At 56.9% G+C, this 56,906-nt stretch carries 60 protein-coding genes, 1 pseudogene, 1 riboswitch and 1 other annotated feature (2 of these 63 only partly in view); of the genes and pseudogenes, 27 read left to right on the top strand and 34 right to left on the bottom strand.

Annotated elements, in window-relative coordinates:
* The 4 genes in view from QP027_RS04010 to QP027_RS03995 are tightly spaced (at most 35 nt apart) and all read right to left on the bottom strand, a layout consistent with a single transcriptional unit that may run on beyond the window.
* On the bottom strand, window positions 1-190 hold the 5' portion of the coding sequence (locus QP027_RS04010) for a cell division protein DivIVA (RefSeq protein WP_284826179.1). It extends 107 nt beyond the left edge of the window; only the first 190 of its 297 coding nucleotides appear in the window; it begins with the start codon at window positions 188-190; its stop codon lies off the left edge, out of view.
* Between the two features lie 5 nt (window positions 191-195).
* Complete coding sequence (locus QP027_RS04005) at window positions 196-942, bottom strand: glucosyl-3-phosphoglycerate synthase (RefSeq protein WP_284826915.1); 747 nt, start codon at window positions 940-942, stop codon at window positions 196-198.
* A gap of 8 nt (window positions 943-950) precedes the next feature.
* A complete protein-coding gene (gene folP / locus QP027_RS04000; protein WP_284826913.1) occupies window positions 951-1,763 on the bottom strand; it encodes a dihydropteroate synthase in 813 nt (270 codons plus the stop codon).
* 35 nt (window positions 1,764-1,798) lie between these two features.
* Window positions 1,799-2,614, bottom strand: a complete 816-nt coding sequence (locus tag QP027_RS03995) for an LOG family protein (protein ID WP_284826177.1) — start codon at window positions 2,612-2,614, stop codon at window positions 1,799-1,801.
* Between the two features lie 221 nt (window positions 2,615-2,835).
* Here QP027_RS03995 and QP027_RS03990 point away from each other — a divergent pair, with 221 nt between their 5' ends.
* From QP027_RS03990 to dapD, 4 genes are all read left to right on the top strand, one after another.
* On the top strand, window positions 2,836-3,774 hold the full coding sequence (locus tag QP027_RS03990) for a 2,3,4,5-tetrahydropyridine-2,6-dicarboxylate N-succinyltransferase (RefSeq protein WP_284826176.1): 939 nt from the start codon (window positions 2,836-2,838) through the stop codon (window positions 3,772-3,774).
* A 135-nt stretch (window positions 3,775-3,909) separates the two neighbouring features.
* Window positions 3,910-5,292 carry an amino acid permease gene (locus QP027_RS03985; RefSeq protein WP_284826175.1) on the top strand — a complete coding sequence of 461 codons (1,383 nt, stop codon included), beginning with the start codon at window positions 3,910-3,912 and terminating at the stop codon, window positions 5,290-5,292.
* Between the two features lie 43 nt (window positions 5,293-5,335).
* Window positions 5,336-6,709 carry an amino acid permease gene (locus tag QP027_RS03980; RefSeq protein ID WP_284826173.1) on the top strand — a complete coding sequence of 458 codons (1,374 nt, stop codon included), beginning with the start codon at window positions 5,336-5,338 and terminating at the stop codon, window positions 6,707-6,709.
* A gap of 5 nt (window positions 6,710-6,714) precedes the next feature.
* On the top strand, window positions 6,715-7,656 hold the full coding sequence (gene dapD, locus QP027_RS03975) for a 2,3,4,5-tetrahydropyridine-2,6-dicarboxylate N-succinyltransferase (RefSeq protein ID WP_284826171.1): 942 nt from the start codon (window positions 6,715-6,717) through the stop codon (window positions 7,654-7,656).
* A gap of 125 nt (window positions 7,657-7,781) precedes the next feature.
* Here the strand turns inward: dapD and QP027_RS03970 are convergent, their stop codons facing one another.
* From QP027_RS03970 to typA, 9 genes are all read right to left on the bottom strand, one after another.
* Window positions 7,782-8,312, bottom strand: a complete 531-nt coding sequence (locus QP027_RS03970) for a GtrA family protein (RefSeq protein WP_284826911.1) — start codon at window positions 8,310-8,312, stop codon at window positions 7,782-7,784.
* A gap of 104 nt (window positions 8,313-8,416) precedes the next feature.
* Window positions 8,417-9,253: a pseudouridine synthase gene (locus tag QP027_RS03965; protein WP_284826169.1), complete on the bottom strand. Its 837-nt coding sequence runs from the start codon at window positions 9,251-9,253 to the stop codon at window positions 8,417-8,419.
* Complete coding sequence (dapC, locus tag QP027_RS03960; RefSeq protein WP_284826168.1) at window positions 9,250-10,341, bottom strand: succinyldiaminopimelate transaminase; 1,092 nt, start codon at window positions 10,339-10,341, stop codon at window positions 9,250-9,252. Before dapC ends, QP027_RS03965 begins: the two co-directional genes overlap by 4 nt.
* 12 nt (window positions 10,342-10,353) lie before the next feature.
* Window positions 10,354-10,677, bottom strand: a complete 324-nt coding sequence (gene fdxA, locus QP027_RS03955; protein ID WP_284826166.1) for a ferredoxin — start codon at window positions 10,675-10,677, stop codon at window positions 10,354-10,356.
* A 70-nt stretch (window positions 10,678-10,747) separates the two neighbouring features.
* Window positions 10,748-11,140: a hypothetical protein gene (locus QP027_RS03950; protein WP_432418609.1), complete on the bottom strand. Its 393-nt coding sequence runs from the start codon at window positions 11,138-11,140 to the stop codon at window positions 10,748-10,750.
* Between the two features lie 4 nt (window positions 11,141-11,144).
* Window positions 11,145-12,032 carry an N-acetyl-1-D-myo-inositol-2-amino-2-deoxy-alpha-D-glucopyranoside deacetylase gene (gene mshB, locus QP027_RS03945; RefSeq protein WP_284826164.1) on the bottom strand — a complete coding sequence of 296 codons (888 nt, stop codon included), beginning with the start codon at window positions 12,030-12,032 and terminating at the stop codon, window positions 11,145-11,147.
* Window positions 12,029-13,693 (bottom strand): ABC transporter family substrate-binding protein, encoded by a 1,665-nt coding sequence (locus QP027_RS03940; RefSeq protein ID WP_284826162.1) that lies wholly within the window; start codon window positions 13,691-13,693, stop codon window positions 12,029-12,031. Before QP027_RS03940 ends, mshB begins: the two co-directional genes overlap by 4 nt.
* Window positions 13,693-14,883, bottom strand: a complete 1,191-nt coding sequence (locus tag QP027_RS03935; protein ID WP_284826161.1) for an MFS transporter — start codon at window positions 14,881-14,883, stop codon at window positions 13,693-13,695. The genes QP027_RS03940 and QP027_RS03935 overlap by 1 nt, the downstream gene beginning before the upstream one ends.
* A gap of 3 nt (window positions 14,884-14,886) precedes the next feature.
* Window positions 14,887-16,800, bottom strand: a complete 1,914-nt coding sequence (typA, locus tag QP027_RS03930) for a translational GTPase TypA (protein WP_284826159.1) — start codon at window positions 16,798-16,800, stop codon at window positions 14,887-14,889.
* Between the two features lie 338 nt (window positions 16,801-17,138).
* Between typA and QP027_RS03925 the strand changes: the two genes are divergently transcribed.
* From QP027_RS03925 to arsC, 3 genes are read left to right on the top strand one after another with little or no spacing between them, the layout of a single operon-like run.
* On the top strand, window positions 17,139-17,846 hold the full coding sequence (locus QP027_RS03925) for an Rv1157c family protein (protein WP_284826158.1): 708 nt from the start codon (window positions 17,139-17,141) through the stop codon (window positions 17,844-17,846).
* Between the two features lie 2 nt (window positions 17,847-17,848).
* Complete coding sequence (locus tag QP027_RS03920; protein WP_284826156.1) at window positions 17,849-18,385, top strand: ribonuclease FAU-1 family protein; 537 nt, start codon at window positions 17,849-17,851, stop codon at window positions 18,383-18,385.
* Between the two features lie 10 nt (window positions 18,386-18,395).
* Window positions 18,396-18,737, top strand: coding sequence for an arsenate reductase (glutaredoxin) (arsC, locus tag QP027_RS03915; protein ID WP_284826154.1), 342 nt, complete (start codon window positions 18,396-18,398; stop codon window positions 18,735-18,737).
* Here arsC and QP027_RS03910 read toward each other — a convergent pair whose 3' ends face one another.
* The 6 genes from QP027_RS03910 to QP027_RS03885 form a co-directional block, all read right to left on the bottom strand.
* Window positions 18,738-19,223, bottom strand: a complete 486-nt coding sequence (locus QP027_RS03910; protein ID WP_284826151.1) for an AAA family ATPase — start codon at window positions 19,221-19,223, stop codon at window positions 18,738-18,740.
* Between the two features lie 2 nt (window positions 19,224-19,225).
* Window positions 19,226-19,984, bottom strand: a complete 759-nt coding sequence (locus QP027_RS03905; protein ID WP_284826149.1) for an energy-coupling factor transporter transmembrane component T family protein — start codon at window positions 19,982-19,984, stop codon at window positions 19,226-19,228.
* Window positions 19,981-21,297, bottom strand: coding sequence for an ABC transporter ATP-binding protein (locus tag QP027_RS03900; protein WP_284826148.1), 1,317 nt, complete (start codon window positions 21,295-21,297; stop codon window positions 19,981-19,983). The genes QP027_RS03905 and QP027_RS03900 overlap by 4 nt, the downstream gene beginning before the upstream one ends.
* On the bottom strand, window positions 21,294-21,866 hold the full coding sequence (locus QP027_RS03895; RefSeq protein WP_284826147.1) for an ECF transporter S component: 573 nt from the start codon (window positions 21,864-21,866) through the stop codon (window positions 21,294-21,296). The genes QP027_RS03900 and QP027_RS03895 overlap by 4 nt, the downstream gene beginning before the upstream one ends.
* A riboswitch (TPP riboswitch) is annotated at window positions 21,858-21,965 on the bottom strand. Its footprint overlaps the gene before it by 9 nt.
* Before the next feature lie 40 nt (window positions 21,966-22,005).
* Window positions 22,006-22,368: a DUF2218 domain-containing protein gene (locus QP027_RS03890; protein WP_284826145.1), complete on the bottom strand. Its 363-nt coding sequence runs from the start codon at window positions 22,366-22,368 to the stop codon at window positions 22,006-22,008.
* An 11-nt stretch (window positions 22,369-22,379) separates the two neighbouring features.
* On the bottom strand, window positions 22,380-23,270 hold the full coding sequence (locus tag QP027_RS03885) for a 2-dehydropantoate 2-reductase (protein ID WP_284826142.1): 891 nt from the start codon (window positions 23,268-23,270) through the stop codon (window positions 22,380-22,382).
* 111 nt (window positions 23,271-23,381) lie between these two features.
* Between QP027_RS03885 and QP027_RS03880 the strand changes: the two genes are divergently transcribed.
* On the top strand, window positions 23,382-24,386 hold the full coding sequence (locus tag QP027_RS03880; protein WP_284826141.1) for a DUF808 domain-containing protein: 1,005 nt from the start codon (window positions 23,382-23,384) through the stop codon (window positions 24,384-24,386).
* Here QP027_RS03880 and zupT read toward each other — a convergent pair.
* Genes zupT through QP027_RS03865 form a run of 3 tightly spaced genes read right to left on the bottom strand, consistent with a single transcriptional unit; the run spans window position 24,369 to window position 26,699 of the window.
* Window positions 24,369-25,178: a zinc transporter ZupT gene (zupT, locus tag QP027_RS03875; RefSeq protein ID WP_284826139.1), complete on the bottom strand. Its 810-nt coding sequence runs from the start codon at window positions 25,176-25,178 to the stop codon at window positions 24,369-24,371. The genes QP027_RS03880 and zupT overlap by 18 nt on opposite strands.
* A gap of 42 nt (window positions 25,179-25,220) precedes the next feature.
* Window positions 25,221-26,546: a hemolysin family protein gene (locus QP027_RS03870; RefSeq protein WP_284826138.1), complete on the bottom strand. Its 1,326-nt coding sequence runs from the start codon at window positions 26,544-26,546 to the stop codon at window positions 25,221-25,223.
* Window positions 26,547-26,549: 3 nt separating this feature from the next.
* Window positions 26,550-26,699 (bottom strand): hypothetical protein, encoded by a 150-nt coding sequence (locus QP027_RS03865; RefSeq protein WP_284826137.1) that lies wholly within the window; start codon window positions 26,697-26,699, stop codon window positions 26,550-26,552.
* 49 nt (window positions 26,700-26,748) lie between these two features.
* On the opposite strand from QP027_RS03865, the gene QP027_RS03860 reads away from it, so the two are divergent.
* Together QP027_RS03860 and QP027_RS03855 are read left to right on the top strand one after the other, a co-directional pair.
* Window positions 26,749-29,127 (top strand): ATP-binding cassette domain-containing protein, encoded by a 2,379-nt coding sequence (locus tag QP027_RS03860; protein WP_432418608.1) that lies wholly within the window; start codon window positions 26,749-26,751, stop codon window positions 29,125-29,127.
* A 61-nt stretch (window positions 29,128-29,188) separates the two neighbouring features.
* Window positions 29,189-30,379 carry a hypothetical protein gene (locus tag QP027_RS03855; RefSeq protein ID WP_284826135.1) on the top strand — a complete coding sequence of 397 codons (1,191 nt, stop codon included), beginning with the start codon at window positions 29,189-29,191 and terminating at the stop codon, window positions 30,377-30,379.
* A 167-nt stretch (window positions 30,380-30,546) separates the two neighbouring features.
* Here the strand turns inward: QP027_RS03855 and QP027_RS03850 are convergent, their stop codons facing one another.
* Together QP027_RS03850 and QP027_RS03845 are read right to left on the bottom strand one after the other, a co-directional pair.
* Window positions 30,547-30,708: a hypothetical protein gene (locus QP027_RS03850; protein WP_284826134.1), complete on the bottom strand. Its 162-nt coding sequence runs from the start codon at window positions 30,706-30,708 to the stop codon at window positions 30,547-30,549.
* 153 nt (window positions 30,709-30,861) lie between these two features.
* The gene (locus QP027_RS03845) at window positions 30,862-31,230 is read right to left on the bottom strand and encodes a roadblock/LC7 domain-containing protein (RefSeq protein WP_284826132.1); all 369 of its coding nucleotides are present in this window, start codon (window positions 31,228-31,230) and stop codon (window positions 30,862-30,864) included.
* A 376-nt stretch (window positions 31,231-31,606) separates the two neighbouring features.
* Between QP027_RS03845 and QP027_RS03840 the strand changes: the two genes are divergently transcribed.
* Window positions 31,607-32,221, top strand: a complete 615-nt coding sequence (locus tag QP027_RS03840) for a YceI family protein (RefSeq protein WP_284826130.1) — start codon at window positions 31,607-31,609, stop codon at window positions 32,219-32,221.
* 105 nt (window positions 32,222-32,326) lie between these two features.
* Window positions 32,327-33,391, top strand: coding sequence for a lipoate-protein ligase small subunit (gene lplB / locus QP027_RS03835; protein ID WP_284826128.1), 1,065 nt, complete (start codon window positions 32,327-32,329; stop codon window positions 33,389-33,391).
* A 6-nt stretch (window positions 33,392-33,397) separates the two neighbouring features.
* Here lplB and QP027_RS03830 read toward each other — a convergent pair whose 3' ends face one another.
* Both QP027_RS03830 and QP027_RS03825 read right to left on the bottom strand, forming a co-directional pair.
* Window positions 33,398-34,168, bottom strand: coding sequence for an SDR family NAD(P)-dependent oxidoreductase (locus QP027_RS03830; RefSeq protein WP_284826127.1), 771 nt, complete (start codon window positions 34,166-34,168; stop codon window positions 33,398-33,400).
* Window positions 34,169-34,227: 59 nt separating this feature from the next.
* Window positions 34,228-34,743, bottom strand: a complete 516-nt coding sequence (locus tag QP027_RS03825) for a GNAT family N-acetyltransferase (protein ID WP_284826125.1) — start codon at window positions 34,741-34,743, stop codon at window positions 34,228-34,230.
* 640 nt (window positions 34,744-35,383) lie between these two features.
* On the opposite strand from QP027_RS03825, the gene QP027_RS03820 reads away from it, so the two are divergent.
* Both QP027_RS03820 and QP027_RS03815 read left to right on the top strand, forming a co-directional pair.
* Window positions 35,384-35,794 (top strand): TOBE domain-containing protein, encoded by a 411-nt coding sequence (locus tag QP027_RS03820; RefSeq protein ID WP_284826124.1) that lies wholly within the window; start codon window positions 35,384-35,386, stop codon window positions 35,792-35,794.
* Window positions 35,795-35,834: 40 nt separating this feature from the next.
* On the top strand, window positions 35,835-36,362 hold the full coding sequence (locus QP027_RS03815) for a DUF1990 domain-containing protein (RefSeq protein ID WP_349293177.1): 528 nt from the start codon (window positions 35,835-35,837) through the stop codon (window positions 36,360-36,362).
* On the opposite strand, the gene QP027_RS03810 is transcribed toward QP027_RS03815, so the two are convergent.
* On the bottom strand, window positions 36,359-37,342 hold the full coding sequence (locus QP027_RS03810; protein ID WP_284826121.1) for a cation diffusion facilitator family transporter: 984 nt from the start codon (window positions 37,340-37,342) through the stop codon (window positions 36,359-36,361). The two genes, QP027_RS03815 and QP027_RS03810, sit on opposite strands and share 4 nt — an antisense overlap.
* Complete coding sequence (locus QP027_RS03805) at window positions 37,339-37,695, bottom strand: ArsR/SmtB family transcription factor (RefSeq protein ID WP_284826120.1); 357 nt, start codon at window positions 37,693-37,695, stop codon at window positions 37,339-37,341. The genes QP027_RS03810 and QP027_RS03805 overlap by 4 nt, the downstream gene beginning before the upstream one ends.
* 72 nt (window positions 37,696-37,767) lie before the next feature.
* On the opposite strand from QP027_RS03805, the gene QP027_RS03800 reads away from it, so the two are divergent.
* A complete protein-coding gene (locus tag QP027_RS03800; RefSeq protein ID WP_284826118.1) occupies window positions 37,768-38,313 on the top strand; it encodes a CPBP family intramembrane glutamic endopeptidase in 546 nt (181 codons plus the stop codon).
* Window positions 38,314-38,331: 18 nt separating this feature from the next.
* A complete protein-coding gene (locus QP027_RS03795) occupies window positions 38,332-39,117 on the top strand; it encodes a spermidine synthase (protein ID WP_284826116.1) in 786 nt (261 codons plus the stop codon).
* Here the strand turns inward: QP027_RS03795 and QP027_RS03790 are convergent.
* On the bottom strand, window positions 39,114-39,608 hold the full coding sequence (locus QP027_RS03790) for a 2'-5' RNA ligase family protein (protein WP_284826115.1): 495 nt from the start codon (window positions 39,606-39,608) through the stop codon (window positions 39,114-39,116). The genes QP027_RS03795 and QP027_RS03790 overlap by 4 nt on opposite strands.
* 135 nt (window positions 39,609-39,743) lie before the next feature.
* Window positions 39,744-41,008 (bottom strand): annotated as a pseudogene (locus QP027_RS03785) (IS3 family transposase).
* Window positions 40,587-40,718 (bottom strand) — a sequence feature (AL1L pseudoknot). It overlaps the preceding pseudogene by 132 nt.
* A 92-nt stretch (window positions 41,009-41,100) precedes the next feature.
* Between QP027_RS03785 and QP027_RS03780 the strand changes: the two are divergent.
* Both QP027_RS03780 and QP027_RS03775 read left to right on the top strand, forming a co-directional pair.
* A complete protein-coding gene (locus QP027_RS03780) occupies window positions 41,101-42,189 on the top strand; it encodes a hypothetical protein (RefSeq protein WP_284826113.1) in 1,089 nt (362 codons plus the stop codon).
* Between the two features lie 102 nt (window positions 42,190-42,291).
* Entirely contained in the window at window positions 42,292-44,103 is a 1,812-nt protein-coding gene (locus QP027_RS03775) for a DNA/RNA non-specific endonuclease (RefSeq protein ID WP_284826112.1), read from the top strand.
* 6 nt (window positions 44,104-44,109) lie between these two features.
* Here the strand turns inward: QP027_RS03775 and QP027_RS03770 are convergent, their stop codons facing one another.
* A complete protein-coding gene (locus QP027_RS03770) occupies window positions 44,110-44,712 on the bottom strand; it encodes a class I SAM-dependent methyltransferase (RefSeq protein WP_284826111.1) in 603 nt (200 codons plus the stop codon).
* A 76-nt stretch (window positions 44,713-44,788) separates the two neighbouring features.
* On the opposite strand from QP027_RS03770, the gene QP027_RS03765 reads away from it, so the two are divergent.
* A complete protein-coding gene (locus QP027_RS03765) occupies window positions 44,789-45,775 on the top strand; it encodes an acyl-CoA thioester hydrolase/BAAT C-terminal domain-containing protein (RefSeq protein WP_284826109.1) in 987 nt (328 codons plus the stop codon).
* 481 nt (window positions 45,776-46,256) lie between these two features.
* Window positions 46,257-46,478: a response regulator transcription factor gene (locus QP027_RS03760; protein WP_432418607.1), complete on the top strand. Its 222-nt coding sequence runs from the start codon at window positions 46,257-46,259 to the stop codon at window positions 46,476-46,478.
* Window positions 46,479-46,582: 104 nt separating this feature from the next.
* On the opposite strand, the gene ychF is transcribed toward QP027_RS03760, so the two are convergent.
* Complete coding sequence (ychF, locus tag QP027_RS03755; RefSeq protein ID WP_284826106.1) at window positions 46,583-47,668, bottom strand: redox-regulated ATPase YchF; 1,086 nt, start codon at window positions 47,666-47,668, stop codon at window positions 46,583-46,585.
* Between the two features lie 103 nt (window positions 47,669-47,771).
* Between ychF and QP027_RS03750 the strand changes: the two genes are divergently transcribed.
* From QP027_RS03750 to QP027_RS03740, 3 genes are read left to right on the top strand one after another with little or no spacing between them, the layout of a single operon-like run.
* Entirely contained in the window at window positions 47,772-49,169 is a 1,398-nt protein-coding gene (locus tag QP027_RS03750) for an AI-2E family transporter (protein WP_284826907.1), read from the top strand.
* 29 nt (window positions 49,170-49,198) lie between these two features.
* On the top strand, window positions 49,199-50,308 hold the full coding sequence (locus tag QP027_RS03745) for a DNA recombination protein RmuC (protein ID WP_284826105.1): 1,110 nt from the start codon (window positions 49,199-49,201) through the stop codon (window positions 50,306-50,308).
* 11 nt (window positions 50,309-50,319) lie between these two features.
* Entirely contained in the window at window positions 50,320-50,955 is a 636-nt protein-coding gene (locus QP027_RS03740) for a DUF6542 domain-containing protein (protein ID WP_284826103.1), read from the top strand.
* Window positions 50,956-51,012: 57 nt separating this feature from the next.
* Here the strand turns inward: QP027_RS03740 and QP027_RS03735 are convergent, their stop codons facing one another.
* Window positions 51,013-51,981 carry a 4-hydroxy-3-methylbut-2-enyl diphosphate reductase gene (locus QP027_RS03735; protein WP_284826101.1) on the bottom strand — a complete coding sequence of 323 codons (969 nt, stop codon included), beginning with the start codon at window positions 51,979-51,981 and terminating at the stop codon, window positions 51,013-51,015.
* 87 nt (window positions 51,982-52,068) lie between these two features.
* On the opposite strand from QP027_RS03735, the gene xseA reads away from it, so the two are divergent.
* Window positions 52,069-53,325, top strand: a complete 1,257-nt coding sequence (gene xseA, locus QP027_RS03730) for an exodeoxyribonuclease VII large subunit (protein ID WP_432418606.1) — start codon at window positions 52,069-52,071, stop codon at window positions 53,323-53,325.
* Between the two features lie 32 nt (window positions 53,326-53,357).
* Window positions 53,358-53,609 carry an exodeoxyribonuclease VII small subunit gene (locus QP027_RS03725; protein ID WP_284826097.1) on the top strand — a complete coding sequence of 84 codons (252 nt, stop codon included), beginning with the start codon at window positions 53,358-53,360 and terminating at the stop codon, window positions 53,607-53,609.
* 9 nt (window positions 53,610-53,618) lie between these two features.
* Here the strand turns inward: QP027_RS03725 and QP027_RS03720 are convergent, their stop codons facing one another.
* Window positions 53,619-54,191: a DUF4245 domain-containing protein gene (locus QP027_RS03720; protein WP_284826096.1), complete on the bottom strand. Its 573-nt coding sequence runs from the start codon at window positions 54,189-54,191 to the stop codon at window positions 53,619-53,621.
* A 230-nt stretch (window positions 54,192-54,421) separates the two neighbouring features.
* Between QP027_RS03720 and glpX the strand changes: the two genes are divergently transcribed.
* Together glpX and QP027_RS03710 are read left to right on the top strand one after the other, a co-directional pair.
* The gene (gene glpX / locus QP027_RS03715; RefSeq protein WP_284826094.1) at window positions 54,422-55,432 is read left to right on the top strand and encodes a class II fructose-bisphosphatase; all 1,011 of its coding nucleotides are present in this window, start codon (window positions 54,422-54,424) and stop codon (window positions 55,430-55,432) included.
* 138 nt (window positions 55,433-55,570) lie between these two features.
* Window positions 55,571-56,906, top strand: partial view of a class II fumarate hydratase gene (locus tag QP027_RS03710; protein ID WP_284826092.1) — the 5' portion only. 65 nt of this gene lie beyond the right edge of the window; the window shows 1,336 of its 1,401 coding nt (coding positions 1-1,336); its start codon is at window positions 55,571-55,573; its stop codon lies off the right edge, out of view.

Here is a 56,906-nt window from a genome sequence, read left to right as displayed (position 1 = left end):
GTGGCACGACCTCAAGGCGAACGTCCTCAACTCGGTTCTCTTCGATCGCTTTACGGTTAGAGGCGATGACATCCTGTGTCTCCTCCATCGGAGGCAAGAGCTCGCCTCGGCCAAACATCCGGCCGAACACCCAGGTGCCGAAAACAGCAACAGCTGCAACGATGACGATGAGCAGAATCCACGAAAACATAACCGTTATCCTAGCGTGTTCCAGGCTGGCCGTTGATCAGGTACTGCGACTTCTTCCGGAAGCACTCCCGCACGTCCAAGGATGCTGTGGGCAACAACTTGCGCCATCGGCCCTAACTCCGCGAGTGGCCGATTCCGATGTGAGCGTGTGCCCAAATCTACCTGGGTAATCGCGGACCCTCCGCAGCGCTCGCTGATGTCGATGAGCAGCCCGGATTCAACGCCGTACCCACTGATGAAGGGGACGTCGAGGGCAGTGGATCGTCGTAAAGCGTATTCGCCAGCAAGCGGCTGATTGATGTGGCTAATCGCAGGAAAGTACGTACGCAGGAGGGGCTTGGCCGTGAGCTCGGTGACCCGCCCGCCTCCAGATGGGGCCCCATCGAGAGTCCTGGCATAGTCCGCCTTGACCATGTGGACCTGCGGATCCTGCAGCGGTAATGCGAGCCGCGAAACGACGTGAGGCGGAACTTCAGTGAGGTCAGCATCCACGAACACAACGACGTCGCCTCGCGCAGCCTTCACCCCACGCCACAACGCCTCGCCTTTCCCTGGACGAGTTGGGATCTCAGGTGCGATATCGCTCCACGACAGCACCGTCGCCCCTGCCGCCTGTGCTTTGGATGCTGTTGCATCGCTTGACGACGAATCTATGACCAGGACTTCCAGCGGGTTGTCTACAAGGACCGCTCGGACAACATCGGCCACCGTAGCTTCCTCATTCAGCGCAGGGATAACAACAGAGACTGTCAGAGGCGCGTTCATGCCAAGCCTCGAATGGTGTGAGCCGGGGGTACATGACCTTGGATGGCAGCCGTCATGCGGATGACATCCATAGTTTCCTTGACTTCGTGGACGCGAAACGCCGCCACACCACGGGCCGCTGACCACGCGGTGGCCGCGAGGGTTCCGGCGACTCGATCCCCTACGGGACGATCCAAGGTTTCGCCCACGAAGTCCTTGTTTGACAACGCCATCAGCACCGGCCACCCAGTAGCGACCACCTCGTCGATGCGGCGCAGCAGCTCCAAGCCATGAAATGTGTTCTTGCCAAAGTCGTGCGTCGGATCGATAAAAACGGCTTGTTCTGGAACACCACAGGACACAGCCTTTTCTGCGAGTGCTGTGGTTTCCTCGATCACGTCGCGCACGACATCATCAAAGTGGACCCGGTGCGGACGTGTGCGAGGGACCACTCCCCCAGTGTGAGAACACACATAGCCCACGTGGTGTTGTCCGGCTACTTCGATGAGCTCCGAGTCCCAGCCCGCCCATGTGTCATTGATTAAAGTGGCACCCGCTGCGATGGCGTGTTCGGCAACGTCTGCGCGCCAGGTGTCCACAGAAATCGTCACGTCTGGGTAGCGTTGGCGAACCGCTGCGATCAACGGGACTACACGGTCGATTTCCTCGGGCACATCGACATTGTCACCAGGGCCCGCTTTGACCCCTCCCACGTCGATGATCGTAGCGCCCTGGGCGATCACTTCGTCACAACGTGAAAGAGCTGCGTCAATGCCAAACGTTTTTCCTTTGTCGTAAAAGGAATCGGGTGTCCGGTTGACGATGGCCATCACCTTGGCCAGATTATGTGGATCTGACACTGGTTTTACTCGGCGTACTTTTGTGCCTCGTCGAGGGAATCCTTGTTCCCGGTGAGTCGGCCGTCGGGCATAACTTTATGTGCTTCGACGATGTGGTTCACAGCCTCTTCGATGGAGTCGGTCAACAGGAACAGCTCGGTGTCTTCTGGGGAAATGAGACCGCGGCCCTTGAGCTGAGTTTCGATCCATTCGACCAGTGGCGACCAGAAGTCCACGCCCATCAGCACGATCGGGTAGTTGGTCACTTTCCCGGTCTGGACCATGCACAGCACCTCGAAGAGCTCATCCATCGTGCCAAAACCACCTGGCAGAGTGATGAAAGCTTGAGAGTATTTCAGGAACATCGTCTTGCGCACGAAGAAGTATCGGAAGTTGATACCCACGTCGACCCAGTCATTCAAACGCTGCTCGTGAGGTAGCTCGATGCCGAGGCCAACAGAGAGGCCCTCGGCCTCGTGCGCTCCTCGATTCGGGCCTTCCATCAATCCCGGACCCCCGCCAGTGATCACGGCGTATCCAGCTTCAACAAGCGCTGCGCCAAGCTGTCGAGACTGTTCGTACTCCGGGGTGCCTTCGTTCAAGCGAGCGGAGCCAAAGACAGTGACTGCCTTAGGTAGGTCGGTCAGCGCGTCGAAGCCAGAAACAAATTCGCTTTGGATACGGAGAATGCGCCACGGATCAGCATGTTTCCAATCATGATCTGCACCTGCTTCCAATAGACGCTGGTCAAAGGTCGATCCTTCTGTGTCATCGTTGCGCAGAAGCAATGGACCCCGTAGAAGGCGGCGTTTCGATGGCTGCGGCGTGATTTCAGGTGCCACTGGGAAGCTCTTTCGTTTGGACAATGGAGGGCAATGTGCTGGTCCGCCACAAAGTACGTAAGGCGGCCAGCCAACGTGATCTTTCGACAACACTCCAAGATCACCAAAGCTGCAAGATGAACAGCTGGAACTTCAAGACTAGAGAACCTGCGCACTTCCGTCCATCCGAACCGCGTGGGCCTTCCGCAGAGAACATGCTTGAACACTGTTCACCACCTAGAATGAGGGACATGACTGTCGGAGCGCACGCAATTGGTATCGCCAACATTGGCATGGACGGCACGATCCTGGATACGTGGTACCCAGATCCTGAACTTATCGAAGGAGAAGAAGCACAGGGCCTGGTCTCCGGATCACACCGCCTAGGCGCAAATCACTTGCCGGCGCGCCTGTTGCAACTGGTTCGCCTTGACGAAGACCGCATGGTCGAACAAGTGGCAGTTCGCACAACTATCGCCGATCTCAGCCAACCACCTGTTGACGCCCACGATGTCTACCTCCGACTGCACCTGCTCTCCCACCGCATCATTAAGCCCCTCGAGTTGAATATGGAAGACTTGCTGGAGCACCTCGTTCCGGTCGTATGGACCAACAAGGGCCCATGCCTTCCCGACAACTTCGAATTTGTCCGCGGCGTCCTGCGCACCCGCGGACTGATCCATGTCTACGGCATCGAACGCCTGCCTCGTATGGTTGACTATGTTGTCCCAGCCGGCGTGTCTATTGCTGAGGCCGAGCGCGTTCGCTTGGGCGCTTACCTCGCGCCTGGCACCAATGTCTTGCGTGAAGGCTATGTCTCCTACAACGCGGGGTCACTCGGCGCATCCCGCATCGAGGGGCGCCTGTCCTCCTCCGTCGTCGTCGGCGAAGGCACCGATGTAGGACTCTCTGCAACAATCCTCGCGCTTCACGACGAAGGCCATAACCGAGTTCCACTCCACCTTGGCAAGAACTGCACCATGAAACCGTCCGCGGGTTTGCTTGGCATCGAGATGGGCGACAACTGCACGCTTGGCACCAACGTCATGCTTGAGCCGACCACGATGGTTCATGATGCTCAATCCGGCGAGACGGTCTCTGCACTCGACTTGTCCGGCAAGTCCAACTGGTCCATTAATACAGAGCCAAACTTCGACATCCCGGTTCTGCGCTGGGTCTAAGTTCGCCAGAGCTGTTCATTCGTTTTGCGCTAGCCTCGTGTCCACGTTTCTCCGGTGCTAACGCATCGTCGTGAGTCCGTTCGTTTTAGGCGACCGGAATCCAATGTTCACGGTGACTGGCGATACAGTGAACTTATGACAGAACAGGAACAGCTCCCCGTTGAAGAATCGGGACTGAAACGTGGGCTTAAGACCCGCCACTTAACAATGATGGGTTTGGGCTCAGCAATTGGCGCAGGCCTTTTCCTTGGCACTGGCGTAGGAATCCAGGCGGCAGGTCCAGCCGTCATCATTGCCTATATCATCGCAGGTGCCATCACCGTCCTCATCATGCAGATGCTGGCAGAAATGGTCGCGGCCCGACCGTCCGCCGGTTCTTTTTCCACGTACGCCGAGCAGGCCTTCGGTCCGTGGGGTGGTTTTTCCGTCGGCTGGCTGTATTGGTTCATGATGATCATGATCATGGGCGCTGAGATGACGGGCGCATCCGCGATCATGGCCGGTTGGTTCGGTATCGCCCCGTGGATCCCAGCGTTGGTCGCAGTGCTCTTCTTTACCGTGGTCAATCTCGCCGCAGTGCGGGGCTACGGGGAGTTCGAATTCTGGTTCTCGCTGATCAAAGTCGCTGTTATCGCTATCTTCCTTGTTATCGGTATCCTGCTGATCTTCGGGCTGCTCCCGGCACATGACCCGGTCTGGTTGTCCAACATCGAAGCGGTGGGCTTCATGCCAAATGGCTTTGCCGGCGTGGCTACGGCACTGCTAGCAGTCGCGTTTGCTTTCGGTGGTATTGAGCTGGTCACCATCGCCGCGGCTGAGTCGGAGAATCCGAAGGATTCGGTGAACTCCGCCATGCGATCCATCATCTGGCGCATTTCCGTGTTCTACATCGGTTCCGTGTTGGTCATCATTTTGCTGCTCCCGTTCAACGAGATTGCCGGATCTGATTCTGCTGCCGATTCCCCGTTCACACAAGTTCTGTCACTAGCGAACATCCCGGGCATCGTCGGCATCATGGAAGTAGTAATTGCGCTTGCTTTGCTGTCTGCTTTCAACGCCCAGCTTTATGGGTCCTCTCGCCTGCTCTACGCCTTGGCTCATCAGAAGAACGCGCCGAAAATGTTTGGCAAGACCAATCATCAAGGTGTTCCTGTGCGCAGCGTTCTGGTTTCAGTGTTCTTCGCGTTTGTCTCCGTCGGCCTGCAATGGTGGAATCCTCCAGGCCTGCTCGCTTTCCTGCTCAATGCAGTTGGCGGTTGCCTGATTGTCATTTGGTTTGCGATTATCTTCTCCTACGTGCGTCTTCACCCGCAGTTGGAACGATCTGGCGAGATCACCGAGGTACGCATGTGGGGCTATCCTTGGCTCCCTTGGGTTACCGCTGCAGTAGTTGCCGCCCTTGTCATCCTCATGCTCACAGATCCCGCAGGACGCGTCCAAGTCATCTCGGTCAGTGTCTTGGTGGCATTTATCGTCGTCTGTGGCCTCGTCGTCCAGCGTTCCCAGAAATCCCAGTAACGGCTCGGCTTCGAGTCTTTGCCAGTGAAAGGTAAGTAACAAATTGGCACAACAAACATCGACTCAACTCGGTAGCGGCCTTAAGACCCGTCACCTCACGATGATGGGTCTGGGTTCCGCCATCGGCGCGGGCCTGTTCCTTGGCACTGGAGTGGGCATTCGTGCGGCTGGTCCGGCCGTGCTGATCGCTTATGTCATCGCCGGGATCATCGTTGTCATGGTCATGGAGATGCTCGGCGAAATGGCCGCGGCCCGCCCCTCCTCCGGTTCATTTTCCAGTTACGCTCGCCAGGCCTTCGGTGGCTGGGCAGGCTTCACCTTGGGGTGGCTGTACTGGTTCATGCTGATCATGGTGCTGGGTGCCGAAATGACCGGCGCTGCCGCGATTATGGGTTCGTGGTTCGGCATCGATCCTTGGATCCCAGCGCTTGTCTGTGTGGTGTTCTTCGCTATCGTCAACTTCGCCCGCGTCCGCGGGTTCGGCGAGTTCGAGTTTTGGTTTTCATTTATCAAAGTTGCCGTAATCATCGGCTTCATCCTCATTGGCACCGCCTTGTGGCTGGGTCTTCTTCCTGGCCAGCCATTCATCGGATTTGAAAACATCGCTGAATCGGGCTTCGCCCCCAACGGCATCCCTGGCATCGCTGCAGGACTTCTCGCAGTAGCCTTCGCGTTTGGTGGCATCGAGCTGGTCACCATTGCAGCCGCTGAGTCAGAGAATCCAGCCAAGTCGATCGCTACCGCCGTGCGCAGCGTGATTTGGCGCATCTCGGTGTTCTACATCGGCTCTGTGGCAATCATCATCTTGGTTCTCCCCTACTCGCAGATTGACAGCGCTGAAACTGCGGCCGAGTCGCCGTTTACCCAGGTTCTCTCCATGGCTAATATGCCAGGCGTTGTGGGATTCATGGAGGCCGTTATTGTTCTGGCCCTGCTGTCTGCCTTCAATGCGCAGATTTATGCTTCGTCGCGTATGGCCTTTGACCTCGCCCGTGAGGGGGACGCGCCGAAGATCCTGGGTGTGGCCAACCGCGACAACGTGCCGATCAACTCGGTCGTGCTCTCGATGATCTTCGCGTTCATTTCGGTGGGCCTGCAGTACTGGAATCCCGAAGGCTTGCTGGACTTCCTGCTCAACGCTGTGGGTGGCGTGCTGGTTGTAGTCTGGTTCATGATCGCGCTGAGCTACATCAAGCTGCACCCTGAGCTGAAAGCGAACAACGAAATCACCACGGTTGAGTTCAAGGGCTGGCCTTGGCTGCCGTGGGTGTCGGTGGTGGCGCTTGCGTGCCTTACGCTTCTCATGCTTCTCGACGACTCCGCGCGCTCCCAGATCGTTTCGGTACTGGCTCTGACTGCAGGCTTGGCTATACTGTCCGGAATCACCAGAATTACGGGTAAAAAGGACGCAAAGTAGCCTTCATGATTTCTGCATTTGCACGCGGCATCGCCACTGTCACCTACGACGGAACCGTCCTCGACGTGTGGTATCCAGCACCAAAGCTCAATGAACCGGTTTCTGCAACGGGCACTGAGAGGCTTGAGACGGCGCCTCAGCAGTTTGCCAAGTTGGAGGGGCCAGATGAGGATCGTGGCGTGGCACGCATTCCCGTAGCCACGTCGATCCAAGACTTGTCCAACCCGCCGGTTGATGCTTATGACGCCTACCTCCGCCTGCATCTTCTTTCTCACCGGTTGATCAAGCCACACGAGGCGAATGTCACCGGAATCCACACTCGACTATCTACCGTGGTGTGGACCAACTACGGACCGTGCGCCGTGGCCGACTTCCAGATGGTACGTGGTCGCTTGGCAGGCAAAGGTCCAGTGACTGTCTTCGCGGTGGACAAGTTCCCGCGCATGGTCGATTACGTCGTGCCCGACGATGTCACAATAGGTGATGCTGACCGTGTTCGCCTAGGTGCCTACCTAGCTCCCGGCACCACCGTGATGCACGAGGGATTTGTTAACTTCAACGCAGGTACCCTTGGCGCAGTGACCGTCGAAGGCCGCATTTCCACCGGAGTCGTCGTCGGCGAAGGCACGGAGATTGGTGGCGGCGCATCCATTATGGGCACTCTGCCAGGCAGCAAGGAATCGATTACCATCGGCGCGCGCTGTCTACTGGGCGCCAATGCAGGTGTAGGGATTTCGCTTGGCGACGACTGCGTGGTTGAAGCCGGACTTTACGTCACCTCAGGCACCAAGGTTTCCGTCTTCGGGAAGGCGGCAGAGGCAGTGGGAGTTCCTAGTTCCACGCGCATGCGGGCGTTGGAGCTCTCCGGTGCCTCGAATGTGATGTTCCGTCGTAACTCTGTCACGGGTTCCGTCGAAGTCATGGAGACCCAGGGAGCCATGCGCTAACGCGTGTAGGAACAGGCCCCCCGAGCGCCCATTCCCAACAGATTTCAGTATCTCTGCAGGCGCTCGGGTTGTCACCGCAAATGTGTGCACGGAAATGCGCAAGTGGTTAGACGGAGGGGAAACTCCTACATTGGCTTCTCAGCGGTCACGAAAGTTACTTTGGGCTTGCCAAACGTCCATAGTTTGTTGATCACAAAGTTGACCGGCATGGCCACGATGATGGAAATGGCTTGTGCCCAATACACCTTGGTTCTAAAGCCCGTGGAGTCGTCGAAAATGTCCGCCGGCAAAGCGATCGGGCTCGTTGGATTCATAAGGAGCGTCAGCACCACCAACGACACGAGGTACGCCACGATGCCGGTGGCCAAGAATGGGAAGAAACCACGAAGCCACGAACGCTTTGAGATGCCCCTAAACGTCCAGGAACGGTTTAGCTGGTAGTTCCACGTGTTTGCAACCAAGAATGCGAGGGTAGCGAAGACGTGGTACCAGCGGATGTTGAACTCCGTGCCGAAAAGGTTGAAAAACACGTCGTGCTCGGAGAATCCGGCGCGCCCAAAGCCTTTCTTGGATAAGAAAGTTACCAGCAGGTTGACGATAGTGCCCGATCCACCCACGAGGCCGAACATCACAAACTGACGGACGTTGTTAAGCATGCGCACCACCGATGTGCTGCGAGTCTTTTCGCCATCAGTCGCAGTTGGCGGAGAAACTTCCACAGCCACGAACCGACCCCTCTGATCTATGAATTCACGATTAGTTAACCTAGTCTATCCGGCAGATGCATAAAAGAAGACATTTTCCGGGTTGATCCATCGATGGGATCAGCAAACTCCATAGCTTCTGCCACCAAATGCAACGGTTGAGTAAAGTCATCTAGGTTTAGTGGTCGCTCGTGTGGATACAAGTCATCTCCCACGATCGGCGCCCCAAAATGGGCACACACCACGCGCAGCTGATGCGTGTGACCGGTCACCGGCATCAGCTCCACCACGTTGTCTCCTGCCGCACGCAGCCACGTCGTGGTCATGGTTCCTTGCTTGTCGACGACCACTTTCCTCCCCACTTTCCGCAGCGGAAGATCGACCCTGGCCCAAGAGTCGGCACCTAATGGACCTGTCACTCGCGCTCGGTACCATTTCTTCACGGCGCGCTTGGCGAAAAGCTCTTGGTACGGCCGCCGATGTTCAGGTCGCTTCACTGCTAAAAGGATGCCGGCTGTCGCGCGGTCTAGCCGGTGCACAACAGTGATGTCTTCGCCATAGGTTGCCCGCAGTCGAGTCTGCACAGTCTCTTTCACCAGCCGACCATTCGGGGTGCTGGGCAGAAAATGCGGTTTGTCTACGACCACGAGGCGGTCGTCGTCAAGCAACACTTGGTATTCGAACGGGATGGCGCGCTCGGTGCGGACATTCGGGAATGTCCACGCTGGAACCGGACGTCCAAGAGGCGTACCTGCAGCGAGGCGCTCGCCAGGGGTAAATGGGCTATCGCCGCTGCGTCCGGCGTAGTACTCTCCGGCCGGGACTGCGTCTTTGAGGATGATCTTTCGGGCGACAACACCGCCTCGGGCAGGCGGCCTACCGGTGGGGTTCACTGCAAGCGGGCGACGGCTTCGTCGATACGCTCGTCCGTGGCCGTTAGGGCAATGCGGACGAAGTTCTCGCCCTGTTCACCGTAAAAATCGCCGGGAGCGACGAGGATTCCACGCTCGGCGAACCAATCGACGGTGTCGCGGCAGTTTTCACCACGCGTGACCCACAGGTACAAGCCAGCCTCGGAATGCTCCACGGTGAATCCCGCTGACAGTACCGCGCGCATGAGCTTGGCACGACGCAACGCGTAGATAGCTCGTTGGAGGTCCTCATGCATATCAGAAGTCAGCGCAGCAATCATTGCGTGCTGGATCGGTCCGGGAACCATGAGTCCTGCATGCTTGCGGGCTTCGGTGAGTTCTGCGATGACAGCGGTGTCTCCGGCGAGATATCCTGCGCGGTAGCTCGCCAAGCTCGAAGTCTTCGACAAAGAGTGAATCGCGATAAGCCCTGAGTTGTCGGTGCCGGTAAGTCGCTCGTCGAGAAGCGAAATCGGTTCTTTATCGTCCTCCCATGCGAGGCCCAAGTAGCACTCGTCGGAAGCGACAATGCACCCAGTGTCGCGAGAGAAGTTTACCCAGGCTTGGAGCTCGTCAGCGGTGGCTACCCGACCTGTGGGATTGGACGGTGAATTGATAAATGCCAACGCCGCCCCTTCGACCGGGACATCGGAGCGGATCGGCTCACAACCGGCGATCAGCGCCGCAACCTCATACGTTGGGTAAGCGATCTCTGGGATGATGATTTTCTCGCCGCGAAGACCAAGCAGCGTGGGAAGGAGCGCGATGGCTTCCTTAGTACCGATCACCGGCAAGACGCTTTCTGGGTCTAAACCAGCCATGCGGTAGCGGCGCTCTAGGGCGTCGACGATTGCACCGCGCAGTTCAGGGGAGCCGACGGCGGGCGGGTAACCAGGTTCCGCAGCGGATTCGGCAAGCGCCAACTGGATGGTCGGATCGACGGGATCAACGGGAGTGCCCACGGAAAGATCGACGATACCGCCCGGATGGGCACTCGCCTTTGTTTTTGCGGGTGCCAGCGTATCCCACGGGAAACTGGGCAGAACAGAAGTCAGTGGAATACGTGACACGAAACGCTCGCCCTACTCCTGATTCTGCGGAGGCAGGGCTGCGACGAATGGGTGGTCAAAGTCCTGTGCACCCAGCTTTGCTGCGCCACCTGGGGAGCCCAGCTCATCGAAGAAGCCAACATTAGCATCGTAGTACTCAGCCCACTCGTCAGGGGTGTCATCCTCATAGAAGATAGCTTCTACTGGACACGCAGGTTCACACGCGCCGCAGTCCACGCACTCGTCGGGGTGGATGTACAGCATGCGCTTGCCTTCGTAAATGCAGTCGACTGGACATTCTTCCACGCAGGAACGATCAAGAACATCTACACACGGTTGGGCAATAACGTAAGTCATAAGACTTTCTCAAACTCCTCGACACAAGAACTATTTGGCTGTATGTTACTCGTACTTCCTGGGAAGTACGTCATTTGGTCTTCAGCACCGGCACGATTCCACCAGCTAGACCTGAAAAGAGCAGCAAGACGGTACGAATATTATTGGCCATCAGCATGTCACCTGTGACCTCCACGCCGAACATCAAAAGCACAAACCCTACAATCCACGCCGCAAGTGGGATCAAAGCGACAAAGACGTTGTCTGTCCAAAGTAGCGCCGTGCGAGTGAGCACCATGTTAAAGAAGAAGGCCACCACGATCGTATAGGGAAATGGGAACCCACCAATCCACGTACTCAGGTACACGACTTCCAGCAACAGCGAGAAAATTGCCCCCATCGCCAACCAGGACAGTCCTGTGGTTTGTTCCCCACGCGAGAAGTCGTTGCGCACGACGGAGCGGGACTCTTTCTTGTTGGGCACGTTCCTACTTCTCGATTCCGTACAGAAGTTCAGCACCCTGAGGCAATTCAAGGCCTGCACCCATTTGATAGTGCTCGCGTCGAAGTACTGGCTGGGCGATCAGGTTGGACAAAGCAAACACCGTGCGAGGGCCCGCGCCCCACGCGGCATGTGGGTTAGTCTCCGAAACCGAGCCATCGGCGATCCACAGTTGCGTTGCGTGCGCCCGCATGGCCTCGATTTTGGTGGCATAGGCGATGTCGTCTAGTTCGACCCATGTATCGGCGCTGTCAACCGCTGCCAACTCCCCTGCTTCTGGGGCACGCCAACCGGTTGGGATTGTGGTCGCTGCATCACGATCAAGGTCGGCACGGAGTTGGACTGCCCAGGCAATGCGTGGGACTTCCACCTGCTGGGCCGCAGCGTGGGTGATGTCGTGGGCTTGAATATGGTCCGGGTGGCCGTATCCCCCATCTGGTCCGTAAGTCAAGACCAGATGCGGCCGCTCTGCACGGAAGATCTCCGCAAGTGCCTCAGTCGCCTGCTGACCCGAATTAACAAAGGCCCTCGGGTTGTCATGCGCAGGTGAACCGGCCATCCCGGAATCTCGGAATGCACCGGCGCCGCCCAGGAAAGTGCCACGCGCGCCGAGAATACGAAGTGAACTGGCAAGCTCGGCAATGCGGAAGCCTCCGAGCTGGTCTGCTGCGTCGTTGACCAAGCCTTGGTAGGTCTCCCCGATCACCTCGCCCTCTTCGCCCAATGTGCAGGTGACAACGAGAACGTCTGCTCCACGTCGAGCAAGATCCGCAAGCGTACCGCCGGTCCAGATCGCTTCGTCATCGGGATGGGCGTGTACCGCGATCACACGGTAGCCGGCAAGGTCTCGCTGATTGTGCGCTACTGGAATCATTCTTCCGAGCTCTCCTTTGTGGTTTCTACCGGCTCCGTGGTGTTGGTCTCACCCGCAGCTACAGGATCGGCTAGGGTCCAAATCGCCGCGGAAGCCAATCCCTCGGTCCAATTCTCCAGCTTAGGGTCTGGGCCAACGATGCCGGAGCCTAGGGCTAGCAAGCGCTGCTCGTGGAGGAACGGGACCCACAAGACTTCGCGTTCGACAACCGCATCCACCTGCGCGTGAGCCTCGTCGGTGGAAACGGTTCCGGCGAGAATCTCGTCGGAAAGCACCTCGGTTTCGGGGGTGCAATAGCCCGACAGGTTACCCGAGCGCATGTCAACTTCTTCCGATGGGCAGCGCAATTGGCTGGCAGCATCGAGGGAGTTGGCGGCATTGAAATCCCAGGTAACCACGGCATCAACGTCGCCGGCAGGCAGTTGGTTTCTGGTGATGTCGTTCATATCAGTAGAGACAACTTCAGCGTCCACCCCACGCGCCACCAGCGAATCGACCAAAGAGCGCACGGCCGCGGAGGCCTCTGGGTCCGCGGGGTCGGCCGCAATCCGCAAAGGCCGGTTGGCGGCGATCGTTTCAGGAAGCACCTCAGGTTCCTGGTCGCTGACAGGAGCGGATTCTGCAATCGCAATATCAGTGGAACGTCCCACACTGATGCGGGCGATCAGCGGAACATCGATCAAGGAGCGAAGCTCCACGCGCGCAGCATGTTCTTCAAGAAGCGGCGAGGTCGTCGACAAGCTCAGGCCTAGCGTTCGCGGCGATTGAATCATACGAATCTGCGCCTCCGGAACAAGCTCATAGACGCTTCTGGTGGTCTCTTCGGGGATCATGTCGACAAAGTTGAGTTGCCCCGCACGTAGCTGGTCGGCGCTTTGAGTTGTCGATCGCACTGCTCCCAGATTGACAATGTCGATTTTCGCAGGGTCGGCGCCCCAGAACCTGTCGTTGCGGTTGAGGGTGACCGTGCCCCGACCGCGGTCTACCTTTACCACCATGTAGCGCCCCGCTGACGCTGGAATGTCATCGCGCATTCCCGTCCTGAAGTTCACAGGGTCGGGGCCGATCAAATGCGACGGGACCAGAAACTGAAACAACTCCTGCCACTGGGCCACCGGCTTGGCAAAATCAACATCTACCGTCTTGCCATTGGCGCCACTGACCCGCACAGCACTGATCGCCTCATAGCCGCCTGGGTTCAATACGCCAGGAGTCTGCGTCATCGCCAACCACAAATATTTAAAGTCCGACCCAGTCAGAGGAGTTCCGTCCGACCATTGCGCTGCATCCTGAATCACATAGCGCACCGTCATCGCCGCGTCGGTATACTCCACTACCTCGGCAGATTTCATCACGTCCGTGTTCAGTTCGCCCTGCTCAAAAACACTAGGCAGCACGAGACGGGCCACGGATCGAACCACGGAGGATTCGTCGGCAAGCAAATGCGGATTGAGCCCGTTGCGCAGCGCCTCAACACCCACGGTTACTTCAGAACGTTTCGAAATCGGCTCAGCTTTTTTGCTTGTCGACGACTCATTGGCCGTCGTAGGCTCTGGGCTCGGAGTGACAACTGGAGGTGGGCCAGGGTTAGCAGCACATCCAGCAACAACAGCCCCCGCCGCAAGCAAGGCCGTAGTCACCAAAGTAATGCGTTTTTTCATTACCTTTGTTTTACCACGCTACCGTTCAATCCCCGCGCAAAAATCACTACGGTAACACCCATAACTGGCAAGATAGTCAGAGCTACACGCAAGGTTGTAAGCTCAGAAACCATGCCAATGAGAGGGCTGGCCGTGAGAAAGCCCACTCGCATGAGCCAACTCACCACAGTCAATCCGGTACTTTGCGCTACCCCAGGCAAGCTTGCCGACGCCGCGTATGCGCTCGGGACCAACGTCGCACATCCCCAGCCGACTAGCGCGTACCCCGCGTAAAGGATCCAAGGGTTGGTAGCCAGCACTACTGCCAAGCCGCCCAATGCGATGCATGCCCCTCCAGCCTGCGCGACTGCCACGCGACCGAAACGATTGATGATCAGATCGCCCGCAAACCTGCCAACCATTTGAGCGGCATAAACCACTGCATACGCTGCACCGGCCGCCTGCAAGCTCACCGACGTGAGCACAGCTGCGGACAATGCCGCCCAGTTGTTGCCGATGTCTTCGACCACAGTTCCCGAAAGAGCGACGATCGCAACTGGCAGGGCGATAAGAAACACGCGAGGGGAAAGCTCGCTGGATTTCTCTTCGCCCTTTTCCTCCGCTTCCTCCGCGGACTCGATTGGAGCGGCTTCTTCATTGACGTCCCCCATCATCCACGCTGCGAGGAGGACGAGGAGAATTTCTGCAGCGGCGATCGTCGACAAATGCACTGGGAGGCTGACATCTGAGACAGCGGCTGCCGTGGCAAGCGCGCCTCCAAGTACCGCGCCGAGCGACCAGCATGCGTGGAGCGACGACATGATGGACTTGCCGAGCTCATTTTGCACGCGCACTGCGGCAACGTTTTGGGAAACATCGATGATCGTGTCAAAGATGCCAAACAATAAGAGAAAGAGTGTGAGAACCAGCGCGTTCGGCGAGAAACCCACCGCGACGAGGAGTACGGCGGTGATGAGGGTGCCCACGACCATGGTCGGGCGGGCACCAAATCTTTGCTCAGCCCAGGCCGGCAGAGTCGCAGAAAGCAGCGATCCGATTGCGATCGCGGCGACGATCACACCAAAAAGAGCATCGTTGAGTGCCCACTGGTCCTTCAGAGTGGGATACCACGGAAGGAGCGATGAAATTGCCACACCGTTGGTGGCAAACATCAACGCCACACCAAGTGGACGACGCAACGACGCCCGCATGAACTAGTTGTTCAGGTTCTTCTGTCGGGAACGTGCACGGCCACGTTCGGTCGCGTTGAGGATGACCTTACGCACGCGCATTGCCTCTGGAGCAACCTCGACGCATTCGTCTTCATCACAGAACTCGATCGCTTCGTCAAGCGTCAAGGACTTCGCCTTGTTCAAGGTCACGGTGGTATCCGCGGAAGCAGCACGCATGTTGGTCAGCTTCTTTTCCTTGGTGATGTTCACGTCCATGTCCTCATCGCGGTTGTTCGCGCCGACGACCATGCCCTCGTAAGCCTCAGCACCAGGTTCGACGAAGAACTCGCCACGGTCGGAGAGGTTCATCAATGCGTAGGCGGTGATCTGACCCGAACGGTCTGCTACCAATGAGCCGGTTGGGCGACCCTTGATTTCACCGGCCCATGGGCGAGGCTCGATCGAGTAGGAGTTTGCGATACCCGCACCGTGGGTTTCGGTCATGAAGGTGGTGCGGAAACCAATCAAACCACGCGCAGGGACATCGAACTCCATGCGAACCCAGTCGCCGGCGGCGTTGCCCATTGCGGTCATCTGCCCCTTACGAGCTGCCATGAGCTGGGTGACATTGCCCTGGTACTCGGCCGGGGTGTCGATGATCATGTGCTCGTACGGCTCGTGGAGCTTGCCGTCGATTTCGCGGGTGACCACCTGTGGCTTACCCACGGTGAGCTCGAAGCCTTCGCGACGCATCGTCTCGATCAGAACAGTTAGGGCCATTTCGCCACGGCCCTGGACTTCCCAGGTATCGGGACGCTCAGTAGGCAAAACGCGCAAAGACACGTTACCGATGAGTTCCTGTTCAAGGCGAGCCTTGATCACACGCGCGGTGAGCTTGTCGCCACCGTTGCGGCCAGCCATTGGAGAGGTATTCACGCCGATGGTCATGGACAGCGCCGGCTCGTCGACCTTGATGCGTGGCAGCGGTTCGACGTGCTCAGGGTCGGTGATTGTATCGCCGATCATGATCTCGTCGATACCGGAGATCGCGGCGATGTCGCCAGCGACAACCTCGCCCTCTGCGGGAACGCGCTCGAATCCGACGGTGCGAAGGAGCTCAGCAACCTTGACGTTTTTGACGTGCTGTTCGCCCTCTTCGTCGTAGTGAATCCACGCGACCTGCTGCCCCTTCTTCACCGAGCCGCGGTGCACACGGATCAGTGCGATACGGCCGAGGAAGGAGCTGGAGTCCAAGTTGGTTACCTGTGCCTGGAAAGGGCCCTCGAATTCGGCTGCTGGCTCGGGGATTTCATCGTAGATGACGCTGAACAGTGGCTCCAGATCCTCGTTGTCTGGGAGATTTCCGTTGCCTGGGTTTTCCAGCGCTGCGCGACCTGCACGGCCGGAGGTGTACAAAACTGGCAGATCAAGCAGATTCTCTGCAGCTTCCGCAGCCTCAGGGTCTTCCAGAGAAGCACCGAGCTCGAGGAGCAGATCCTGCGCCTCTTCGACGACTTCGTCGATGCGCGCATCTGGGCGGTCAGTCTTGTTTACACAGATGATAACGGGCTTCTTCGCAGCGAGTGCCTTGCCCAGCACGAAGCGCGTCTGTGGAAGCGGGCCCTCGGAGGCATCGACTAGCAGAACGACACCATCAACCATGGAAAGGCCACGCTCGACCTCGCCACCAAAGTCGGCGTGACCTGGGGTATCAATGACGTTGATGACCAAATCGCGACCGTCTTTGCCCTTACCTGGGCGACGAATCGCGGTGTTTTTGGCCAAAATGGTGATGCCTTTTTCGCGCTCTAGATCACCGGAGTCCATGACGCGGTCGGCAACTTCGCCATGGTCGCCAAAAACGCCGGACTGCTCCAGCAAGGAATTGACAAGAGTGGTCTTGCCGTGGTCGACGTGGGCGACGATTGCAACGTTACGGAACTCGGGATACGACACGAAGAGTGCTCCTCTACTTCAGGGGTGTCTGTTTAACGGTTAAACCCTACTCGGTCAATCGCATATCTGCATGATCGAGGTCTTACCGGCGTGTGAGATGTCACTTTTAGTTCCATTGCGCAAAACCGTTCGGCTAACGGTACGGTTTTGCGCAATGCTCGATTTGCACCCGTCTACTAACCCACCAATCAAAACTAGTGAGAGCAACAAAAACACTTGACTGCGTTACAATTGTGACTATTGTTATCTATTGTTACTGTAGTTTATCGTCGGTCGCATTTGCCAATGTGCCTACAGTCCGCCCTTAAACATGCCCCAATACGTGAGGATCTCTACCCGTGCGTTTCCCCTCCGCAGCCCGCAAGCTTTGCACCGCCACTCTGGCAACAGTGGTCACCGTCGCCACGTTTACTAGCACCGCAAATGCCCAGCCAGTGTTGTCGGTCCCTGGATTCGACCTAAAGGCACTCACCTCGTCCTACCTCGATGAGCTAGGACGCCCCAACGATCACACTGTCTCCTCTGTAAACGACTTCGCAGACCAGCCTTACGTACCCAATGACGTAGCCAATGCGTTGCGTACCGCGGTCGCGTTTTTCTCCGGTGCAGGCGGCGAACTAGGCGGACCACCACTTCCCGACGACGCCCCTGCTTTTACGCAGTTCTACTGGCCAACGGTGTCGAGCAATTGCATGGGCAGTGGCCTCCATTCAACGGCTAGTGTCATCGCTGTTCCCGGCCCCGCCTCCAGCCCTGCACCCGCACCGAGCGAAGGACAGGCAACTTTCGTCTTTACCGCATTGGGCACCCCACCTGCTGCGGAGCAACAAGACGGCATGAAAGCCTACTGGCTCAACACTTCAACCCTGGCGACCGGTGTAACGCCATTAGATAACAATGGGATAAACCCAGCAGGACCAACAACACTCTCCGGAGTGGCGTCAACCGGTTCTGGCACGGTAATCGCAGTAGTCAGCGGAACCGCGCACACACAAGAGAATTCATGTTCTTTCGCACCGACCGCCGCTATGTTTAACGTGAGGTAACAATGAGCGCAGACCTACACCCTGTGAAGCAGGAAACCTTTGACACGACGTCAAAGACGAACACTGATCCAAAGGGATACCTGCGCGAAGTCGATACCTTCCACGTCACTGACTTCGGCCTATACATGGCCCGCGGTGCAAATCATCCGCGGTTTGGATACCTCGAGAGCTGGCTACTACCTCGGCTTGGTCTGCGCGCCAATATCTTCCACTTTCGCGAAGGCATCAACGAGGAGCAGGATTATTACTTCGATGTCGCCGACATCAACGTCGAAGGCAAAGTCTGGTCAACTCGCGACCTATACGTTGACCTAGTTTCCAATACGGGTGAACCGATCGATGTGCTCGATATCGACGAACTCGCAGCAGCTACTTCCGCGGGGCTGATTACCGCCGAAGAAGCCGAGCGCGCAATCGACACCACGCTCACCGCCGTCGAAGGCATCACCCGCCACGACGACGACGCAATGGAATGGTTGAAAACCCTCGGCATTGATTTGACCTGGGCAGACGAGGTTCAGCTCGCTCCCATTGGTTAAGCTAAACCCCATGAGCACGATCTATCACAATCCGCAGTGTTCCACCTCTCGCAATGCATTGAAAATGCTCCACGAGCACGGCGAAGAGCCGACAGTGGTGAAGTATTTGGAAACGCCACCGTCGAAAAGCGAACTCAAGCAGCTTATCAACGACGCAGGCCTCTCCGTCCACGACGCAATCCGCACGCGCGAGGCGGAGTACAAAGAGCTCGGTTTATCCAAGGACTTGACGGACGACGAGCTCCTCGACGCGATGGTGGCACACCCGCGACTGATTCAGCGACCAATTGTTGTTACCGACAAGGGCGTGAGGATTCCTCGTCCAATGGAGCTTTTGAGCGAGATCCTCTAGCTACCACTGCATCACGAGGTCGGGCTGGACAGGAACCTCAGACGCGTAGAGCTCCCTTTCTTGCGCGGCCCACATGTCCCAAAACTCGGCATAACCAGGGTCTCGCTCTAAGGCGCGGCGTTTCCGCTGCTCATACGGGGCTGTAATCCGCACGGTGAGCACCTCGCCAAGGCGCTTCGCAGCCGCTACGGATGCCTGCGTGAGCGCCCCAACGCCTTCCACAATCAGGTCCGCGTTAGGATCGAGCGCCACCCATTCGGCGGGTTCGTCCTTTACCCAGTCCCACCGCGTGTACCCGGGACTTGTTGGGTGCAAGACATCCTCGACGACCATGTGGGCTGCCTCTTTCAAACCGGACCAACCTGGGTAGAAGTCGTCGAGATGCACTACTCGAATCCCACACTCCTCCCCTAGTTGATTGGCAAACGTTGTCTTGCCAGATCCGGAGGGACCGTCGACAAGAATAATTGTGCGCGAGGTTTTCATGACTAAAGGGCCCCAAGGAATGCAAAATGCCCGGTATAGATCGCAACGCCAAGCGCCACGGCAGCGCCCAGTGCGCACACGGCAAGGACGATAAAGTCGCGCCCGACCAGTCGGGACTCGCGCGCCCAAGTCCGGTGGCCCGAGCGAGCGAACCCACGCGCCTCCATGGCGGTAGCGAGTTTTGAGGCGCGCCTCAAACTCATCACCAACAATCCGAATGCCAATGAGAACCAATAGCGCACTCGGTTGGTGTCAGCTAGGCCACGGGATCTGCGAGAACTCCGCATGGCTTCGACATCGTCGCGAAGCAAAGTCAGCATGCGCAAAGCTGCCACAGTGCCAAGGACAAACTTGGCGGGCAAACGCAGTACCTGAGCCAGACCGTCGCCAAGATCTGTCGGGTCAACATCCACTGATAGCAGCACGACCGGAAGGCCTACCGCGAGCACACGAAGAGAGATCGCCCCAGCCAACGAGAGCGAATTATCCGTCACGTGGGCAAGTAGAAACTCAAAATGTGTCTCACCGCCCGGCTTGCCATAAAGCGCCATAGGGATTCCTGCCAAGGGGGCCGCAAGAAATATCGGCCAGCCGCGTTTGAGCAATCGGCCGTATCCGACTCCACACAAGGGCGCTGCGACGACGATAAGCACCAGCGCGACCGTCGCAGAGACCCAGTCGAGGGTAAACAGCAAAGGGGAGGTGAAAATCATCACCCCCAACAATCTGGTCACCGGGTTGATGTCTTTCAGCAGATTCATCGCAGCACCACCTGGTGATCGCCAAGAGATGCGACGAAGTGTTCGTCGTGAGTAATGGACATGACGGTCACGCCTTGGTCGGTCAGCTCTCGAATCAGATGCACTAACTCGGTAAAAGTTTGTGTGTCCTGTCCGAATGTCGGCTCGTCGAGTACCACGAACCGTGGTGCGTTGACGAGAGCCGTCACTACAGAGAGGCGCCGCTTCTCACCGCCCGACAGAGTGAACGGGTTCGCTTGCAGTAGATGCGTGAGTCGTAACCGCTCTGCCAACTCGTCCTGGCGCGCCTGCGATGCTCCCGACACCGCGAGTTCTTCGGCCACCGTGCGCATCAGAAACTGGTGTTCAGGATCCTGAAACACGTACCCGACGCGCCGAGCCAAGTCCTGGGATTTCCACTTGTGGGGCTCGTTGCGTAATCCTTGGCGCAATTCATCTGAGTAGTACAACTCCCCGGCATGCGGAGGTGTCAAACCTGCGAGTGCCGCGGCAATCGTGGTCTTCCCTGACCCATTTGGGCCGGTGAGCACTGTGGAGTGGCCTTGGGGAAGCTCAAAGGTACGCGCCGGCCCCCAATACGGCCGAAGCTCGCGCGCTCCGACCTCGATGGAGGTACCCGGTGCAATGTCCTTGCGAGGGGGCAGCTGCGGAATCGTGGGCAACTCATCGGTGGTGATTTCAGCGATACCGTCGTGTTCTAAGTGCAACAGCTTATCGACGATCGGCAGCCACGGTTTCGGGTTGTGCTCCACGACGATCAGCGTGGCCCCAGTGCTCTCACACACGCGACGGATCGAGTCGACGACGTCGAGCGTACCTGCTGGGTCAAGGTTTGCGGTAGGTTCGTCCAAAATGATGATGTCCGCACCCATCGCCAAAACTCCAGCGAGAGCATGGCGCTGTTTCTGCCCACCAGAAAGTCGGGCAGTCGAATGATCAAGTGGCACCCGTAGACCAACCATGTCAAGCGCGTGGGTCACACGAGGCCAGATTTCTTCGCGCGGAACTCCGAGATTTTCGCAGCCGAATGCGACATCATCGCCCACCCGCGTAGAGATCACCTGACTGTCGGGGTCCTGCAGGACCATGCCGATGGAGCCGTTGACGGTGATTTCACCTGTGTGGGTGCCATCTTCTTCGTCGTGAAGCAAACCGGCGATGAGGTGCAAGAGGGTCGATTTCCCGGTGCCAGAATCTCCTGTGATGAGTACTCGCTGTCCTCGATCCACGGAAAAGGTGACGTTGGTAAAAGCGGGGTCGGGCCGAACCGCGTGGTGGTAGCTTAAGCCCCGCGCTTCGAGGGCTTTGGTCACTTAGTCTTACCTGCTGCAAACCGATCCAGTGCGCCGGTGCGAGCCAGGGCTTTGACCAGGAGATGAGCCAGAAGTCCGGCCAGCAGCGCACCAGAGATTACTAGGCAGGAAAGGTAGATGGCGTTGAACTCGACCGTCTTTGCCAGGTTAGCGCTGGTGAACAGCTCAAGGATGAATGCTCCGACACCTGCACCAACTCCTGCGAGCATGGCGACGGGAAGGGTGAATCGTCGATAAGCAAAGGCGAGGAAGACAAGTTCTGCGCCAAGACCTTGGGCGATCCCGGAGTACAGGGTTTCAGGGCCCCACTGGCTACCCAGAACCGCGGAGACAGCAGCTGCAACGACCTCGACGAACAAGGCCGCGCCAGGTTTACGGATAATCAGCCCACCCAGAACGCCACCGATCAGCCAAATACCGACGACAAGGCCACCGAAGCCAGGGGTCAATGCGTCCAAAGCGGTGAAGCCGGCATAGCCGACAGAGTTCCATAGCCAGAAAATGAGTCCACAAGCAACTGCGAGGACAGGTGCAGTGACAACATCGATGACGCGCCAACGAGAATTCATTTGTTTCCTTCCTATCGCCGGTACTAACCGGATCAGGTTCAACGGTCCGCCTACTCGGCATCTCAGCCCCTCTCTTTCGGGGCACCCGTGGTGTTCTTCTACTTAAGCATGAAGTGGCACGCGTTCAAAGTTGCGGGCACTATTTCTGCTCAACATCTGCAATTGTGAAGTGAGCTTCCTCGCCACCTGTGCGAGTCCATTTCACTTCCAATGCGTCTTTCGCACCGAAGCGAATGAGATGGACTGCAACAACGCGCTCTAAGCGAATCACGGTCTCTGTCTCACCGTCGAGGCTGAGCATCAAGACGTTGTCTCCTGCGATCATGTCGCAAGTAACTGCTGGAAGATCGTCTGCATTCGACGGGAAAGTTAGATGCCCGCGCTGGGCCTCTGCGTCCCATTGTGAGTCGATCTTCTTGCCAAAGTGCGACGCTAGCTGCTTGCCATAGCGCCCCGGGCGGTCAGTTCGCACCCGTGCGGTCGAAGTAATTGTCTCACTCATGGTTCGACAGCCTAGCGGAACTTTTCCTCTAAGAGGTGAAAGACAAGGTCACACAGCGGAGTCGCAACGCCTCCCCTGCGTCCTTCTCGGGTAATCGCACCGATCTGCGCATCGAGCTCACCAGGGATTCCCGCAGCTATATCGCGTTGCATCGAGGTTGTGGACTCCGCCGGCATCGCGTCTCCAAACGCGAGTGTGCGTTGCACAACATTACCGGAGAGCGGAACACCGACGCCTCGCCCTGCTTCCGCAACCTCGTGCATCATCGCTTCCAGAGTTCCACGCCACGGCTCAGATCGCAGTGCTCCCAACGCATGCCCCGTTGCCGCGCCTAGCGCACCCGTCGTGGTGACAAACATCGCTTTCTCCCACACATCGACAAAGATGTCGTCGCGCACGGTCGCGTCAATACCTGCGGATTGGAGAACAGTGGCCAGCTCGTCGACAAGCAAATTCTCAGCGCCGTCCCACGTACCAAAGTCATAGGAGCACGGCCCGCCATGAAATTCCACCGCACCGGGTCCCACGTGGTGGAAGTAGCCGCGCACCACTCCGGGCAAAGTACGCTCCTTGCCGACAACCTGAGCCACTCGCAACGGTGCCTCCACCGAATTTTGAGTCGTTGCAACCAGGGAATTGGGGTCTAAGCCCGCAAGAATGTCTTCCATCGGCTGACCTGTGGACTTCATTGCCAAAATAACGACATCCGGCCTTTCCACTTGGCTGATGTGACCAAAAACAGGGACCGGTATTGGGGTCTCACTGTTCACCAGCAACCCGCGGCGTCGTACCGCTTCGAGAGTCTCGCCACGTGCGACAACGGCAATATCGTGTCCCGCTTTGAGCAAGTTTCCCGCATACCAAGCGCCGATGGCGCCAGCCCCAATGATCGCGATTTTCATACTTGCCATCCTACGATTTTCACCGTGGGCGAGTAGACTTCCCCCACGGTGCCGATAAGCACTTAGTTATTGATAAATCTTGTTGCACAATGAAATGAAAGGCGGACGACCATGGCTGGTGGCCTCCTCGCCCTCTTAGACGACGTTGCTCTGATCGCACGCGCCGCAGCATCTTCAGCAGACGATGTTGCATCCCTTGCTGCGAAGACTTCGGTAAAAGCAGCAGGCGTTGTGATCGACGATGCTGCAGTCACCCCGCAGTACGTATCGGGTATCACCCCAGCGCGCGAGCTTCCGATGATCTGGCGCATCACCAAGGGATCCTTCGTTAACAAGCTCATTATCATTCTCCCAATCGCGCTATTGCTGTCGGAGTTTGCGCCGTGGATGCTCACGCCAATTCTGATGCTCGGCGGCACCTACCTTGCCTACGAAGGCGCGCACAAAATCGTGCACAAGCTGAGCCGCGACGAGCACGAAGCAGTGGAGAAAGCAGAGAACAAATCTGGTGCTGACGAAGACTCCATGGTGAAGTCTGCGATCATGACAGACCTGATCCTCTCCGCAGAGATCATGGTGATTTCCCTCAACGAGATCGCTGCTGAGGGCATCTGGATGCGTGCTGCTGTGCTCGCTGTCGTCGCGATCCTGATCACCGTCGCTGTCTACGGTGCGGTGGGCTTGTTGGTCAAGATGGACGACATCGGCTTGCACATGATTACCTCTGGCAAGAACGAGAAGCTGGGCCGAGCGTTGGTCAACGGAATGCCGATCGTGCTGTCTGTGATCGGTGTCGTAGGTACCATCGCGATGCTGTGGGTCGGTGGCCACATTATGGTCGTCGGATTTGAAGAATTCGGCTGGGCATGGCCATATGAAACGATTCACGGTTGGGAGAATGCCGTGGGTGGCGGCGCACTTGGTTGGTTTGCAAACACCGGCGGATCCTTCATTGTGGGCCTTATCTGGGGCCTCATCATCGTTGCGCTGCTGGCAGTAATCAAACTGCTCATTCCAGGGCGCAAGGATGACGACGAAGTTACCGCGCCTGTCGAGTCCCCAGCGGCGGCTTCTGCTGCTGGTTCTACCGCAACCGATCTAACCGAGCAGGACTAGCGACACCGCCATAACTGCCATACCGGCGATCATCCCGTACGTAGATGCGTGATGCTCGCCGGTTTCTTTTGCTGTCGGCAGCAGCTCGTCCAGCGAAATAAACACCATGATGCCGGCCACTCCTGCGAACGCGATTCCCATCGCCGCAGGCCCCATCACCGGCATCAGGATCAAAAAACCCACAAGTGCGCCGAGCGGCTCCGCAAGCCCTGACAGTGTGGCCCAGCCCCAGGCTTTCCACCGCGATCCGGTTGCCGCTCGCAGTGGTACCGCCACGGCGATGCCCTCGGGAATGTTATGGATGGCAATCGCGACAACAATCGGAATCGCCAGCGACGGCTCCTCCAGTGCTGCGATAAATGTCGCGAACCCCTCGGGGAAGTTGTGTAGCGCTAGCGCAACGGCGGTGAGCATGCCGGCCTTCATCATCCGCGCTCGTCGTGAAGCAAGCTTGTCTGCGTTGTGAAAGCTATCCGGCTCATGGGGATTGATTTCTTCTGGCACGAGCCGGTCAATTAGTGCAATGAGCGCGATCCCGGCGAAAAAAGCGATGGTACCGGCCCAGGCTCCCCCTTTGTCGCCCCAGATCTCGACGAGCGACTCCGTGCCTTTGGGCAAGATTTCAACCAGTGAGACAAAAACCATGACGCCCGCAGAAAATCCAAGCGCTGAGGCTGTAAATCTGCTCCCCGGCTCTTTGCGGATCACACCGATAGCCCCGCCGATGCCCGTGGCCAGACCTGCGAGCAACGTCATGCTAAAAGCGATCAAGATCTCCGAGAGCGAAAACATACCCCCAGCATATTGTTCAAGCGGTTGAACTTCAAGCTTTCCCTAGTTGGAAATTGTCTTGAGGAGTTTCAGTGCCACTATGCGGTTACCGCTGATCTCTACAACCTCGAGTTGGTAATGGATGCCAGGGGTGTCGTCGTCAGTGTCTTTGGTCAGAGTTGCGTCAATCCCCGCAACATCGCCGGTGACAGCAAGACGGCCCAATTTGGCCAGCATCCAGCCGGCAACCGTCTCGTAGGGGCCATCCTCCAAAGAAATCCCGGTGGAATCGCGGAAATCCTCTAGGCTGGTCGCGCCATCGATCAGTCGCGACTCGTGCAGCGCCATAACCGCCTTCTTCTCATCCTTGTCGTATTCATCCCAGATTTCGCCCACGAGCTCTTCCAGCAAATCCTCCAACGTGACCATGCCGTCGGTGCCGCCATATTCGTCGACAACGATGGCGATGTGGTGACCATCCGCCTTCATCTGCCCAAGCGCCTGGGGCACGCGTAACGACGACGGGAACTGCGCGATCGGACGGGCAATCTGACTCAATACGACATCATTTTCACCTCGCGCGGCATGCTCCAGCACATCGCGAACGTGGACAAAACCAAGGACCTCGTCAATCGATTCACGAAAGACTGGGTACCGCGAGTACGGCTGTCCCGAAATCTCTTGAGTAGCATCTCCCACAGAGAGATTCGCGTCGAACGCGACCATGTCGGAGCGATGCCGCATCACTTCACCGACCAGCTTTTCCCCCGCTTCGAATACATCATCCAGCATCTCGCGTTCGGCCGCTGCCAGCCCATCATGTGAGCTGACAATATCTCGAACCTCCTCCGTGCTCATCTCTTCCGTTCGAGCATCAGGATCGAAACCAAGCAAACGCAACAGGCCATTCGACGACGTATTAATTACCCAAATCACAGGCCGCATGAGTTGGGCGAACACCTTGAGTGGCGGCGCCACAATCAACGCGACGCCTTCCGCCTTTTGCATCGCAATCCGCTTGGGAACGAGCTCACCCAAAACAAGTGAGAGATACGACACCACAAGCGTCATGCCAACCAGCGCAACGCCATTTGCCCATGCTTCATTCAAACCCCAGCCAATAAGTACCGGAGCAATTTGGGGAGCTACCGTCGACGCGCCGAATGCTGAAGAAAAGAAGCCCGCAAATGTCACGCCGATTTGCACCGCGGACAAGAAAAGCCCCGAGTCACGGGCCAAGCCTGCCACAGTCTGTGCAGCGCCACTTCCCCGCTCGAGGCGTTTGATTTGTGATTCGCGGAGGCTGACCAATGCCATTTCTGTGGCCGCGAATACACCTCCTATCAGGACGAAGACCAAAACCAAGAGGAGGTTCAGAGCAATGCTCATGAGTTAGGTGTTCGCCTCCTCGGCGTGTTCGTCAGGCGTATTATCTGGCTTGTCTTGAGCCTCCAGAGCGCACCCATCTGGGCCACACGCTCCTGCCTCCGCTGCCCCCGAAGCTGCTACGAGTCCGGTAAAGGAAAAATTGTTTGTATCCACACAGGGAGTAACGTTTCACCATGAACCTTTGTTCCGTACGCTTTGATACATGACAACAAATGCTGCACGCGATTCGATTTCGGATTCCTCCGTGCACCCCGCAGACTCCCACGATGCCATCGTCGTTAGTGGTGCAAACGAGAACAATCTGCGTAACGTGTCCCTGACAATTCCCAAGCGGCGCCTAACGGTATTCGCGGGCTTGTCCGGTTCCGGTAAGTCGTCGTTAGTGTTTTCCACCATCGCCGCGGAGTCGCGTCGCCTGATCAATGAGACGTACTCGTCCTTTGTCCAGGGATTTATGCCGAGCATGGCACGGCCCGATGTCAATGCGCTCGAGGGAATCACCACCGCGATCATTGTCGATCAAGAGCAGATGGGTGCCAATATTCGCTCCACCGTGGGCACCGCCACCGACGCGACCGCCATGCTACGCGTGCTGTTTTCCCGTATCGCTGAGCCCAACGCAGGAGGCCCCGGCGCCTACTCCTTCAACGTGCCGTCCGTGTCAGGCGGAGGAGCCATGACGGACTCCCGTGGCAACAAGAAGGTGATCAAGAACTACAAGCGCACCGGCGGTATGTGTCCTAGGTGTGAGGGCACCGGCAGAGTCAGCCACATCGATGAAGATGCCGTTGTCGATCCTTCCCTTTCCATCAACGACGGCGCCATCCAAATTCCCGGTTACAAAGTCGACTCATGGTCGTGGCGACAGTATGCGGAGTCCGAGCTCTACCCGGCTGACGTTCCAGTCAAGGATTTCACCGAAAAACAACGCCACGATCTGTTGTACATGGAACCCACCAAAATGAAGTTCGCCGGAATCAATGCCACCTATGAGGGTCTGATTCCAAAAATCACCAAGTCCATGCTGTCGAAGGAACGTGAAGGGCTACAAAAGCACGTGCGCGAGTTCGTCGATAAGGCAGCTACTTTCATTGCGTGTCCGGACTGTGGTGGCACCAGGCTCGCAGCGCACGCGCTGGAATCCAAAATCAACGGGAAGAACATCGCAGAGTTGTGCGCGATGGAAGTGGCTGATCTAGCGGAATGGTTCCGCACCGTTGACGATCCGCAGGTTACGCCGCTGATCACCGCGTTACAAGAGACTCTGGACAATTTTGTCACCATCGGCCTGGGTTATTTAAGCCTTGATCGTGCGTCTTCTACTTTGTCCGGCGGAGAGGCGCAGCGCATCAAGATGATTCGCCACCTGGGCTCGGCACTCAGCGATGTCACCTACGTTTTCGACGAACCGACCGCCGGCCTCCACCCGCACGACATCGATCGCATGAACCAGCTGCTGATTCAACTGCGCGACAAAGGAAATACCGTCCTTGTAGTCGAACACAAGCCGCAAACCATTGAAATCGCCGACCGCGTCGTCGAACTCGGCCCTGGTGCCGGCAACCACGGCGGCGAGATTTGTTTCGAGGGCACCGTAGATGAGCTGCGCCACGCATCCACTGTCACCGGCGAGCACCTCAAAACCCGTTTTACACTCAAGCTTGACGACGACATCCGCTCCCCACAAGGATTCATCGAAATCCGCGGTGCCAGCACAAACAACTTGCGCAACATTGATGTCGATATTCCCCGCGGAGTTCTGACAGTGTTAACTGGCGTCGCAGGATCGGGAAAATCGTCGCTCATCGCTTCATTGCCTCACGATGACAACACCGTGTGGGTGGACCAAGCAAGCATCACGGGCTCTCGCCGTTCAAACCCGGCGACTTACACTGGGGCTCTAGAGCCGATTAGGAAGGCGTTTGCCAAAGAGCACGGCGTGAAGCCTGCGCTCTTCTCCCCAAACTCCGAAGGTGCCTGCCAAAACTGTAAGGGCGCAGGCGTGGTGTATGTAGACCTGGGTTTCATGCAGGGCACCGATGTCGTGTGCGAGGTCTGCGAAGGCAAACGATTCGACGAAGCCGTCCTTGAATACGAACTCGGTGGTAAAAACATCGCCGAGGTGTTGAACATGTCTGCCGAAACCGCGGTTGAGTTCTGCACAGACAACAAGATCCGGACAGCGGCAAAAACTTGTCAGCACCTGATCGACGTGGGGCTTGGATATATCACATTGGGCCAGCCCCTCTCCACTCTTTCTGGTGGCGAGCGACAACGCCTGAAACTGGCAAGCCACCTCAACGACAAAGCAACTCTTTACGTTCTCGACGAGCCCACAACGGGACTCCATGTGGCCGACGTACAAGCGTTGGTAAGCCTTTTCGACCGCCTCGTCGATTCTGGGGCTACAGTTGTAGTGATTGAACACCATCCGGGCGTCATTTCTCAGGCGGACCACATCATAGACGTGGGACCAGGGGCAGGGTCGCAGGGTGGACGCATCGTAGTTCAGGGAACTCCGACCACGGTGGCGCAGCACCCGGATTCCGTGACTGGTCGCTACCTGAACCTGAGTACTTAAACTAGGATTGCTTGAATAGGACAGCACACACCGCGACTTGCAGGAGGAAGAACTCTTCACTATGGACCTTCCCCACTACCTCATTGCTCCTTCGGCGCTAAACTACATGCGCCGGATCGAGGTAACCAACATCGTCCAAGCTGCTTTGTTCGGACATATTTCTCCGAGCAAGCAGGAAGTTCTTATCCCCGTTACATTGCTGCCCGATCAGCCGTCAGGCACCTGGCGTGTGCGCAGCGTCGTCGGAGTCATCGGCGAAATTGCACCCGAGATTCGCCAGAGCTATCCGGACATCGCTCGAGTGACTGGCTCGGGATTCCAGCCGGAAACCATCGCCGGGGTGCGCACTGACGAATCCGATGGCCAATTTCACGTCGACGTTTTCATGCCGCAGCCAGATCTGGCCGTCCCTCGCAACAACTCTCCCGGTGGCGTCCCTGTGCTTCCCCCCGGAGGGGTGTACATGGTGGATGCGGAACACGGAGAGTTTCCACCCCACCAATTAGCAGAGCTGTGCCCTGGTCAGTGGCTCGTGGGACTGACAGAAGTCGGTGGCGAAATTGTCGCATCACTGAACTCTCGAGTGCTCGGAACCATTACAACACCTGGTCGTGACGGTATTCGTAACATCGTGCGGACCGCTGTAGAGCAGACCGGATCACGCACCGTAGCAGCGCGTGGATATTTTGTCGATGGGGCCGTAGCTCTCGACGCCATGGTTCCACAAAATGACTGTGAGCAGGTATTTTCCCTCAGTGTCCCCGACACTCGCCCGGCGCCGTCATTCCATCTGGTCGAATACCCTGATGGGACCTGGGCTGTGACAGTTGAGCCTTCCGCTGCCGTTGATCCAACGGACATTACCGAGCCTGTTGAAGAGGCACGCTCCGTCGAGTCTCCGATGACTGAGAATGAGCAAGATCATGCAGAAGAATCCGCCGCACAACCCGAACCAACGGTCGCCGAAACCGATACCGTTGGACCTGACAGCTTTGGACCTGACAGCGTTGGATCGCCAGAGCCTGAACAAGCAGCAACACAAGAACCTGCTGCAACAGATCTCCCAGCAACGTCAGATTCCACCCCAGCCCATACAGTCGCATCCGGCCAAGACGACTCCTTCGACGGACGCTACCTCACCGAAATCGAAAAGGTCCGCGCACGCCGAGCGCGCCGTGCAACGGGCCAGCCACGACACGCAGCGCCGGAGGAAGACGACGACTTCAGGCCGCCACCGCCGACCGTCGGCTGACAGTTGGAAGAACTATGTCGTGCCAATGTTGTTGTTTTTCCTGATGTTGGCGCTCATGGTGTTCTCTGTAGTTTCAGGCTCGCTCTTATAATTCGCGTGCTGCATTTTCGGGGAGAGCCGACATAGCAAAAGCCGCTCCCTTGGTTTTCCAGGGAAACGGCTTTTGTCTATTCTTGTGGCTCTTCGGGCCGCCAACGACTCAGCCATCCACGGAGACTGAATGCATTTTCGTCGTCGTCCTGATCGACCTCTGCCTCGGCTGGAGCCATTTTATCGCCGCGGTCATCGTTTGGTGATTCTGCGTGGCGATCCACTGGACCATCTGGCACGGCCGTCAAGGATGCCTGTGCAGGCTGTTCCGACGATTCTTGCGATTGCCCTTCACCCTCGGCGGCGGTGGAATCTTCCTGAACTACGTCAGGAAGGACCGGGCCGCCTTCGAGTTGTGTTTCGGGCGGCTGCCCGTCCGCCGAGGGATCAGCTCAAGCGTATTTCTTAACTTCAGCGTTAACTACGGCGCGCAGCATCGCGAGGTTAGTGCCGCTGCTGTAGACAGCAGCGTAGAGGAAGTAGCGGTCCTCGAGCATACGAATAAGGTGAAGCTGATCGTCCAGAGTAAGCAGCATGTCAACAAGCTCACTAGTAATGTTCAGCGCCTTCATGGTCTTAAACTTCGCCTTAACCATTTCAGCGTTGTAGGCTGCTGCAATATCCAAGTCGAATTCCGGCACCTTGGTCGTCGACTCCAACGACATACCAGATGCAATATCGACAACGGAAGCACCGATGAAGCCATCGAGGTTCTGAGAAATGCCTTCTAGGAGCCCCTTGAGATCTTCTTGACGAGTCATGTAGTTCAAGTCCTTTCATTACCGGCCTGAGAGCCAGCATTTATCTGATGTAGTCCGACGCACTTCTTCTCAGCAGTCGAAAGTGGTTTTAAGGATACACTATAGAAGTTCTACCAAAGATACGCAGCCCCCTCCCCCTGCCGCATTAATTTACTAAGAAAGCGAATGATTACAACAGCAAGAGCTGGGACGATGACACGACAACCTGTGTTGTGTATACATTAGTTTTTTATGCGGGGGTAGTAAGAAAACCTTGCAATGTTTATTACAGGTAGTTACACTGGCTGTACCCTTACTTCAACGTGACAGTTCTCATAGCACGTCAGCGAGTAATCCTAACTTCATTTTCACCTCACGCATAGGCAAGGATAAGACTTTGGCGCAGGAACTCTACACCGACACACGCGAGTACACCGACGCGGATTTTACCGGCGATTTCATCCTCGATCCAGACCACACCACTGTCTCATTTACTGGCAAGCACGCCATGATCAGCTCTGTACACGGCCTCTTCGACGAATGGGAAGCAAAAGTTTCCATTGATGTTGCAAATCCAGAAAACAGCTGGGTAGAAGGCGCCGTCACTACCTCCTCCCTGTCGACTCGCCTGCCACAGCGAGATGCGCACCTCAAGAGCGACGACTTTCTCAACGTTCGCGAGTACCCGAACATGACGTTTGTTTCGACAGACTTCCAGATCCACGGAAGCGACACCGTTTACGTCACCGGTGACATGACCATTCGCGGAATCACCAAGCCAGTAGTATTCACCGTACGCATCACTGGCACTGACACAGACCCGTTTGGCAACTACCGCCTCGGCTTTTCCGCTCGCACTACATTCAACCGCCAGGACTTCAACATGAAGTTCAATACCCGTCTCGACTCCGGTTCCCTGTTCGTTGGTAACGAGGTTTCCGTTTCCGTTGACGGTTCCGCCATCCGTACCAGCGCAACCATCTCCGCTGACTCAGGGCACGCAGCCGTTTAACGGGCAACACTTCAGCGCACGTCACCGTCCACGCTAAGCGCGGATTGACGAGCGTCGCCGAACAGCGCTCAAAATCGCCAGCGCCGATTCGGGTACAAAAGAATCATGAGCACCCATCATCATTCCGAAACTAAAGTTCCTGGCGGAAAGCTCGTCGTTGCCGACGTGGTCACCGACGAAGGGGTTATCGCTGATGTCAAAATTTCCGGCGACTTCTTTCTTGAGCCAGATGAAGCGTTCGAGGCCATCGGGCCCGCGCTTGAGGGAGCATCGCTTCACGACGACGCGTCCATCCTCGCCAACCGGCTCGACGCCGCCCTGGCTGAGTACGATGACTTAGCATTGCACGGATTTACCACTCGTGATGTCGCCCAGGTTGTCCGCCGAGCAGTGACCGATGCAGTGGATTTCACCGACTTAGAGTGGGAAGTTATTCACCCAGGACCACTGCCTACAGCCATGAATGTGGCACTTGACGAGCTTCTACTCAATCAAATTGATGCCGGCGAACGTGGTCCCACACTTCGCTTCTGGGAATGGGACGATCGCGCCACTGTAATCGGCTCCTACCAGTCCTACGCCAACGAGCTCTACCCAGAAGGCGTGAAGAAGCACGATATCCAAGTAGTTCGTCGAATGTCCGGTGGTGGTGCAATGTTCATGGAGGGTGGCAACTGCATCACCTATTCCCTCTATGTACCAAAGGCACTTGTCGCGGGATTGTCTTATGAGGAGTCTTACGAGTACCTCGACCGTTGGGTTCTCGCTGCACTGGCCGCCCACGGAGTCAACGCTTGGTATGTGCCGATCAATGACATTACCTCCGACGGGGGAAAGATCGGCGGCGCAGCGCAAAAGCGCAAAGGCAAGTCAGTTCTGCACCATGTGACCATGAGCTACGACATCGACGCCGACAAAATGTTGGAGGTCCTGCGCATTGGCAAAGTCAAGATTGCAGACAAAGGAATCCGCAGCGCAAAGAAGCGCGTCGACCCGCTCCGCCGCCAAACCGGTGCGTCTCGCGAGACAGTGATCGAGACGATGATCGATACGTTTAAGAACCGCTACGGTGCGAAAGACGCCGAACTTAGCCAAGACGATCTGAATGCGGCAGAAGTTTTGGTGCGCACCAAATACTCCACCGAAGAGTGGACCCACCGCGTCCCGTAGATCTCCTTACCCCGCGAGCCAACCACCATCAACTGGAATAACTGCGCCGTTTACGTAACTAGCTGCGTCGGACAACAGAAATACAATAACGCGAGCTAATTCCTCCGGCTGGGCCGAGCGAATCGACGACTGGTGGACCGGTGTGATCGCATCCATCCCATGATCGGGGTCGATCGAAAACGGATCAAAGCCACTAGCAAGGTTTGTCGAGGCACTTCCGGGACCGATGAGGTTTACTCGGATACCGTCTTTCGCATAGATGTAAGCGGTGTTGCGCGTCAGACCCACCAGGCCGTGTTTAGCCATCGTGTCTGCAACGCCAGAAGCTCCGCCTCGGAATGATGCCTCTGCCCCAAGATTCACAATCGCCCCTCGCTTAGCTTCGCGCATGTGTGGCAATACTGCGCGAATCATCTTGAACGGAGCAACAAGGTTGACCGCAAGGGAGCGTTCCAAGGTGGCATCGTCCACGTAAGCCGCGCCCGCGAAATTGTCCATGACGCCAGCGTTATTCACTAAGCACAGGGTTCCGCCTAGATCGATGGCACGCTCGACGGTTGCATCGATGATGCCTTGGTTGGTGATGTCCCCTCGAATCGCCTTCGCTTGTCCTCCGAGGGCGGTGATGTCGTCGACAAGCGTCTCTACAGTGTCCGCAATATCGCACGCCACTACGTACGCGCCTCGCGCTGCAAGCTCGAGGGCTGTGGCTCTACCGATCCCAGAGCCAGCGCCGGTGATGATTACGGTGAATCCGTCGAAATCATTGTGTGTCATGATGTGAAGCCTCCTTTGATTTCAACCGTATGCATTGTGCCTGGAAAATTCAGGAGCAATTAGATGCCAAATGCTGGGTCGTAAACGACTTGACCTGTTGGATAATCAAGCGAAACGTCCCCTAGCTTTAGAATCATCAAAGCCTCTTCCGGAACTTCGATCGATAGTGAAATCCCCCGCTGCACGGCTGGTTGAAATCCAAAACGCGGATAGTATTCGGGATGCCCAAGCACAATGACGAAGCATTCGCCCAGTTGTTCGGCCTTTTCAAGAAGTGCTCGGATCACTGCAGTTCCCACCCCTTGATGCTGATGCTCTCTAAGCACAGCACAGGGTGCCAAAGCAAGCGCGCTGTGGCCCCCGATATAGCACCGAGTAGCCAACGCATGGCCGATGACTTTGCCGTGAGACTCTGCGATTACCGAGAATTCAGGAATCCATGATCCACTGCGTCGAAGCTTGTCGACGAGTTCCGCCTCGCCTCGCCCCGGAAATGCATCGAGGTTGACCATGCGGATCTGGTCGACGTCACTGGGGACTTCTGGGCGCACGGAAAAAGCGTTGGCCGAATTCACCAAACGAATCTTACTCGTCAGCTTTTGCCCCTGTAGGGAAATTCGGAATGCGTACTATGCAAACCCAAACCCGAGCAATATGCATTGCCTATGACAGACCTGTCGCTGCACTATAAATCGTGACATCCCATCACAAAGATTACCTCCATTACTACCCCCGTAAAGCAAACGCCGTGAAGTTTCTCCGCCCAATCAACCGGCCCCCAGAGCCTTATAAAAATGAAACATTTCCCATTATTGTATCGACATCCATATCGCCGGCCCCATTGGAGCGTCGGTTTAGTACAAAAAGACAACAGCGAAACCGGGACGCCCAGCGGGTGTGCTCAGGTGAGAAGTTAAAGATTCGACATCCTCGCGAATGAGTAGCGACCACCTCCTGCTGGCTGGCCGACACAAAGGAAGAATCACCCACTAGTTGGGGAGAACTTGCGGGCACACCTGCTCAAATAAAACATTTCCCATACTTTCTACCGCTTTTGTCCATATAGGTTTAATGACTCTGGTGCGCGCTTTCGGGAGCAGTATTTGCGCAACCACGGAACCGTCAAGCACCGGCGAACCAAGGACAGTAGACACGCCGTATGACCATCAACTCATCGACTTAAGATCTGAACACTCAAGTTGATAACATACTGATATGACTTTGATTCGTATCAGCACCGCCGCGCATCTTCTTGGTGTTTCCGATGACACCGTGCGTCGCTGGGTTTCCCAAGGAAGGCTCGAAGCAGAAAAGGATTCTTCGGGTCGCAGCGCCATTCACGGCGCGGATCTTGCCAAGGTCGCACAGGAAATCGCTGCTGAGAAAGACATCGACTCCCTCGATCCACACGCTAACAAGCGCTCCGCCCGTAACCATCTCACAGGTCTGGTAACCAAAGTGACCTCCGATTCGGTCATGAGCCAAGTAGAGATGCAGTGTGGTCCATTCCGTGTTGTGTCGCTGATTTCCACTGAAGCTGTTGAGGATCTTGATCTCAAAGTGGGCTCCCTTGCCACCGCTGTAATCAAGTCGACAAACGTTACAATTGAAGGCGCACAGAACTAGTTTTCACTGACCCTGGGAGCTGACTATTTCATCTAAAAAGGTGTCGTTTCTCGACCACGCAACTTCCGCAACTCTCCGCGCACATCCCCTCACATACGCACCAGTGGGAGTCTCTCACCCCGAAGCTGCCACTTCGCTTCCTCGGCTCAGTTGTAGCAGGGTACTGCCCACTAAGGATTTCGACACTGTCACCAATCGGCTACTCTCTTGGTCGGTGCAGCGATCATTCTTCTCCGTCCGGGTTTCTGACCTCCCGCTGCAACTGGATTCGGTAATCATGATGAAGCTAGGAGTGGGACGACTTTCCAAGGAATTTGGGTGCCGAGTTGTCGCACTTATCGACGAAGCGCACTGTCGCGGATTCGCCTACGGGACGTTGCCAGGGCATGTGGAATCCGGTGAAGAACGCTTCGTCGTTAAGCAGGCCCCAGATGGCACGCTGACTCTGCATATCGATGCTTCCTCTGAGCCTGCTACGTGGTGGTTGAAGGCCGCGCGGCCCATCGTGGATGCGACGCGATGGGCGATCGTCAGGGTGTTTTACCTGAGGAGTCTTGATCGCGATTAGGTCGCTGGATTCACCTGGACGGTGATCACGTCAAGGTTTGCAGCCTTCTCCCGCAAAGCGCTGTTGATCTTGTCCGTCACGCTTTGAATCTCACGGGCGGTCGAGCTGCCTGCCACGGTGACCAGAACGTCAGCCTCCATGCGATGCCCCAACCAACGCGCGCGTACCCGCTCGACTGCAACGATCCCAGGTACGTGTTCCACCGCATGATGCATCGCTTCCATGAGTTCTGAATCGACGCCATCGAGAATGCGCCTGATGACGATTCGCAGGGAATTGAACATGGTGCCAGTAATCACAGCTGCGATGAGAAGTCCCGCAACCGCATCGGCGCGTTCAAACCCGAGCCACACACCGACGACGCCGAGCACCACTGCGATGGAGGTTAGCCCATCTGCGCGCGCATGCTGCCCCTCTGCGATCAATGCCGCAGATCCAATGCGCTGGCCGGTGCGAATTCGGTAAATGGCGACGATCTCGTTACCCAAAAAGCCAACCAACCCTGCTGCGAATACCCAGCCCAGGTGGCTAAGCTCAGGAGGCGAGGCCAGGGCCATCAGTGACTCAACGACGATCAGCACGATGGTCAAAACAACGACGAGGGTGACCAATAGTCCTGCAAGATCCTCGATACGCTTCAAACCATACGGGTACTGATGTGTTGGCTTGCGCCGACTCAAGTAGAAAGCCATCAGCAACGGGATCGTGGTTACTAGGTGCCCAAAGTTGTGGATCGTGTCCGCCAGCAATGCCAGAGACCCCGAAATCCAGACGATAATCAACTGTGCTGCCGCAGTGGCTCCCATGCCTAACAATGAAATCCACGCAGTTTTGATGCCTTCTTGGGTAGATTCCTCCGCAGTGAGTATCTGCTCTGCGGCATCGTGAGAATGTGGTGTCAGGGCGTGCTTGATTTGTCCCCACACCCCGAGATCATCATGCGAATGATGCTCGTGTTCATGGTCATGGTCGTGGCTCATTGTTGTCCGCCTGTGTACTTGTGGTGGGCTGGTTCCGGATACAGTAGGTGCTCCGCGTTGTACACCGCATCAGTAACCAGTCGTTCTACGTGCTCATTAACATTTCGGTAGAAGATAAATTGCGCTTCCCGACGCGACTCCACAAGCCCTGCAAGTCGCAGTTTGGCAAGGTGTTGCGATACAGCGGGGCCTGGTTTGTCCACCCGTTCCGCCAAGTCGTTGACTGTAAGTTCCCTCCCGCGCAGCTCCCATAAGAGCCGCAACCGAGTTTCATTGGCCAGAAGCCCCAAAGTCTGAACTGTGGCATCCACCAATTCCGCCGACAACGCCTGCTTCTTCGTATCTGCGTTCATATGCATATACTAACACGTGGCTGATGGGCCTAACTCCGGATCGCGCACTAAAGCCGCGCTTATACTGGGATTATGGTCGAGCTACTTCTGCTATCCATCCCTACGATCGCCTACATCGTGTTCATGACGACCAAGCGATCACTCCCCCGAAGCCAAGCGCTGAAGAACACGGGCATCACGAGTGGTACACCAATCTCCTACCTGTGGGCAGTGGCGATTCTTCTGGGCATATGCGCGCTGACATGGGTGTTGTCATTCTTCATTGATAGCCATCTGCTCGACCAGCCCGGGGTTGTCGTCGGCCACGCAACGTCGATTATCGCGGTGGTCGGAGTGATCTTTCGCGCTTTCGGCGAAGAGATCTTTTTCCGTGGTTTTCTAGGTGGCCTTTTGGTTCGCCGCTTTGGATTCACACTTGGCAACTTTTTCCAAGCAGTCATCTTCTTCTTGCCACACCTGATGTTGCTTGCCGTTAGTGTTCAGGTTTGGCCACTGCTGATCCTGCAGTTCATTTCCGGCTGGCTCCTCGGCTGGCTTCGCCACGTATCAGGATCGGTCCTTCCCGCTGGTCTTGTCCACTCCGCGACGAACCTGCTCGCGCCGTTATTCCTTGCCTAGGTACAGTTTCCACCAGCTATGACGCACACTCGAAAACCTCGCCACCCGAAAAAGCGGATCGAGGGCGAATTCCCTATCGACACCGGTACCGCCCGAATTATCGCCGACCCACATCGTGACGGATCCTACGTTCTAGAAATCAACGATGTTCCTTCTTCTCAGGTCATCCTGGGTGCTCCCCGCGTCCTCGTGTTTCCCTACATGCACTGGATTGCCGCGGCCATTGAACCGGTCATCACCAAGCGTCCGCTGGCCCATATCGTCCACCTGGGCGGGGCTGGCTGCGCATTGCCAAGCTACTGCGTGGACAAATGGCACGCTACGAGGAATACTGTGGTCGAAATCGACGGGAAACTCGGTGAACTTGTCCGGTGGGCTTTTTCGCTTTCCGACGATCTCCTCATCGACATCAATGAAGCCCGCAACGCCACCCACGCTTTGGAACCGGGGGATGTCGACGTGCTGATCCGTGATGTCTTTGCCGGCCCTTCCACACCCCGCCACGTGACAACTGTGGGGTTCTTCCAAGCAGTAAAACGCGCACTTGCACCTGGCGGGCTGTACATCGCGAACTGTGGTGATCGGGAGGGTCTTCCCGGCGCGCGGGAAGAACTCGCCGGGATGCTCAAGGTTTTCGACTATGTTGGCGCAATCGGACCAGCCGAAATGTTGGGCGGTCGCGCATACGGGAACATCATCCTGTGGGGCTCCGACACTCCTTTGGACTATATCGGTGCAGAATCTCACCGTGATTGTGATTGGGCACGTGAGATCACCGCCGGCGTTGCGCCTCGTCGTGACTAGCCCAACTCGGTGAGCTCCTGGATGTTTGGACGCCACAGCACTGCGCGCTCCGCGGTAACTTCCTTGAAATGTCCCGAAGTGACCTCGTCCAGAGCCTTCATGTACTCCGGCACAATGCCACGCGGAATACGCAAACCCACGGTTAAATGAGGAGTCCACCTCCGCCCCCTGCCATCCGGATTCAGTGCGCTGAGCTCGCGGGCCGCTTCCTCGAGCAACGGATCGGCCTCGAGCAGCCACGCGATTGTCTGCTTACTCTTGGTACCAAAGACAACCACTCCGACCCGCGCCATCGTGGACGGCATCAAGGCTGGCAGAAGCTCTTTCGCCTTGTCGACGACCACCTGATCCATCCGCGGCGAAAACGTCACCGTGATGTGCGGTGTTTGGTTCTGTTGTGGTAGCCCCCGCGCGTGCAACTCAGCAAAAACCTGCCGGATGTATGCGTCTTGTTCTTCCGGCAGGCGCAGCAAAATATTGTCGGGCGACATGGCCTCTACTGTAGATCACCCAGTTTTATTTCCGCGTGGACAATCGAAGGAATGGCGATATGCTTGTTCAAGATCTAACTCATAAGGTCGCAACTTGAATCGGCCTGAGTTTTGTGGAGACTACGGGTAAAAGCCTTACTGGGCTTTTCGGGTGGTGTTGAATTCCTCGTAGTCCTGCTCGTATTCGATCGGGGGAACGTCACCGATCGACGAGTGCAGACGCTGGTGATTGTACCAGTAGACCCACGAGGCCGTTTCCGTTTCGACCTCCCGGGCATCCCTCCATGTGCGTGCGGGATCGACGTCGATGAGCTCAGTCTTGTACAGCCCGATCGTCGACTCCATCATCGCGTTGTCCAGAGCATCACCGACCGAGCCGATCGAGCCCTGGAGTCCGGCGTCTGCCAGCGCGTCGGTAAACGCCAGCGACGTGTACTGGACCCCAGCGTCCGAATGGTGAACGATGCCGGTGGCGGTGAAATCCATGCGGGTGCGTCTGCGACTGAACAACGCGTGTTCCAGGGCTATGAGCACCATCCTAGTGTCCATCACCGTGGTGACGACCCAGCCGAGGACCTGCCGCAAGTAGGCGTCGACGATGAAGGCGACGTAGCAGAATCCCTCCCGCGTCCAGGCGTAGGTGAAGTCCGCGATCCACCACTGATCCGGATGCGACGGATACCTCCACCGACGGCCTATTCAGTCCGGGTGCCGGCGGTGCGCAGGATTGGCCACGGTCGTCTTCTTGCGGTGCATCCCGCGGGACACACCGCGGATGCCGGTGATCTTCATCAGCCGTTCCACCTGGTCACGACCAATAAGCATGCCGTCACGGATGGCTGCTTTCCAGAGCTTGCGCCGGCCATAGACCTTGCGGTTGTCCTCCCACAGTCGGTAGATGCGGTGGGCGGCGTACGCTTCGTCGAGTTCGGCTCCGGTGGGGCCGAAGCCGCGGGACTGGTGCGCGTAGAAGGTGCTCGGGGCAATCGCGATGCCGTGGGCAGTCAAGGTTTCGCAGATTGGCCAGACCCCGAAGCGGTTCCGGTAGGTGCGGATGAAATCCACGACTACCGAAGTTTGCGGTCGAGCTCCGCTTGGGCGAAAAAAGCTGACGCCGTCTTGAGGATCTCATTGGCTCGTCGCAGTTTGGCGACTTCCTTGGCCTGCTCCTCGTAGGCAGCCTGGAGCTGCTCGTAGGACAGGGAGCCGGGCTGGGGTGCTTGTTCCTGCTTTTCCTGTTTTCGGATCCAGTTGCGCAGGGTGGATTCCTTTACGCCGAGCAGTTCGCCGATCTCTCGGCGGGCGGCTGCCTTGGAGATGTCGCCGTCTTCGAGACGTTCGAAGTACATACGTACCGCGCGTTCTTGGGTGGCGGTGTCGTACTTGCTGGGCCGTGCCATGATGCTGATCGTCCTCCTAGGGTAAAACCTAGTCTCCGACCAACCCAGGCCGCCGCAACTCGCCTACCTCACTGACTTGAAGGGCACCTGGGATGCTACAAATCCGTTCCGCCGCTCGCATTGCAGCAGCCGCAGTTACTGTTACCGGTGCGCTCGTACTCACTGCATGCACCGGCGACGGTGCCCCTGTGACTATGACGCTGACCACCACCGTGCCACCAGAGGACGCCGGCGAAGAGGCTGACAATAGCGCCGCCAGCGTTCAAGAAGAGCCCGAACAGGCCACCGGGGGAAATGACTTTTCAGCCCTGGCCGACACCTATCGTGCAGTCGTAGCGGATCCCGGCGCGTATCCAGTAAATCCTGCTGCGGATTATGTTCCGGATGGCACGTACGAATACACCGTCGTTGAGGCGACAGGTGATGATCGACCAGAACTACTGATCAAGGTGGGCAGTAAGGAATTTTCACCGGTAATGGTTTTTACTACTGGAAATTCTGTCGATGATGTCATCCACTCCGACGATGTCTTGATTTGGGGTGCGCGTTCGGCGGGTGGCAGTCGAGCCAATCTCTACGGCACTTCCGATGGCAACGGTCTGATTGAAATGGGCTACCAGTCAGTGAGCCAAACAGGTGATGCGCAACGATACGTTTTAGAAGGCAAGAAGCTAGTGAAGTCGGGCGAGTCGAAGATCCAGTCAGTGTCAGCCGGCCCGAACGATGGCTTTCGCTTGGAATGGTACAAGACAACTGATCCTTCCGGCATTGATGCGCTGGCTACTGGCAATATCTCGCAGGCTGCCCCAGGTGAGGCCGCCCCAATGGACGATGGGCAGGTTCGTTTGACCGGTACGGTGACGGTGCGAAACACAGCCGAGGCCTTGAAAGGCGCGCCTGTTCCCAACGGTGAACCGGCCGACAACAGGTATTACATTTTGGTTTTGGATGAACCTCAAGAAATCACTGGACCTAAAGCAGGTGACCGCATCACTAAGTCGGTCGCCGAAGTTAAGCTTGGCGAGAAAACTAAGTACACTGACGACTCGGCTGAGTGGGAGCCACTCGTAGGGTCGCGCATCACACTCACACCTGGCGATCAAAGCGGCTGGCCAAGCGATACGACGATCCCATTGGGCTTGTACATCGTCAGCCCATACTCAAATCTCGAGGTCCACTAAGCCGCCACCGGTACTTCAGAAAAGGAACTGACCGACGCCGCAGTGCACCACTGCGAAATATTTGTCATGACTTTTTTACGATAAATAGGCACACTGGAGTGCATGTCTTCTGAAGCACCCAAGGTCCGCCCCGAATGGAAAGCGTGGATTCGTCGACACAGCGTCCACTATTTGAAAGATCCCAACATCACCTCTGTCGGTATCGGCTACAAGATTGTCGACGGCAAAAGGACGGATGCGCTCTGCTTTCAGTTCACGGTTCGAGAGAAAGTCTCAGGCCCTGAACTCGAAACTTTGGGCACCTCTTTGATTCCGGAGATGGTCGATTCTTCAGGAGTCCAGCTCATCACCGATGTAGTACAGCGCTCCTACGAGCTGGCTTACCAAGTTGTTCCAGAAGCATTTGACGACGACCGCCGACGTCGCATCGACCCACTCGTACCTGGTGTAAGCATCTCCCACCCCACCGTTTCTGCGGGAACACTCGGTGCAATCGTTTACGATCGCTCCACTGGGCAACCGGCCGTGCTGTCTAATTGGCATGTCCTCCACGGACCAGAAGGCCACATCGGCGATACCGTCCTCCAGCCGGGCACCCATGACGACAACAGCCAAGCAGGCAATCAGTTTGGCACCTTGCTGCGTTCTCACCTTGGTGCCGCGGGCGATGCGGCACTCGCCAGCATCAGCCAGCGCGGCTTCAACACAGACATCATGGAGCTGGGCGTTACCCCAGCTGAAATCGCCGATCCCGAGCTTGACGATAAGGTCATCAAATCAGGGCGCACCACCGGTGTCTCACACGGAGTGGTCACGCGAGTGGAAACAATGGTGTCACTGGATTATGGAGGCTCCATCGGCGAAAAGTCCATCGGCTGCTTCGAGATTGAGCCGGACCCTCGGCATATCAAGGCTTTCGACCAGCTCAGTGACGGTGGTGATTCCGGTTCAGCCTGGATGTTCAAAGCCGGAAACGGTCACACATCTAATGTCATGGGCGGGCTGCACTTCGCCGGTTCTGACACGCCGGACACCGAAACAGCCCTTGCCTGCTACGCCTCGTCGGTACGCGACAAGTTGGAATTTTCGCTGGACTCCGAGAACGCGCAACAGGCCGCGCTGGAGAAGGCACTGGGCTTCGATCCGGCCTTTCTCGCATCCGAGGTTGCCGTTCCAGACATGAGCCCCGAGCTTATCGACGACGCCGTCACCCTCCACGACTCAACAACCATCGACTACACACACTTCAGCCTGGCACAGTCGCAAAAGCTAAAGTTTGCTCGCTGGGTTGCCTGGAACGTCGATGGCGGAAATATCCAGCGCCTTAGCCGGAAAGGGATCTCGTTCAACTACGATTCGCGCTTCTCACGCGAGTTCCAGGCCGGCGATGACCTGTACAAGGGCAACGATCTTGACCGCGGTCATATCGCCCGGCGCGCGGACTTGACCTGGGGAAATCGCGAAGAAGCGATGAAAGCCAACCGCGATTCCTTCACTTTTACCAACATCGCACCCCAGATGAACACCTTCAACCAATCCAGCCGCGACGGTGTCTGGGGCGAGCTCGAAGATTCCCTCTTCGCCGCTGTCGAGGTAGATAAACTCCGCATCTCTGTCATCGGCGGGCCTGTGTTCAAAGAATCTGACCGGATTTACCGGGGTTATTCCATCCCACGGGAGTTCTTCAAGATCATCTACTACGTCACAGAGGACGAACTCCGAGCGCAGGGCTTCCTGTTGTCACAGGACTTGGCCGATCTAGAAATCCTCAATCTGGACAAATTCAACACCCACCAAGTGCCACTTGCCACCATCGAAGAGCGAACGGGCCTCGCGTTCACTACTCCGGCGCAACAAGGCCCAGCGCTGGAGTCCATCCAGGTCATCGACCACGTTGGACAGATCCAGTGGTAGAAAAGACTACGGTTTACGCACCAGCACGACGCGATCCGTTGTGTGCCCCGCGCCTCGACCGTGCGACACATGGCGTTCGCGGTCCTCGCTAATCACTACGTTCCAGCCGGCCTGGTTCGCGAGGTGCTCAATGTGATCCGGCATCACCATCGTCGCAAAGTGTGGATGTGACTCCATTGTTTCGGTATCGATCACATGATGAACAAAGAGCAGGTGACCGCCCGGGGCCACAAGATCGAGCAGCTTTTCTTCTCCCTGGCCCCGGGTAATTGCCGGGTACATTGCGACGACGAGGTCGAATCCCCCGTCCAATGTGGCTTCTTGCACACCGGCAACGAGCCAATTCACGCGGCTATGTTCGTCGTGAAGCTTTGCACGTTCAATGGCAACCTTGGAAGGATCGATCGCGGTGACCTCCCAACCACGGTCTGCGAGCCACAAAGCGTCGGCACCTTCGCCACAACCTACGTCCACGGCGGTGCCTGGGGTGAATTCCTCGACTAGAGCGACAAGCGAACCGTTTGGGTTGCCACTCCACATGCGATCGCTTTCCGAGTAGCGCTCGTCCCACTCCGCGGCGTTTGTTTGGGGATCATATTCATTAGTCATGCGTCACATCCTAGCCTGCCCGCACACTGGCTGATCTACGATGGAGTTAGACCCTCCCCTTTTAAGGATCACAGCCATGAAACGCGCATTGAAATGGATTGGAATCTTCATCGGAGTACTCGTACTCCTGCTGGTCATAGCTATGATCGCGTTGATGATCTGGAAGCCTTGGGCACCTAGTTTCGATGTTGCAGAGCCCGGGGATGGTGGCCAACGCATCACCGAAGATGGCCTGCTGGCCAACTACTACCCGGCTGAAGCCAACTCCCCGGCAATCTTGGTGCTTGGTGGCTCCGAAGGTGGCCTGAGCGGTGGCACAGACGCAATCGCGCAAACGCTGAACGACGAGGGCTTTACGACGATGGCCTTGTCCTATTACGGTGCCGCTGATCAACCCCAGATCATGGAAAATCTTCCCTTGGAGTACTTTGACACCGCGCTGTCGTGGCTTAGTGAACAGCCGGAGGTCAATCCCGATGCCGTAGGAATCTTTGGAGGATCCAAGGGTGCCGAGGCCGCGCTGCTGATTGCCAGCCGCGACACGTCGATCAAGGCAACAGTGGCGGCTGCCCCTTCGCACGTAGTGTGGGCGGGAATCGACATGGCCAAACCGTGGGCGATGGCGAAGCTGGGTTCGACGTGGTCGGCCGATGGAGAGCCACTTCCCTACGTGCCTTACGGTGGACAACCTTCGTCCAGGGAAATCGCCGACATGTACCGCGCATCCCTCGTTGCCGCGCCCGATGCGGAAGAGAAGGCAGTAATTCCCGTGGAGAACTCTGCCGGCCCGGTACTCATGACGTGTGGTGAGGACGATACCCTGTGGCCTGCTTGCGACATGGCGCGCAAGGTAGAGGCCCGCGCGAAGGAACACGGCGGGCCGGAAGTCACCGTATTGGCTTATCCCGACGCTGGGCATCTAGTTCAAGGGCCACCTGCGAAGCCCAATAGCGACCATTACAACAACCTCGATATACTCGGTGGAAGCATCGAAAGCAACCAGGCGGGTCTAGAAGATAGCTGGCCGCAGGTGGTCGAGTTTTTCCACGCTGAGCTGGGTTAACCGCTATCAGGCGCAGCATTGGAGCCTACCTTCCATGCGCAGCTCACTCGTAGAGCAGTTGCCGGTGATAACGCCAACCTAAACACGTTTGGCAAATCGCACAGACTTGGCGTTGTATACGGGCCTTTTCATTGGCTGTGCAGCTCGCGCTGCAAGCCTGAGCCGCTGCTACGCCCTTGAGATCCCCCTCCCGTAGTACCTCAAAAGATACTGCACTTGTAGTACGAGGTGACTGCGTTAGGGGGACGTTTTACTTTCCCAATCTTGGTTTGATTTTTCTTAGTCAGCCAAGGCCCAATTAGTACTCCGCATGGACCCGCGCATGAAGGCCGTTTGCTCGATCCACCCGCGGACGAAGTCGTCGATCAGGGAGTACCGTTTACTGTTTCAGCATCAATGGAGGAAATCCCGGACGAGACGGCTGGCCCATATCCCGGCGAAGGCTCTCGCACTTGGCCCCGATTAGATCGCCGGTACTCCTTTGATTACACGCGAAATCGAAAGGCTCACTGAGAGGGAGCTAGAGGTGCTCATCGCGGTAGGCCGTGGACTGTCCAATCAGGAAATCGCAACAGACAAGTTTATCTCACCGCATACGGCAAAGACCCACGTTAACCGGATCATGACTAAAGTCGGAGCGCACGATCGTGCTCAGCTTGTGATCCTCGCGTACGAGAGTGGATTAGTCGTTCCTGGCCAATAGGCGTGGAAATACCACAATTGTGGGCACCTCTTCTGTAGCGATCGCTATTGCTTAGCTCGCCGTCGCGAGTGTGTTTCAGATCGCTCTCGGCGACGCAACTCCGCTTAGACGTTGAACTTGAAATCGCAGATGTCGCCGTCCTGCATGACGTAGTCCTTGCCTTCCATGCGAACCTTGCCCTTGGAACGGGCCTCGGCCATGGAGCCAAGTTCATCAAGGTCAGCGAACGACACGATCTCGGCCTTGATAAAGCCCTTTTCAAAGTCCGTGTGGATCACGCCAGCAGCCTGAGGCGCGGTATCGCCCTTGCGGATCTGCCACGCGCGGGATTCCTTTGGACCAGCGGTCAGGTAAGTCTGAAGGCCAAGTGTGTTGAAACCAGCCTTGGCCAACGTCTGCAGACCCGGTTCGGTCTGGCCGACTGATTCTAGGAGTTCAGCGGCGTCTTCGTCGTCAAGCTCGAGCAGTTCAGTCTCTGTTTGGGCATCAAGGAAGACAGCGTCGGCCGGAGCAACTAGATCGCGCAATTCCTGCTTCTTCGCGTCATCGGTAAGCACAGACTCGTCGGAGTTGAATACGTAGAGGAAAGGCTTGGCCGTCATCAAGTGCAGGTCACGCACGAGGTCGAGATCGATTTCGCCGCTTTTCGAGGCAGAGAACAAGGTGCGATCATCTTCTAGGATGGCAAGCGCCTTTTTGGCTTCCTCAACTGTTGGAGCCAACTCCTTGTCTTTCTTCGCTTCTTTCTCCATGCGAGGCAGTGCCTTTTCGATGGTCTGGAGGTCAGCGAGGATCAACTCGGTATTGATCACCGAGATGTCTTCCTTGGGGTCAACCTTGCCATCGACGTGGATAACATTCTCGTCGGAGAATGCGCGAACCACTTGGCAGATCGCGTCCGCTTCGCGGATATTGGCCAAAAACTCATTACCCATGCCTTCGCCCTCGGAAGCGCCCTTGACAATGCCTGCAATGTCAACGAAAGACACAGTCGCAGGAAGAATGCGCTCGGATCCGAAGATCTCCGCGAGACGGGTCAAACGCTCGTCGGGAAGCTCAACAACGCCGACGTTTGGCTCGATGGTGGCGAACGGGTAGTTCGCAGCGAGAACGTCGTTGCGTGTCAGCGCATTGAACAGGGTCGATTTACCAACGTTGGGCAGTCCAACAATTCCAAGAGTAAGGCTCACGGCCCCCAATCCTATCCCACACCTGCTTTCGAAAGAGGAATAGGGCAATATAGATAAGGTGACTTCCCAAAGCAACACCCCCGAGCACGTTGTCAATGCGCAATTGCCCGTTGATGACGAACTCGATGACCTCGCGGAGTCCTTCGCTGCGGAGCGGCCCGACCAAGTCGACCGTTCCATCGTCCTCAACGGCTGGATTAAATCGCTGGCGATGTTTGCGCTGCGACTTTTGATCATCGCTGTATTTGCCTATGCACTTTGGTACGTGGTCAAGACCCTGTGGGCAGGCATCCTGCCGGTCATTCTGGCAATCATCATTTGCACGGTGCTGGCGCCGCCTACTACGTGGATGCGCAAAATCGGCATCCCGTCAGGGCTTGCGGCGCTTGTTTCAATTTTGATTTTCTTTGCCACCGTGGCTTTTTTGGTCTTCCTGATCGCGCCTGACATCGCGAGCCAATCCCAGTTCCTCTACCTCCAAGCGTTTGAGGGAATTCAGCGCCTGCAGCTCTGGGCTCAAGGTCCCCCGCTAAATGTTGATGGCAGCGATCTACAGCAGGTCATCGATGAAATCGCGGCGTGGTTGCAAGAACAGGCCGGCACGATCGCAGGTGGAATCTTCTCCGGCATCGGCACCGCTACATCGATCGTGGTCACGTTAGGTGTGGTCCTAGTCCTGACGTTCTTCTTCCTCAAGGACGGCTACAAATTTCTCCCCTGGTTGCGTTCTGCCACCGGGCGTCGCGTCGGTTTGCATGCCACCGAGCTACTCACTCGAGCTTGGAATACACTCGGCGGGTTTATTCGTGCTCAAGCGGTTGTCTCGCTTGTCGACGCCCTCTTCATCGGTGTCGGCATCGCCATTGTCGGGGTCCCGATGGCGTTCACACTCGCTGTGATCACCTTTATCGCCGGGTTCATTCCGATCGTCGGCGCTGTTGTCGCTGGTGCACTCGCAGTCCTCGTCGCCTTGGTTTCGCTGGGTTTTACCGAGGCAGTCATCGTATTGGTGATCGTCTTGGCCGTACAGCAGATCGAGGGCAACGTCCTCTCCCCGATGCTCCAATCAAAGGCTATGAACCTGCATCCGGTGATCGTGCTGGTCTCGGTCACTATCGGCGGTGGCATGTTCGGCTTGATCGGATCCTTCTTGGCGGTGCCGGTAGCCGCGATGATCGCCGTCGTATTCCGCTACATCCAAGATATGACGGCGATCCACGCAGGCGAGAAGGATGCCGACGAGTTGGCCTTTAGCACCGAGGAAGGCGAGCTAGTCGCGCGAATCAGTGAGGAAGAAGCCTTCCACCAGCGAGAGAAGTGGCGCGAGAAGCTGGGGTGGGTGCCCACCGCCATTCCCGAAGAGTCCGCGTCTTCCTCCGGCTCGCTTAACGACGACAAACTCGATGACCTCACAAGCAGCGCTCAACGCCAACCGCGGTTCACCCTTTCATCACCCAAAATCAAACGTTTATTCGATCAATTGCGGAACCGTTCCAAGTGATGTCGTGACCGTATGAGACAGTACTGACTATGAGTACTGTCGGAATCGTCTTTGTCACTGCCCTTTGCTGCCTCGCATTGGGTTTTGCCTTGGGCTACCTGTACCGAGGCCAGCAGCCCACTGTCGCCCAAGCACCCGCTCCGGAACTACCAACACCCGTCGATCTCACCCCTGTCACGCGAGAACTCGAGCGCCTAAGCAACCACATCAACGACATTGATGAGGATCGAGCCGTCGCATACTCCGCGATCGCCAGCCAGGTCCAAGCAATCACACGTACCTCTGCGCGCTTGTCAGACCGCACTAGCCAGCTCATTACCGCTTTGCGCTCTCCACAAGTTCGTGGTCGCTGGGGCGAGATCCAGCTTGAACGCGTCGTCGAACTCGGTGGCATGATCGAACACTGCGACTTTGACGTCCAAACCTCCGCACGGGTCCGTGGACAGCTTTACCGCCCCGATATGCTCGTGCATCTTAGCGGCGGGCGCAACGTCATCGTCGATGCGAAAGTACCGTTCTCCTCCTATCTTGACGCGCTAGACACCGATGATCCTGAAGAGAAGCAAGGGTACTTGCATCGGCATGCCCACTTGCTCCGCCAACACGTCGACACCCTCGCGTCGAAAGACTATATTTCGGCCTTTCAGCCCACGCCTGAGTTTGTCGTCCTTTTCGTACCGGCAGATCCTTTTCTCGACTCCGCCTTGCAACAAGACCCCGACTTGTTGGACTACGCCTTCTCCAAAGACATCGTTCTTGCCACCCCGACAACGCTCTTCGCACTTCTTCGTACCGTGGGCCTTGGTTGGAAAAACGAAGACATTTCCGAACGCGCCAAACAAGTCCAGCGACTTGGGGCTGAACTCTTCACTCGCCTCAACACAATGGCCGATCACTATAACCGCGTCGGAAGCTCCTTAAATAAAGCAGTGGAAGCATTCAACTCCACGCTGGGATCAATGGACTCGCGCGTGATGGTTACTGCAAGGAAGCTCGCCGACCTCGATGTCCCTGTTCGATCCGGAGACAAGCCAGTCGAACTTTCCACAGTGAATTCCGCGCCCCGCAAAGCAGTAAATGATAGCAATCACTTTCAACATTCCGATCTTCAAACAGATTCACAAGCTACCTACGGGTAGAGTGAGGAAGCGTGTCTCACTTGTCCAGCCGGAGCCATTCCTCCTCAAAGTTTGAAGGGCTACCACTCCTTTCTGCCATCGGCATCATCATTGCCGCGCTGATCACCGGTTTTCTGATCAGTTGGAACGCTCAGGAACTCGGCTGGCCGATGATGTGGATTTTCGCCATCGCCTGCGTTGCGGTCACCTTCTTGGTTAACCCTAAGGGGCTTTACCTCACGGTTGTTTCCATCCCAATTCTTTTCGCCATTTTCGTTTTGCTTACCGGCTGGTTTGTCACCCGATCCCAGCAAGCAGAAGGCGCGGATCCGTTTTCGACAACCGCCCTCATCATGGCGGCTTTTCCTCTAGCGCAATTTTTCCCAGCCCTCATCACTGTGGTCATTGCCTGCCTAGTCATCTCAGTGGTACGCATCGCGCTACTGAAAAAGTTCAACGACAAATCCGAAGAAATTGCGATTACTCGTCGCCAACAAGTGGCCGAGGAAGATCGGCGCAATCGCCGGACCACCCAAGAAGCACGCAGTCGTTCCAGTCAAGTAACAGTGCAAGAGCTTCTCGAACGCAACAAGGCGCGTCAAGGCCGTGATCATGGCAGCTACAGGCGTTCGTCGGAAAGCTCGGGACGGCCAGTAGACCGACTTTGATATGCAAATAACCCCGCACACGATCGCGGTGTGCGGGGTTATTTGCACCTACCAGTGCTACTTGTTTTGAATGGAGCGCAGCATGCGCGGAAGCGCGAACGTGATGGTCTCCACTGTGGTGGTGACCTCTTCGGCGTTGCCGTAGCCACGCTCAGCGAGCCATTCCACCACCTCGCGGACCAGAATTTCAGGGACAGACGCACCCGAGGTCACACCGACGGTATTTACGCCTTCCAACCATGCCTCATCGATCTGATGCGCGTAGTCCACCAGGTATGAAGCGTCCGCGCCGGCGTCTAGGGCAACCTCAACAAGGCGCTTGGAGTTAGACGAGTTCTGGGAACCGACAACAATGACCAGCTGGGTGCGCGGAGCAATGGCTTTGACTGCGGCTTGGCGATTCTGCGTTGCGTAGCAAATATCATCGCTCGGCGGATCTTCCAAGCTTGGGTATTTCTCGTGCAGCCTAGCGACAATCTCCATCGTCTCATCCACACTCAAAGTTGTCTGAGACAACCACACCAGCTTTTGGTCTTCCGGGAAATCTGGCGCATTGTCCACTCCTTCTAGACCATCAATCAAGTGGGTTACCTCTGGAGCTTCACCAGAGGTACCTTCGACCTCTTCGTGTCCCTCATGTCCCACAAGAAGAATGTGATAGCCATCGCGGGCAAAACGCTTGACCTCATTGTGCACCTTAGTCACCAATGGGCACGATGCATCGAGGGTGAGCAAGTTCTTCGAATCCGCAGCATCACGCACCGCCGGGGAAACACCATGAGCAGAAAACACCAAATGGGCACCTTCCGGAACCTCGTCGGTGTCATCGACAAAGATCACGCCACGATCCTTCAGTGTGTCCACAACATAACGGTTGTGAACGATCTCCTTGCGAACGTAAATCGGGGCACCGTACTTTTCCAGCGCCTTCTCAACGGTTTCTACTGCACGGTCTACTCCCGCACAGTATCCGCGAGGGGAAGCCAAGAGCACATTCTTGCCTGCAGCATCATCGGTAAAACTCATGGAACCCAGCGTAACCAAAAGCAGTCTAAAAGGATAGGCTGGGTAAGTTCCCGCCGTCCCACGAATTCCAAGTAAGGAGTGTCACAGGTGGCAGAAGACGCACAAAAGCCTCCAACCAGTACACCGGAGGCCCCGTGGCCGGTAAGCAAGGTAAACACCACCATCAAAGGCTGGATTGAACGTTTGGGCTGGCTCTGGGTCGAAGGTCAGCTGACCCAAATCAACATGAAGCCGTCTTGGAAGCTGTCCTACCTCACATTGCGTGATACCGAGGAGCAGACCAGCGTTCAACTGACCTGTTCCACTGATCTACTGCGAAAGCTCCCCGCACCGCTCAAGGACGGCGATCGCGTCGTCGTTCATGGCAAACCAGCATTTTATGCAGGTCGCGGGACATTTTCACTGTGGGTCACAGACATCCGTCACGTCGGTGAAGGCGAGCTACTGGCCCGCATTGAGATGTTGCGCAAGCAGCTTGCTGCCGAAGGGCTTTTTGATCCCTCGCGCAAACGGCCGCTGCCCTACCTTCCAAAGAAGATTGGCCTTATCACCGGCCGCGGTTCAGCCGCCGAGCGCGATGTCCTCTCAGTCGCGCAGAACCGCTGGCCAGCCGTTAACTTCCGCGTGATCAACACCGCGGTCCAGGGTGCAAACGCCGTACCAGAAGTAGTCGAGGCCCTGCGCACGCTTGACGACGACCTCGATGTCGACGTCATCATCATCGCCCGCGGCGGAGGTTCCGTCGAAGACCTCCTACCGTTTTCCGAAGAGGCGCTACAACGAGCCGTTGCCGCTGCGGTAACACCCGTCGTGTCTGCCATCGGACACGAGCCAGACAATCCCGTTTTGGATAACGTCGCGGATCTTCGAGCAGCCACCCCGACCGATGCAGCAAAGCGAGTTGTACCCGACGTAGTACAAGAACGCGAACTTGTCAGGCAAGCACGCGAGCGGATGGCCGCAGCTTTACGAGGTTGGGTAGAGCGAGAACACCGTGGGCTAGCCAACATTCGCTCACGGCCGGTACTCGCCGATCCCCTCACTCCGATCCGCCAGCGGAAAGAAGAGCTTGACCGCGCCGTTGCGATGATTCGTCGTGAAGTGTCCTATCTTCTTGGCCAAGAAACTTCGCGGATCCAGGCGTTGCGGGCACAAATTTCTGCGCTGGGCCCGGCGGCCACGCTGGAACGAGGTTACGCCGTTGTCCAAGTCGTGCCGCGTGATCATTCCGCTCCACAGGTGGTCACCAACATCGCGCAGAGCCCACCAGGATCACAGTTGCGTATCAGAGTCGGCGACGGCTCTATTACTGCAGCGAGCATGTCCACCACACCAGCAGACTAATCACAAAGAACCATATTCAGGAGCAAATAACTATGTCAGACAATGTATTTGGTACCGGTCAGGCCGGAGAGAACGCTTTCCCGGATGTTGCAACTTTGACCTATGAGCAGGCGCGAGACGAGCTGATCGAGACCGTCAAGATTCTCGAGCTTGGACAGATGAGCCTTGACGAGTCGCTGAAATACTGGGAACGTGGCGAAGCATTGGCCAAGCGCTGTGAGGTTCTTCTCGACGGTGCATCACAGCGCGTTGAAGCAGCATTGGGCACGCAAGAAAATGAGTAAGGCTACCTATTAGGTAGTGGGAATCGGCGCCGTCTTTACCGCGGTTTCGATTAACTGAGTGAACTCTTCCGGCGTGCCAGCGCCGGTAAAAAGTAGTCGTGCGTCGCCCACATCTGTAGCCCAAATATCGCGTACACCATCTTGCTTCGATGAGTACACCTGTACTTCAGCCCCACCTATTGACTCGGTTCTGGATATCTCGCGTGGGTCATCATCGATCTCAACGACCGCTTTGTCCAGCTCAACTCCCGTTTGAGTCATGGACAGATAGCCCTTGTCCGGTGTCACCCAGCCGATCACAGGCGCTGGCTCACCGCCAAGCATGGACCGTCGCGCCGAATTTGTTACCCAATCTTCTGGCATCTCGGGATAGCGCAGTGGAAATGAGACCGCGCGCGCTTCCATATCTGTGAAAGTCTTCGCGTCAACTTCTTGCACTGGCCCGCTCTCGGGAGCGCCTGGGTTGAAGGAACAAAGACCTGTAAATCCCACGGAAATAAGCATGACTGCGACGAGCACGCCGATTGTCAGCGCCATGTCCTTGCCACCTTGAAAGATCCGAGGTCGTTTTTCTGCTGCCACGCCAGCAAGTATTGCACGCCCTGCGGACTTCGCACTCTCCACCCCCGAATTTGCGGTGTGTGCCCGCCTAAAAGCACATTACGCTGCATGACCTACGCCACATACCCCTCAACGGGTGAGGAATCCGCACTGCCTCAAGCATAAAAGTGCAAGAATGGTGTTTGGTCGTTGCTACGCAATCACCCCTTTAAGTATTACCTAACACTTCTTGCCCAGGAGGCTGACACCTGATGACCACCAACACGCCGGAGAGCCCCGACCGTAACCTTGCAATGGAACTCGTTCGAGTGACGGAGGCCGCGGCGTTGGCCTCAGGCCGCTGGGTCGGTCGCGGCAAGAAGAACGAAGGCGACGGCGCAGCCGTTGATGCCATGCGTCAGCTGATCAACTCCGTCAACATGGATGGCGTCATCGTCATTGGTGAGGGCGAAAAGGACGAGGCCCCAATGCTGTACAACGGCGAAAAGGTGGGCAACGGCGAGGGCGCCCAGGTGGACTTGGCAGTCGACCCTGTTGACGGCACTCGTCTGATGGCAGAAGGTCGCCCCAACGCGATTTCCGTCATCGCGGCTGCAGAGCGCGGCACCATGTACAACCCGAAGGACGCGTTCTACATGAACAAGATCGCGGTTGGCCCAGAGGCTGCAGGCAAGATCGACATCAACGCATCCGTGGAGGACAACATCAAGGCCGTTGCCAAGGCGAAGGGTGTGCTCCCCATTGAGGTCACCGTTGTCGTTTTGGATCGCCCACGCCACGAACAGCTGGTCAAGGAGATCCGCGCAGCTGGCGCAAAGGTGCGCTACATCATGGACGGCGACGTTGCAGGCGCTATCGCAGCAGCGCAGGACACCAACTCCATCGATATCGCAATGGGCATCGGCGGCACCCCAGAAGGTGTCATCACCGCCTGCGCGATGAAGTGCATGGGTGGAGAAATCCAGGGCAAGCTGGCTCCTCAAAGCGAAGAGGAAATGCAAAAGGTCCTCGCTGCTGGCCACGACCTAGACAAGGTTCTTCTCATGGACGACCTTGTTGCTTCCAATCACTGCTACTTCGCAGCAACCGGCGTGACCAACGGTGACATGCTGCGTGGCGTTTCCTACCGTGCGAATGGTGCAACCACTCGTTCCCTCGTGATGCGTTCCAAGTCGGGAACAGTGCGTCACGTAGAAAGTGTTCACCGTTTGGCGAAGCTGCAGGAATACTCCGTCATCGATTACTCCGATCCACTCGATTAATCCCTGATCAGAACCCCAATCCAACACTGCGCCCCTCACCCCTCATTCTGACTATCCTTGGGGCACAGGGCGAAGCAGTGGTGCCTTTCTAAGTTTTCATCCCCGTACGATTACTCCCCTAAGGAACAAGGAAGAAATATGACCGAGCAGGAATACCGCATCGAACACGACACCATGGGCGAAGTTAAAGTCCCAGTAGACGCTTTGTGGCGCGCGCAGACTCAGCGTGCTGTAGAGAACTTCCCGATCTCGGGTCGCGGCCTCGAAGCTGCTCAGATCCGCGCACTTGGACTCCTCAAGGCTGCTTGTGCACAGGTCAACAAGGATTCCGGCGATCTTGACGCAGCAAAGGCTGACGCCATCATCGCTGCTGGTAAGGAAATCGCGGACGGCAAGCACGATAAGGAATTCCCTATCGATGTGTTCCAGACCGGTTCCGGAACATCCTCGAACATGAACACCAACGAGGTTATCGCTTCTATCGCGAAGGCTAATGGCGTTGAAATTCACCCGAACGATGATGTCAACATGGGCCAGTCCTCCAACGACACCTTCCCTACCGCTACTCACGTCGCAGCAACCGAAGCTGCGGTCAACGATCTCATCCCAGGCTTGAAGGTGCTCCACGAGTCCCTCGCAAAGAAGGCTGCCGAGTGGAAGGACGTAGTTAAGTCCGGCCGCACCCACCTCATGGATGCTGTTCCGGTCACCTTGGGCCAGGAGTTCGGTGGCTACGCGCGCCAGATCGAGCTCGGCATCGAGCGCATCGAGGCAACTCTGCCTCGCCTGGGTGAGCTGGCAATCGGCGGCACCGCTACCGGTACCGGACTGAACACCCCTGCAGACTTCGGCGCAAAGGTCACCGAGGAGCTGAAGAAGCTCACCGGCGTCCAGGAGCTAAAGGAAGCAGTCAACCACTTCGAAGCTCAGGCAAACCGCGACGGACTTGTCGAGTTCTCCGGCGCAATGCGTTCTGTTGCCGTGTCCCTGTACAAGATCGCCAACGACATCCGTCTGATGGGCTCCGGCCCGCTGACCGGTTTCGCCGAGATCCACCTGCCAGACCTGCAGCCAGGTTCTTCCATCATGCCGGGCAAGGTCAACCCGGTTCTTTGTGAGACCGCTACCCAGGTTTCCGCTCAGGTGATCGGTAACGACGCTGGTGTCGCATTCGCAGGCACCCAAGGTCAGTTCGAGCTCAACGTCTTCATCCCGATGATGGCGCGCAACGTTCTCGAATCCGCTCGTCTGCTGGCTAACACCTCTCGTCAGTTTGCAACCAAGCTGGTCGACGGCATCGAGCCAAACATCGACCGTATGAAGACCCTCGCGGAGTCCTCACCTTCCATTGTGACCCCGCTGAACTCTGCAATCGGTTACGAAAACGCAGCGAAGGTGGCTAAGACCGCGCTGAAGGAAGGCAAGACCATCCGTCAGACCGTGATCGATCTTGGCTTCGTCGATGGTGATAAGC

The sequence above is a fragment of the Corynebacterium breve genome, assembly GCF_030252165.1.
Classification (GTDB): domain Bacteria; phylum Actinomycetota; class Actinomycetes; order Mycobacteriales; family Mycobacteriaceae; genus Corynebacterium; species Corynebacterium breve.
This window is presented reverse-complemented; position numbering and strand designations above follow the sequence as displayed.

Coding starts and splice junctions, on each gene's coding strand:
- folP (WP_284826913.1), bottom strand. CDS start 1,763: ATGGCCATCGTCAACCGGACACCCGATTCCTTTTACGACAAAGGAAAA.
- QP027_RS03990 (WP_284826176.1), top strand. CDS start 2,836: ATGAGGGACATGACTGTCGGAGCGCACGCAATTGGTATCGCCAACATT.
- QP027_RS03985 (WP_284826175.1), top strand. CDS start 3,910: ATGACAGAACAGGAACAGCTCCCCGTTGAAGAATCGGGACTGAAACGT.
- dapD (WP_284826171.1), top strand. CDS start 6,715: ATGATTTCTGCATTTGCACGCGGCATCGCCACTGTCACCTACGACGGA.
- QP027_RS03970 (WP_284826911.1), bottom strand. CDS start 8,312: ATGCTTAACAACGTCCGTCAGTTTGTGATGTTCGGCCTCGTGGGTGGA.
- fdxA (WP_284826166.1), bottom strand. CDS start 10,677: ATGACTTACGTTATTGCCCAACCGTGTGTAGATGTTCTTGATCGTTCC.
- mshB (WP_284826164.1), bottom strand. CDS start 12,032: ATGATTCCAGTAGCGCACAATCAGCGAGACCTTGCCGGCTACCGTGTG.
- QP027_RS03940 (WP_284826162.1), bottom strand. CDS start 13,693: ATGAAAAAACGCATTACTTTGGTGACTACGGCCTTGCTTGCGGCGGGG.
- QP027_RS03935 (WP_284826161.1), bottom strand. CDS start 14,883: ATGCGGGCGTCGTTGCGTCGTCCACTTGGTGTGGCGTTGATGTTTGCC.
- QP027_RS03920 (WP_284826156.1), top strand. CDS start 17,849: ATGAGCGCAGACCTACACCCTGTGAAGCAGGAAACCTTTGACACGACG.
- arsC (WP_284826154.1), top strand. CDS start 18,396: ATGAGCACGATCTATCACAATCCGCAGTGTTCCACCTCTCGCAATGCA.
- QP027_RS03910 (WP_284826151.1), bottom strand. CDS start 19,223: ATGAAAACCTCGCGCACAATTATTCTTGTCGACGGTCCCTCCGGATCT.
- QP027_RS03905 (WP_284826149.1), bottom strand. CDS start 19,984: ATGAATCTGCTGAAAGACATCAACCCGGTGACCAGATTGTTGGGGGTG.
- QP027_RS03895 (WP_284826147.1), bottom strand. CDS start 21,866: ATGAATTCTCGTTGGCGCGTCATCGATGTTGTCACTGCACCTGTCCTC.
- QP027_RS03890 (WP_284826145.1), bottom strand. CDS start 22,368: ATGAGTGAGACAATTACTTCGACCGCACGGGTGCGAACTGACCGCCCG.
- QP027_RS03885 (WP_284826142.1), bottom strand. CDS start 23,270: ATGAAAATCGCGATCATTGGGGCTGGCGCCATCGGCGCTTGGTATGCG.
- QP027_RS03880 (WP_284826141.1), top strand. CDS start 23,382: ATGGCTGGTGGCCTCCTCGCCCTCTTAGACGACGTTGCTCTGATCGCA.
- zupT (WP_284826139.1), bottom strand. CDS start 25,178: ATGTTTTCGCTCTCGGAGATCTTGATCGCTTTTAGCATGACGTTGCTC.
- QP027_RS03870 (WP_284826138.1), bottom strand. CDS start 26,546: ATGAGCATTGCTCTGAACCTCCTCTTGGTTTTGGTCTTCGTCCTGATA.
- QP027_RS03860 (WP_432418608.1), top strand. CDS start 26,749: ATGACAACAAATGCTGCACGCGATTCGATTTCGGATTCCTCCGTGCAC.
- QP027_RS03855 (WP_284826135.1), top strand. CDS start 29,189: ATGGACCTTCCCCACTACCTCATTGCTCCTTCGGCGCTAAACTACATG.
- QP027_RS03845 (WP_284826132.1), bottom strand. CDS start 31,230: ATGACTCGTCAAGAAGATCTCAAGGGGCTCCTAGAAGGCATTTCTCAG.
- lplB (WP_284826128.1), top strand. CDS start 32,327: ATGAGCACCCATCATCATTCCGAAACTAAAGTTCCTGGCGGAAAGCTC.
- QP027_RS03830 (WP_284826127.1), bottom strand. CDS start 34,168: ATGACACACAATGATTTCGACGGATTCACCGTAATCATCACCGGCGCT.
- QP027_RS03820 (WP_284826124.1), top strand. CDS start 35,384: ATGACTTTGATTCGTATCAGCACCGCCGCGCATCTTCTTGGTGTTTCC.
- QP027_RS03810 (WP_284826121.1), bottom strand. CDS start 37,342: ATGAGCCACGACCATGACCATGAACACGAGCATCATTCGCATGATGAT.
- QP027_RS03805 (WP_284826120.1), bottom strand. CDS start 37,695: ATGAACGCAGATACGAAGAAGCAGGCGTTGTCGGCGGAATTGGTGGAT.
- QP027_RS03800 (WP_284826118.1), top strand. CDS start 37,768: ATGGTCGAGCTACTTCTGCTATCCATCCCTACGATCGCCTACATCGTG.
- QP027_RS03795 (WP_284826116.1), top strand. CDS start 38,332: ATGACGCACACTCGAAAACCTCGCCACCCGAAAAAGCGGATCGAGGGC.
- QP027_RS03790 (WP_284826115.1), bottom strand. CDS start 39,608: ATGTCGCCCGACAATATTTTGCTGCGCCTGCCGGAAGAACAAGACGCA.
- QP027_RS03780 (WP_284826113.1), top strand. CDS start 41,101: ATGCTACAAATCCGTTCCGCCGCTCGCATTGCAGCAGCCGCAGTTACT.
- QP027_RS03775 (WP_284826112.1), top strand. CDS start 42,292: ATGTCTTCTGAAGCACCCAAGGTCCGCCCCGAATGGAAAGCGTGGATT.
- QP027_RS03770 (WP_284826111.1), bottom strand. CDS start 44,712: ATGACTAATGAATATGATCCCCAAACAAACGCCGCGGAGTGGGACGAG.
- QP027_RS03765 (WP_284826109.1), top strand. CDS start 44,789: ATGAAACGCGCATTGAAATGGATTGGAATCTTCATCGGAGTACTCGTA.
- QP027_RS03745 (WP_284826105.1), top strand. CDS start 49,199: ATGAGTACTGTCGGAATCGTCTTTGTCACTGCCCTTTGCTGCCTCGCA.
- QP027_RS03735 (WP_284826101.1), bottom strand. CDS start 51,981: ATGAGTTTTACCGATGATGCTGCAGGCAAGAATGTGCTCTTGGCTTCC.
- QP027_RS03725 (WP_284826097.1), top strand. CDS start 53,358: ATGTCAGACAATGTATTTGGTACCGGTCAGGCCGGAGAGAACGCTTTC.
- glpX (WP_284826094.1), top strand. CDS start 54,422: ATGACCACCAACACGCCGGAGAGCCCCGACCGTAACCTTGCAATGGAA.